47 protein-coding genes, 6 tRNA genes and 2 pseudogenes (2 of these 55 running past the window's edge) are annotated in these 57,671 nt (G+C 56.3%); 12 read left to right on the forward strand and 43 right to left on the reverse strand.

Features of this window, described 5'->3' with window-relative positions; genetic code table 11:
* From DXB44_RS01260 to DXB44_RS01320, 13 genes are all read right to left on the reverse strand, one after another.
* Positions 1–1,006, reverse strand: partial view of an SPFH domain-containing protein gene (locus tag DXB44_RS01260; protein ID WP_055185814.1) — the 5' portion only. 32 nt of this gene lie to the left of the window's left edge; only the first 1,006 of its 1,038 coding nucleotides appear in the window; the start codon lies at positions 1,004–1,006; its stop codon lies beyond the left edge, outside the window.
* A 163-nt stretch (positions 1,007–1,169) separates the two neighbouring features.
* Positions 1,170–2,420, reverse strand: a complete 1,251-nt coding sequence (locus DXB44_RS01265; RefSeq protein WP_118657447.1) for a DUF4147 domain-containing protein — start codon at positions 2,418–2,420, stop codon at positions 1,170–1,172.
* A gap of 158 nt (positions 2,421–2,578) precedes the next feature.
* Positions 2,579–2,656: transfer RNA gene (locus DXB44_RS01270), tRNA-Pro, on the reverse strand.
* Between the two features lie 150 nt (positions 2,657–2,806).
* On the reverse strand, positions 2,807–3,601 hold the full coding sequence (locus DXB44_RS01275; RefSeq protein WP_118657448.1) for a phosphoribosyltransferase family protein: 795 nt from the start codon (positions 3,599–3,601) through the stop codon (positions 2,807–2,809).
* The gene (locus tag DXB44_RS01280) at positions 3,601–5,793 is read right to left on the reverse strand and encodes an S-layer homology domain-containing protein (RefSeq protein ID WP_118657449.1); all 2,193 of its coding nucleotides are present in this window, start codon (positions 5,791–5,793) and stop codon (positions 3,601–3,603) included. The genes DXB44_RS01275 and DXB44_RS01280 overlap by 1 nt, the downstream gene beginning before the upstream one ends.
* A 40-nt stretch (positions 5,794–5,833) precedes the next feature.
* Positions 5,834–7,045, reverse strand: coding sequence for an ABC transporter permease (locus DXB44_RS01285; RefSeq protein WP_118657450.1), 1,212 nt, complete (start codon positions 7,043–7,045; stop codon positions 5,834–5,836).
* Complete coding sequence (locus DXB44_RS01290; protein ID WP_055185809.1) at positions 7,042–7,791, reverse strand: ABC transporter ATP-binding protein; 750 nt, start codon at positions 7,789–7,791, stop codon at positions 7,042–7,044. The genes DXB44_RS01285 and DXB44_RS01290 overlap by 4 nt, the downstream gene beginning before the upstream one ends.
* A gap of 14 nt (positions 7,792–7,805) precedes the next feature.
* Complete coding sequence (locus DXB44_RS01295) at positions 7,806–9,599, reverse strand: HlyD family efflux transporter periplasmic adaptor subunit (RefSeq protein WP_118657451.1); 1,794 nt, start codon at positions 9,597–9,599, stop codon at positions 7,806–7,808.
* 227 nt (positions 9,600–9,826) lie between these two features.
* Entirely contained in the window at positions 9,827–10,228 is a 402-nt protein-coding gene (locus DXB44_RS01300) for a NusG domain II-containing protein (RefSeq protein WP_118657452.1), read from the reverse strand.
* Positions 10,225–12,141: a flavocytochrome c gene (locus DXB44_RS01305; protein WP_118657453.1), complete on the reverse strand. Its 1,917-nt coding sequence runs from the start codon at positions 12,139–12,141 to the stop codon at positions 10,225–10,227. The genes DXB44_RS01300 and DXB44_RS01305 overlap by 4 nt, the downstream gene beginning before the upstream one ends.
* 109 nt (positions 12,142–12,250) lie before the next feature.
* Complete coding sequence (locus DXB44_RS01310) at positions 12,251–13,249, reverse strand: GGGtGRT protein (protein WP_005935035.1); 999 nt, start codon at positions 13,247–13,249, stop codon at positions 12,251–12,253.
* Between the two features lie 18 nt (positions 13,250–13,267).
* A complete protein-coding gene (locus DXB44_RS01315) occupies positions 13,268–13,969 on the reverse strand; it encodes a hypothetical protein (RefSeq protein WP_015537775.1) in 702 nt (233 codons plus the stop codon).
* 329 nt (positions 13,970–14,298) lie between these two features.
* The gene (locus DXB44_RS01320; RefSeq protein ID WP_118657454.1) at positions 14,299–15,492 is read right to left on the reverse strand and encodes an MFS transporter; all 1,194 of its coding nucleotides are present in this window, start codon (positions 15,490–15,492) and stop codon (positions 14,299–14,301) included.
* 162 nt (positions 15,493–15,654) lie between these two features.
* Between DXB44_RS01320 and hisS the strand changes: the two genes are divergently transcribed.
* Positions 15,655–16,896, forward strand: a complete 1,242-nt coding sequence (gene hisS / locus DXB44_RS01325; RefSeq protein ID WP_118657455.1) for a histidine--tRNA ligase — start codon at positions 15,655–15,657, stop codon at positions 16,894–16,896.
* Positions 16,897–17,042: 146 nt separating this feature from the next.
* On the opposite strand, the gene DXB44_RS01330 is transcribed toward hisS, so the two are convergent.
* The 6 genes from DXB44_RS01330 to DXB44_RS01355 form a co-directional block, all read right to left on the reverse strand.
* Positions 17,043–18,464, reverse strand: coding sequence for a glycine--tRNA ligase (locus tag DXB44_RS01330; RefSeq protein ID WP_117948395.1), 1,422 nt, complete (start codon positions 18,462–18,464; stop codon positions 17,043–17,045).
* Between the two features lie 154 nt (positions 18,465–18,618).
* Entirely contained in the window at positions 18,619–20,823 is a 2,205-nt protein-coding gene (locus DXB44_RS01335) for an ATP-binding protein (RefSeq protein ID WP_118657456.1), read from the reverse strand.
* Positions 20,816–21,646, reverse strand: coding sequence for a transporter substrate-binding domain-containing protein (locus DXB44_RS01340; protein WP_118657457.1), 831 nt, complete (start codon positions 21,644–21,646; stop codon positions 20,816–20,818). Before DXB44_RS01340 ends, DXB44_RS01335 begins: the two co-directional genes overlap by 8 nt.
* Before the next feature lie 178 nt (positions 21,647–21,824).
* A complete protein-coding gene (gene rlmH, locus DXB44_RS01345; protein ID WP_055185801.1) occupies positions 21,825–22,310 on the reverse strand; it encodes a 23S rRNA (pseudouridine(1915)-N(3))-methyltransferase RlmH in 486 nt (161 codons plus the stop codon).
* 267 nt (positions 22,311–22,577) lie between these two features.
* A complete protein-coding gene (locus DXB44_RS01350; RefSeq protein WP_055185800.1) occupies positions 22,578–24,827 on the reverse strand; it encodes a DNA gyrase subunit A in 2,250 nt (749 codons plus the stop codon).
* A 159-nt stretch (positions 24,828–24,986) separates the two neighbouring features.
* On the reverse strand, positions 24,987–26,978 hold the full coding sequence (locus tag DXB44_RS01355) for a toprim domain-containing protein (protein WP_118657458.1): 1,992 nt from the start codon (positions 26,976–26,978) through the stop codon (positions 24,987–24,989).
* Positions 26,979–27,314: 336 nt separating this feature from the next.
* On the opposite strand from DXB44_RS01355, the gene DXB44_RS01360 reads away from it, so the two are divergent.
* The 5 genes from DXB44_RS01360 to DXB44_RS01380 all read left to right on the forward strand — a co-directional run bounded on the left by DXB44_RS01360 (position 27,315) and on the right by DXB44_RS01380 (position 27,950).
* Positions 27,315–27,390, forward strand: a tRNA-Phe gene (locus DXB44_RS01360).
* A gap of 32 nt (positions 27,391–27,422) precedes the next feature.
* Positions 27,423–27,498 (forward strand) — tRNA-Gly (locus tag DXB44_RS01365).
* A 29-nt stretch (positions 27,499–27,527) separates the two neighbouring features.
* Positions 27,528–27,601: transfer RNA gene (locus DXB44_RS01370), tRNA-Asp, on the forward strand.
* A 169-nt stretch (positions 27,602–27,770) separates the two neighbouring features.
* Positions 27,771–27,846: transfer RNA gene (locus DXB44_RS01375), tRNA-Gly, on the forward strand.
* A gap of 29 nt (positions 27,847–27,875) precedes the next feature.
* Positions 27,876–27,950 (forward strand) — tRNA-Cys (locus DXB44_RS01380).
* Between the two features lie 405 nt (positions 27,951–28,355).
* Here DXB44_RS01380 and DXB44_RS01390 read toward each other — a convergent pair.
* The gene (locus tag DXB44_RS01390; RefSeq protein ID WP_118657460.1) at positions 28,356–31,304 is read right to left on the reverse strand and encodes a response regulator; all 2,949 of its coding nucleotides are present in this window, start codon (positions 31,302–31,304) and stop codon (positions 28,356–28,358) included.
* Positions 31,305–31,309: 5 nt separating this feature from the next.
* On the reverse strand, positions 31,310–33,175 hold the full coding sequence (locus tag DXB44_RS01395; RefSeq protein WP_118657461.1) for an ABC transporter substrate-binding protein: 1,866 nt from the start codon (positions 33,173–33,175) through the stop codon (positions 31,310–31,312).
* 656 nt (positions 33,176–33,831) lie between these two features.
* Here DXB44_RS01395 and DXB44_RS01405 point away from each other — a divergent pair.
* Together DXB44_RS01405 and DXB44_RS01410 are read left to right on the forward strand one after the other, a co-directional pair.
* Positions 33,832–34,764: an AEC family transporter gene (locus DXB44_RS01405; RefSeq protein WP_118657463.1), complete on the forward strand. Its 933-nt coding sequence runs from the start codon at positions 33,832–33,834 to the stop codon at positions 34,762–34,764.
* 65 nt (positions 34,765–34,829) lie between these two features.
* Positions 34,830–35,965: pseudogene (locus DXB44_RS01410) on the forward strand (SLC13 family permease).
* An 88-nt stretch (positions 35,966–36,053) separates the two neighbouring features.
* On the opposite strand, the gene DXB44_RS01415 reads toward DXB44_RS01410, so the two are convergent.
* From DXB44_RS01415 to DXB44_RS01470, 12 genes are all read right to left on the reverse strand, one after another.
* On the reverse strand, positions 36,054–36,209 hold the full coding sequence (locus DXB44_RS01415) for a hypothetical protein (protein WP_199680543.1): 156 nt from the start codon (positions 36,207–36,209) through the stop codon (positions 36,054–36,056).
* A gap of 12 nt (positions 36,210–36,221) precedes the next feature.
* The gene (locus tag DXB44_RS01420; RefSeq protein WP_118657464.1) at positions 36,222–36,857 is read right to left on the reverse strand and encodes an L-2-amino-thiazoline-4-carboxylic acid hydrolase; all 636 of its coding nucleotides are present in this window, start codon (positions 36,855–36,857) and stop codon (positions 36,222–36,224) included.
* Positions 36,854–37,696, reverse strand: coding sequence for a class I SAM-dependent methyltransferase (locus DXB44_RS01425; protein ID WP_118657465.1), 843 nt, complete (start codon positions 37,694–37,696; stop codon positions 36,854–36,856). The genes DXB44_RS01420 and DXB44_RS01425 overlap by 4 nt, the downstream gene beginning before the upstream one ends.
* Before the next feature lie 19 nt (positions 37,697–37,715).
* A complete protein-coding gene (locus DXB44_RS01430; RefSeq protein WP_118657466.1) occupies positions 37,716–38,399 on the reverse strand; it encodes a class I SAM-dependent methyltransferase in 684 nt (227 codons plus the stop codon).
* A 208-nt stretch (positions 38,400–38,607) separates the two neighbouring features.
* Complete coding sequence (locus DXB44_RS14970; protein WP_279220757.1) at positions 38,608–38,733, reverse strand: hypothetical protein; 126 nt, start codon at positions 38,731–38,733, stop codon at positions 38,608–38,610.
* Positions 38,734–38,808: 75 nt separating this feature from the next.
* Positions 38,809–39,285 (reverse strand): YbaK/EbsC family protein, encoded by a 477-nt coding sequence (locus tag DXB44_RS01435; protein ID WP_118657467.1) that lies wholly within the window; start codon positions 39,283–39,285, stop codon positions 38,809–38,811.
* A gap of 18 nt (positions 39,286–39,303) precedes the next feature.
* Positions 39,304–40,062 (reverse strand): cyclase family protein, encoded by a 759-nt coding sequence (locus DXB44_RS01440; RefSeq protein ID WP_044960096.1) that lies wholly within the window; start codon positions 40,060–40,062, stop codon positions 39,304–39,306.
* Between the two features lie 305 nt (positions 40,063–40,367).
* Positions 40,368–40,817, reverse strand: a complete 450-nt coding sequence (locus tag DXB44_RS01445; protein ID WP_118657468.1) for a low molecular weight protein-tyrosine-phosphatase — start codon at positions 40,815–40,817, stop codon at positions 40,368–40,370.
* Position 40,818: 1 nt separating this feature from the next.
* Positions 40,819–41,208, reverse strand: a complete 390-nt coding sequence (locus DXB44_RS01450; RefSeq protein WP_005939676.1) for a C-GCAxxG-C-C family protein — start codon at positions 41,206–41,208, stop codon at positions 40,819–40,821.
* A gap of 230 nt (positions 41,209–41,438) precedes the next feature.
* A complete protein-coding gene (locus DXB44_RS01460) occupies positions 41,439–42,239 on the reverse strand; it encodes an EFR1 family ferrodoxin (protein WP_118657469.1) in 801 nt (266 codons plus the stop codon).
* Between the two features lie 76 nt (positions 42,240–42,315).
* Positions 42,316–42,699: a hypothetical protein gene (locus tag DXB44_RS01465; RefSeq protein WP_097779536.1), complete on the reverse strand. Its 384-nt coding sequence runs from the start codon at positions 42,697–42,699 to the stop codon at positions 42,316–42,318.
* Positions 42,700–42,791: 92 nt separating this feature from the next.
* The gene (locus tag DXB44_RS01470) at positions 42,792–43,775 is read right to left on the reverse strand and encodes a Gfo/Idh/MocA family oxidoreductase (RefSeq protein WP_118657470.1); all 984 of its coding nucleotides are present in this window, start codon (positions 43,773–43,775) and stop codon (positions 42,792–42,794) included.
* A gap of 201 nt (positions 43,776–43,976) precedes the next feature.
* Here DXB44_RS01470 and DXB44_RS01475 point away from each other — a divergent pair, with 201 nt between their 5' ends.
* Positions 43,977–44,630, forward strand: coding sequence for an NAD(P)H-hydrate epimerase (locus tag DXB44_RS01475; RefSeq protein WP_118657471.1), 654 nt, complete (start codon positions 43,977–43,979; stop codon positions 44,628–44,630).
* A gap of 254 nt (positions 44,631–44,884) precedes the next feature.
* On the opposite strand, the gene DXB44_RS01485 is transcribed toward DXB44_RS01475, so the two are convergent.
* The 5 genes from DXB44_RS01485 to DXB44_RS01510 form a co-directional block, all read right to left on the reverse strand.
* The gene (locus DXB44_RS01485; protein ID WP_243110996.1) at positions 44,885–45,454 is read right to left on the reverse strand and encodes a macro domain-containing protein; all 570 of its coding nucleotides are present in this window, start codon (positions 45,452–45,454) and stop codon (positions 44,885–44,887) included.
* 187 nt (positions 45,455–45,641) lie between these two features.
* Positions 45,642–46,034 carry a desulfoferrodoxin family protein gene (locus DXB44_RS01490; RefSeq protein WP_118657472.1) on the reverse strand — a complete coding sequence of 131 codons (393 nt, stop codon included), beginning with the start codon at positions 46,032–46,034 and terminating at the stop codon, positions 45,642–45,644.
* Positions 46,035–46,135: 101 nt separating this feature from the next.
* On the reverse strand, positions 46,136–46,348 hold the full coding sequence (locus DXB44_RS01495; protein ID WP_118657473.1) for an HFLK protein: 213 nt from the start codon (positions 46,346–46,348) through the stop codon (positions 46,136–46,138).
* 218 nt (positions 46,349–46,566) lie between these two features.
* Positions 46,567–48,621: a TIM-barrel domain-containing protein gene (locus DXB44_RS01505; protein ID WP_118657474.1), complete on the reverse strand. Its 2,055-nt coding sequence runs from the start codon at positions 48,619–48,621 to the stop codon at positions 46,567–46,569.
* Between the two features lie 143 nt (positions 48,622–48,764).
* Positions 48,765–51,977, reverse strand: coding sequence for a response regulator (locus DXB44_RS01510; protein WP_118657475.1), 3,213 nt, complete (start codon positions 51,975–51,977; stop codon positions 48,765–48,767).
* 297 nt (positions 51,978–52,274) lie between these two features.
* On the opposite strand from DXB44_RS01510, the gene DXB44_RS01520 reads away from it, so the two are divergent.
* The gene (locus tag DXB44_RS01520; protein ID WP_118657476.1) at positions 52,275–53,075 is read left to right on the forward strand and encodes an SDR family oxidoreductase; all 801 of its coding nucleotides are present in this window, start codon (positions 52,275–52,277) and stop codon (positions 53,073–53,075) included.
* Between the two features lie 158 nt (positions 53,076–53,233).
* On the opposite strand, the gene DXB44_RS01525 is transcribed toward DXB44_RS01520, so the two are convergent.
* A complete protein-coding gene (locus DXB44_RS01525) occupies positions 53,234–53,758 on the reverse strand; it encodes a flavodoxin family protein (protein ID WP_118657477.1) in 525 nt (174 codons plus the stop codon).
* A gap of 148 nt (positions 53,759–53,906) precedes the next feature.
* Between DXB44_RS01525 and DXB44_RS01530 the strand changes: the two genes are divergently transcribed.
* On the forward strand, positions 53,907–54,302 hold the full coding sequence (locus tag DXB44_RS01530) for a sigma-70 family RNA polymerase sigma factor (RefSeq protein ID WP_243110997.1): 396 nt from the start codon (positions 53,907–53,909) through the stop codon (positions 54,300–54,302).
* A gap of 110 nt (positions 54,303–54,412) precedes the next feature.
* Entirely contained in the window at positions 54,413–54,892 is a 480-nt protein-coding gene (locus DXB44_RS01535) for a helix-turn-helix transcriptional regulator (protein WP_243110998.1), read from the forward strand.
* Between the two features lie 112 nt (positions 54,893–55,004).
* Here the strand turns inward: DXB44_RS01535 and DXB44_RS01540 are convergent, their stop codons facing one another.
* The 4 genes and pseudogenes from DXB44_RS01540 to DXB44_RS15025 all read right to left on the reverse strand — a co-directional run.
* Positions 55,005–56,090, reverse strand: coding sequence for a hypothetical protein (locus DXB44_RS01540; RefSeq protein ID WP_118657479.1), 1,086 nt, complete (start codon positions 56,088–56,090; stop codon positions 55,005–55,007).
* Positions 56,091–56,410: 320 nt separating this feature from the next.
* Positions 56,411–56,647, reverse strand: coding sequence for a hypothetical protein (locus DXB44_RS01545; protein WP_118657480.1), 237 nt, complete (start codon positions 56,645–56,647; stop codon positions 56,411–56,413).
* 60 nt (positions 56,648–56,707) lie between these two features.
* Positions 56,708–57,091, reverse strand: a complete 384-nt coding sequence (locus DXB44_RS01550) for a type II toxin-antitoxin system PemK/MazF family toxin (RefSeq protein ID WP_097785024.1) — start codon at positions 57,089–57,091, stop codon at positions 56,708–56,710.
* Between the two features lie 85 nt (positions 57,092–57,176).
* Positions 57,177–57,671 (reverse strand): annotated as a pseudogene (locus DXB44_RS15025) (DUF6551 family protein); it runs 240 nt beyond the window's last position.

Genomic DNA, 57,671 nt, shown 5'->3' on the forward strand with positions numbered 1-57,671 from the left:
GGGCATCCCGGTTGCCGCACAGCACCACCAGCAGATTGGACACCATTGCCGCCTTACGTTCATCGTCCAGCTCCACTACCTTGTTCTCGTTCAGACGATCCAACGCCATTTCCACCATGCCCACAGCGCCGTCCACGATCATCTTACGGGCATCAATAATGGCGCTGGCCTGCTGGCGCTGCAACATGACCGCTGCGATCTCCGGTGCGTAAGCCAGATAGGTGATGCGGGCTTCCACCACCTCGATGCCGGCCTCGGCCACGTTCTTCTGGATCTCGTCCCGGATGCGGGCAGCCACTACCTCGGAGGAGCCGCGCAGACTGCCCTCGTCGGCTACGCCGTCGCCGGTGGTGTCTACGTTGGGAGAAACATCATAGGGGTACACCCGCACTACGTTGCGCAGGGCGCTGTCGCACTGCAGGGAGAGGTATTCCTTATAGTTATCCACGTTGAACACGGCCTTGGCGGTATCGGTCACGCGCCAGATGACCGCAATGCCGATCTCCACCGGGTTACCCAGACAATCGTTGATCTTCTGGCGGGAGTTGTTCAGGGTCATCATCTTGAGGGAGATCTTCTTGCTCATGGACTCGGCGGTCACCTGAGCATTCTGGCCGTTATTGCCAAACAGCGCAGCCACGCTGTTCTCCTTGCTGTTCACATCTCCGCTCTGGCTCAGGCGGGTGCCGGCGGCGGGGTTGACGGCGGTACAGAAGGGGTTTACCCAGTAAAAGCCCTGTCCCTTCAGCGTGCCGATGTAATCACCAAACAGGGTGAGCACCAGCGCCTCCTGCGGCTTTAACACCTTAAGACCGCAGAACAGGAAAATGCCCGCGATCCAATACGCAATGGACAAAATCAGCAGCGGCACGCCCAGAAGCATCCGGTCTGCATTCAGCAGAGTGATGCTGTAAATGAACAGGGCGATGGCCACCACATAGCCCAGCAACGTGAGCAACAGCATAGCCATGCCATTTTTGCGGGTATTCAAAATTTTTTCTTCCATAACAGATCCCTCCTTATCAGGGTCGGAAGCATTCCTTTGTGATATCAAAATAATATCACTTTGCAAATGGTCTGTCAAGTACTTCCACAAAAAATCCCCGCCTGCCCGTACACTGCGGACAAAGCGGGGTCAAATGTTATAGGTGCGCCGGGCAGGCAGAGTTTCAAGCGTCTACCTGCGCTTCTCCCCCAATCAGCACTACGGCAACATCATTGACATTGGTACCGGTAGCGCCTGTGATGATCAGCCCTTCCACCGCCTGCAAGGCGTGGTAGGCATCGTTGTTTTGCAGGGTGTCGAACAGGTTCCAGCCCGCTGCCGCCAGTGCCGCAGCGGTGTCGCCGTCCGCATAGCCGCCGGCGGCATCGGTAGGTCCGTCGGTGCCGTCACTGCCCACCGAGAACACCGCCGTGTTTTGTCCGGCCAGTGCCGGGGCTGCGGCCAGCGCCAGCTCCTGATTGCGCCCGCCCAGACCTTTGCCGGTCAGGTGCACCACCGTTTCCCCGCCTGCGATAAAGGCCAGCTTTTTCCCCTGCTCCGCATGGGTGCGGGCGATAGACCCCAGAAAGCTGCCCGCCTCCCGCGCCTCGCAGCAGAGCCGGTCGGTGAGGAGCAGCGGTGCATAGCCCAGTTTCCGGCAGGCTTCGGCAGCGGCAGCGCACAGCTCCCGCACACTGCCGGTGATCTGGGTCGTCACGTTGTCAAGGGCTTTCGGCGTTTCCTGTGCCAACAGCGCCTTTGCCTGCGCCGATAAGCGCAGCTTGTATTTTTCCGCAATGGCAAGTGCCTGCGCACAGGTGGAGGAGTCCGGCACCGCCGGGCCGCTGGCGATCATATCCAGCGGGTCGCCCAGAATATCGCTGAGCACAATGCTGAACACCTTTGCGGGCGCGCAGTGCTGCGCAAACCGCCCGCCCTTGACAGCGGACAGCCGCTTGCGGATGGTGTTCATCTCCACAATGTCCGCTCCGCTGGCAAGGAGCTGATTGGTGATGTCCTGCAATTCCCCGCCGGGGACAAGCGGCTGTTCAAACAGGGCGCTGCCGCCGCCGGAAAGCAGAAACAGCACGGTATCCTCTTCGGTCAGCCCCTGTACCAGCGCCAAAGCTTTTTCGGTGGCTGCAAAGCTGTTGGCATCCGGCACGGGATGGCCCGCCTCATAACAGCTTATGCCGGGGATTTTGCCCTTCACATGGCCGTATTTGGTCACCACCACGCCGCCGTCCACGTGCCCCAGTGCCTGCACGGCGGCGTGCGCCATCTGCCATGCAGCCTTGCCTGCCGCCACCAGCAGCACCCTGCCGCCTCTGGGCTGAAAGTTTTCCAGCGCGCGGCACACAGCCCTATCCGGCAGCACCGCCTGAATGCTGGCACGGATGATTTCATCCGCATCTCGCCGCAATGTGGTATTCATAATATGACCCTCCTTACAGGATCTGCCCGAACTCTGCAGCACATTCCATCAACAGCCGCAAGGTTCGGTTATTTTTGATAAATGCAAGTCTGTTTTCCGAAGAAAACAAATAATCCGAACCCGTCTCCCATCGGAAACAAGTTCGGATTATTTTTGTTTGGTCCGAGTGGCGAGAATCGAACTCACGGCCTCTTGAACCCCATTCAAGCGCGCTACCAAAACTGCGCTACACCCGGATATCTGTTTGCATTTGTCGCTCACAGCTTGATTAGTATACCCGACTTTGCCCGTTTTGTCAAGCGCTTTTTCCAAATTTCTGATGCGGTTTTTACATTTTGCTTTCCCGACTTTTGCCCGCGGGAAGGATGCGCGAAAGAGCGTTATTTTCAAAAATCGCTGTACGCTTCTTCCTCGTCATCCTCGCAGATGGGGGTGGTGTCGTCCGGCGGTGCGCCAAATTCCACCGTGGCAAAGGCCAGCGCGAACACGCTGTCCGCCCCGGCATGGAGCAGCGCCTGTGCGCAGGCGGCAGCCGTTGTGCCGGTGGTGATGACGTCATCCACCAACAGGATGCGCTTGCCCTCCAGCTGCTGCGGCTGTGCCGCCCGGAAAGCGCCTGCTACGTTGGCCATGCGCTGTTCCAGCGGCAGACCGGCCTGATGCCGTTTGGTGCGGGTGCGCACCAGCGCTTGCGGTGCCAGCGGCACCTCCATGGCCTTGGCCAGCGGCAGCGCCATCAGCTCCGGCACGTTGTAGCCGCGCTTTTTGCCGGAGGCCGGCACCGGCACGATCAAATCGTACCCGATGGCCGCCCACGGCACCGGCTGCGGGAGCAGCTCGCCGTACTGCACGGTCAGCTCCCCGCCAAAGGCCAGCTGCACCAGACGGTTGCCCATCTCTACTGCCCGCCACGGCTTGCCCTGATACTTTGCGTTCAGGATGCCGCGCCGCACACAGCCATTGTAGCGGTAGGGTGCAGCCGCACCGGTCAGATTGCCGATATAGTGCTGCGCCGGGTCCAGCCGGATGCCGGGCTTGCGGCGCAGCACTTCCAGCTGCTCTGCGCAGTCCGGGCAATCCCGTACGTCTCCCAGCACCCGGCCGCAGAAAGGGCACTCGCGCGGGTAGAGCAGCTGCCGTACCGCCCGCAGCGCCCTGCGCCGGGGATCATAGTAATCCATCAGTCCTTTTTGACTGCCACGATCACCCGCACGCGCTTGCCTGCTGCGCAGCCAAAGTTATCGTACCAGCCGGTCAGGTAGTAGCCCTCGGAGTTCACCTCAGAGAGCTTGGTGGCGTAATACTGCCCCTTGTACCACAGGTACACCTGCATATCGTCGGCCGTCTCGTAGCGGGTGCCGTTGCTCATCACCGAGGCTGCACCCACCTGATCGATCTTCATGGGCATCAGCTGGATCATGGCCTTTACCGTGCCGTTCACATTCTGCCGCACTGCCAGACCGCCCGCCAGCACCGGGTACTTGATGGAGGTGGAAAAGCTGGCCTGGCTGCCATTGACGTAGCAGATGTAAGTAGCGCCGCCGCCCACAAAGTTGAGGATGGTGCTCATGGGCTGGCCCGTGATTTTGGCCAGCTGCTTGAGGCCGATGCTCAGCAGCGAACCGGAACTGCTGGTGATGCGGTTCCAGACCGTGCTCAGCAGCGAGCCGTCAATGACGCCCCACAAGATCTCGCTGGTGGTGGGCACCAGCACACTGCGCAGATCATCCACCACCGTGGTGGTGTTGGTGGTACTGCCGCTGGTAGAGCCGGAACCGGAAGAACTGCCTCCGGTGGAGCCGCTACCGGAGCCAGAAGAGCTGCCCCCGGAGGAACCGCTGCCGGAGGAACCGTCCCCGCTCCCGCCGGAACCGCCCTTCAGACTGCCCAGAATGGAGCCTGCATTGATGGCAAGGTTCTTCACATCGTCCAGCACGCCGTATTTCCACAGATCGCCGGTGACATCATTTAAAATCAGGCGGTCGATCTGCCCCTGCTCATTCAGCGTATAGTAACGCACAGCCAGCGTGTTCAGATTTGTCCCCGCTATTCGGCTGGGACGAACCGTCCCAGCTAACCCCTCCGATGTCGTATCCAAGATTTGTACGTCATCGGCCAGAGCATAGTCCCCCAGCGCGGTGGCGGTGTCGTTGATGGTGCCGCTGACCGATTTGGACTCGATGGCGGTTACCTGTTCTCCCTCGGGGGTCACGCTGATCTCCACCAGCCAGCCGGTGGGATAGTTCAGGCTTTTGTCGATGTTCACGGTGCGGGTGATGCCGTCGGTGCACATCACCGAGATCTTTTGCAGCACGTCTGCACCGTTATCCTCTACAAGGCTGCGGTTGGCGGTCTGCACCACGCCGTAGAACACGCTGTCGGCTTCTGCGCCGGTGATCACATCCGCCACTTCATTGTCCATGCCCAGCAGCAGGGTGACCACTTCGCCCACGCCGCCGCCGTTCAGGGAGGAGATCTTGGATGCCACGGCAGAGCTGCCCAGCGTGTAATTGCTGCCCGCCACAGTCAGCGCGGTGGGTGCGCTGGCGCTGGGCGATACCGCGGTAATGCGGCCCGCTGCGCGGCGGGTGTAGACCCACACCGTCTGCAGGCTTTCGCTGTAATAGTACACATCGTACTTGTTCAGCTCTGCCGAGGCAGAGACCTTATCGTTGCGGTAGACGCTCACCGGCGTAAAGGGCAGCTGGGTGCCCTCCTCTGCCACAAAGGGGCCCTTTCGGCTCTTGAGCAGCACCGAGGAGGTATCCACCTGACCGTTGGACACCGTAAAGCCCAGCGAGCTGCCGTAGGCGCTGCCGCTGGCGGTGTTTGCGCGCAGGGCGTTGTACAGCAGCAGGGTGCACTGCTCGTAGGTCATAGCCTGTCCCTGCGTGCAGGTCAGCTGGTCCCGCAGACCGATCTGCTGGGCCTTGTTCAGCTGTGCCTGCGGGAAGGAGCCGGTCAGGTCGGTGGTCTTATAACTCAGCATCTTCAGCACCGCTGCACAAGCTTCCTCCAGCGTAACGGTGTTGTCCGGGCGGAAGGAGCCATCGGTGTAGCCGTTCATCCAGCCCTGCTGCACCGCAATGCGGATATAGGGAGCCCACTGGGAGCTGCCGGGCACATCCCGGTACAGGGTGCCCACCGTGCCCTGCGCGCTTACACTTTCCCGGTAGGTGGAAAAGGACACCAGCATTTTGGCAAAAGCGCCGCGGGTAATGTTGGCGCCAAGCTCCTGACCGGTGGGCACAGCGCCCAGAGTAATGGCCGTCTGCAGTGCCGTGTTGTTGATGCTGGCCGCCGAGACCGGCAGCACCAGCACCGACACCGCAATGCTGACCGCCAGCAGAAATGCGAGAATCCGTTTTTTCATTGGTCGTACCTCTTGTTCTTTGTTTATCACGCCGCCGCGATCAATCGTAGCGCAATGCTTCAATGGGGTTCAGCCGGGCTGCGCGCCGTGCCGGCAGGTAGCCGAACAGCACGCCGATGCCCACCGAGATGCCAAAGGCCACCACAATGGAGTTGAAGGAGGGGCTTACCGTAACGGTGGTATCGGTCATGAACATGGGCAGCACCTTGTTTGCCGCCATGGACACCGCATAGCCCAGCGCAATGCCTAAAACGCCGCCCAGCGCGGAGGTGGTGGCCGCTTCCACCACGAACTGTGCCAGAATGGTGCGTTCCTTTGCGCCAAGCGCCTTGCGGATACCGATCTCGCGGGTGCGCTCGGTCACCGACACCAGCATGATATTCATAATGCCGATGCCGCCCACCAGCAGCGAAATGCTGGCAATACCGGTAAGTATCACGATGACCATGTTGATCATCTTGTTCATTTCCTCCAGCCACTCGCTGGCGCTGTACACATAGTAGCCGTTTTCGGTCTTGAGGATCGACATCAGTTCCTCTTCCATGGTGGTCTTGGCCTCGTTGGCAAAGTTTTCGTCGGTCATCACCGCCGTATAGTTGTTGACCGAGCTCTGGCTGGAGAGCCGCATCACGGTGGTATAGGGCAGGTAAACGCAGTCATCGTCGCTGCCCTGCTGCATGGTAGGGTCGCTGACCTTGGCTGCCAGCACGCCCACGATGCGGAACTTGTTAGCACCGATCTTGAGCGTCTGCCCCACACCGTTGCCGCCAAAGGCCACCCGGTTCAGGTAATCGCCAATGATGCAGACCTGCTTGTTGTCCTGCATATCCATGTATTGCAGGCCGCGTCCCTGCGCGAGCTGGTAGTTTTTCATCTCGGTGTAGCTTTCGTCCACGCCGCTTATATGGGACCAGCGGTAGCTGGTGGTGCCGATCTTCAGCGTGCCGCTGGCGTTGCCGCTGAACTCGATCTGGGGCGACACCGCCTTGATCAGGTCGGAATGCCGCTGGCAGATATCGTACATCTCCTCCACCGGCACGGTACGGGAGCCGTAGCCCCACACCTGAATGCTCAGGGTGTTAGTGCCCAGTGCGGAAAAGCTGTCCCGCATACTTTTGGTCATGCCGTTGCCCAGACCTACGATGACGATGACCGCCATCACGCCGATGATGATGCCCAGCATGGTCAGAAAGGTGCGCAGCTTGTTGCTCCACACGTTCTGGATGGCCTGCCGGAAGGTTTCAAAGATCATGCCTGTTCCTCCTTTTCCGGCGTTTCGGGCAGCAAAGTAGGCTGCACCATGGCCTCCGGTGCGTGGGAGTCGCCGTCATACACCACCTGACCGTCCTCCAGCCGGATGATGCGGTCGGCCTGCACGGCAATAGAGTTGTCGTGGGTGATCAGCACCACGGTGTGTCCCTGCTTGTGCAGCTGCTGCAAAAGCCCCAGCACCTCGCGGCCGGTATGGGAGTCCAGCGCGCCGGTGGGCTCGTCCGCCAGAATGACCGGAGGGTTGCGCACCAGTGCCCGCGCGATGGACACACGCTGCTGCTGACCGCCGGAAAGCTGGTTGGGGCGATTTTTCAGCTTATCGCCAAGCCCCACCTGCTCCAGCACCTCCCGGGCGCGGATGTGGCGGTCGGCGCGGGAGATGCCCGCATACACCAGCGGCACCTCCACGTTTTCCATCAGGTTCAGCTTGGGCAGCAGATTGTATTGCTGGAAGATAAAGCCCAGCATCTCGTTGCGGATGGCGGCCAGCTCGTTGCGGTTCATCTTGCCCACATCCCGGCCGTTGAGCCGGTAGGTGCCATGGGTGGGCACATCCAGACAGCCGATGATGTTCATGCAGGTGGATTTGCCCGAGCCGGACTGGCCCACGATGGCCACGAACTCGCCTTTTTCGATTTTCATGGTGATGTGGTCGGCAGCCTTTACCGTGGTATCGCCCATCTGGTAATATTTGCACACCGCATCAAACTCGATCAGAGCGCTCATTCATCCCTCCTGTGTCAATCCACCACAACTGCACCGGCCTCAGCGGGGTCGATGCCCTCTGCCGGCTCTTCAGCGTCCGCTGCGGGGGCTTCACCGTTTTCCGTTTCCTCCGGCAGCGTCTCCTCGCCGCCCTCAGTGAGGTCTGCGGCATTTTCGGCACCGCCGATTACTTCGCCGTCAGAGTAGTCATAGCCGCCGTCGTCATAGTAGCTGTCGCTGCTCACGGAACTGGGGTCGTAGGCGATGGTATCGCTCTCGGACAGGCCGCTGGTCACCTGCGTATAGTTGTCATCGCTGACACCGGTCTTGACCTTGACGTACACATAGCCCTCCGGTGCGCTCATGGAGTCATCGGCGTTCACGGCGCTGGGCGAGTCCTGCCGCACCAGCACATAATTGCCCCGCACGATGGCGGCATTGGGCACCGTGAGCGCATTTTTCGCCTGCGCCACCACGATCTCGGCGTTGGCATTCATGCCCGGGCGCAGACCGGTAGTCTCGTCGATGCGTACGGTCACCGGGTAGGTGGTGGTGCCGCCGCTGGTATCGCCCTTCATGGACACACGGGTGACCACGCCCTCGTAGGTCTTATCCTTCACAGCATCTGCAGTCACCTGCACGGTCTGCCCCACCTTCAGGCTGCTGACCTGCAGCTCATCCACGTTGATGGTCATTTCCAGATAGCTCAGGTCGTAAATGGTGCACAGATCGGTGCTGGTGCTCAGGGCATCGCCCACCTTGGCGTTCTTTTCGATGATGGTGCCGCTGATGGGCGAGGTGATGGTGTAGTTATCCATGGTGTCCTGCATATTCTGCATGGACAGTTCCGCGCCGCGCAGGGTCTCGGAGGCAGACTGGATGGACTCGGTCAGTTCCTCACCGCTGAGGGTCAGGATGATATCATCCTTGTTCACGCTGCCGCCCTCCCGCACATTGATAGCGGTCACGGTGCCGGAAGCCAGCGCAGTCAAGGTGCGCTCGGCCTGATACTGGAAGTTTGCCGCTGCAATGGAGCTTACCCCGTTGATGGCAGCCGTAGCGGCCTGTGCCGTAGTCAGACCGCCTGCGTTGGACACCGAGATGGTCACAGTGCGGGTGAGTAGATTGCCCGTGCTCAGGGCATCGGTGCCGGTCACAGCGGTAATAGTGCCGGGCAGCACCTCAAAGGTACCGTCCAGCGTCACCTCGGCGGTCTGCCCTACCGAGAAGTTGGCAGCATCCGCAGCCGGGAACTCCAGCACCAGATTCATCTTGGAGCTGTCCCGTACCACGGCCACTTCCTGACCGCTCTTTACCTCATCGCCCTTGTTCACCTTCAGGCTGCTGACGACGCCCGCCACCTCGGCGCGAACATACTGGCGGTCGGCGGTCTTATCGTAGCTGCGCTGCGCCTGCTGCAGGGTGATAGCTGCCTGCTCCACCTTGGTGGTAGCGTCGGAGGAATCCACCGTGTACAGCACAGTACCCTCTTCCACGATATCGCCCTCTTCAAAGCTGCCGGTCAGCACCTTGCCGGTCACCAGCGACTTGACGCTGTAAGTATTGGCGGGCTTCAACGTGCCGGTGCCGCTGAGCGTGTTGGAGACATCCCGGGTCTCGGGCGCTGCTTCCGTATAAGAAGTATCCACGTTTGCGGGCTTTGCGCTCTTGGGCTTCAGCAGCCACCAACCGCCGGCCAGCACCACGATGGCTACCGGCACCAGCCACTTCCAGTTCTTTTTGGCAAATGCCGCCGCGCCGCCTTTTTTCGGTGCAGCCGCTGCGTCCTGCTGCGAGTCGGCGGACTGTTTAGACTTTTTCCAGATCATTCTTGCCGTTCCTCCTAGGTTCTTTTATGACAAGATGCTTTTTTGTAAAAAGCATCCATCAGAAACTCTTATTTGTAGTGTATCGCATTTTGCCCCGATAAACAAGCGTCCAATTTTCGTTTCACGGCATTTCCACAAAGTTTCAGACTTTTTTTACAAAGAATGGCTTTTATTCAAGCAAAAAACAGCACCCGGAGGTTTCCCTCCGGGTGCTGTTTCCTTTGTTTTTACCCTGCGTCTGCGGTGGGCTCTACCACCACATACACCCCTGCGGGCACACAGGCGGCCCATGCGCCGTCCTTGTCCAGCCAACCGAATTGCTCACAGACATGATCCGGGCACTGACTATCCAAAAACGCGATGGCGCCATCCTTCACCTGCAGGTGCACGATGTAGTCCCCTACCTCGTACAGGTAATCGTGATCCTGCGCAAGGGTCAAAGTCTCGGTAACGCCGTCACCGAAATCCACAACGGCCTGTAAGCCGCTGCCCTTGACGGGGTGCTGCGCCCGCACCGCAAGAAAAATACCTGCGGCCAGCGCCAGTACCACCAGTGCAAAGATCACATTTTTCTTCCACGCGCTGCCCTTGGGGGCGGCGGTGTCAGAGTTTTTTTGCTTTATGCTCATGCAGCGTACTTGCTGGCAGCTGCACCGGCAATGCGGCCAAAGACGGTAAAGTCGGCCACAGCGTTGCCGCCCAGACGGTTTGCACCGTGCACGCCGCCGGTCACCTCACCTGCTGCGAACAGGCCGGGGATCACAGAGCCGTCAGCCTTCAGCACCTCGGTGTTGGTGTTGATCTTCAGGCCGCCCATAGTGTGGTGCACACCTGCGGTGACCTTGATAGCGTAGTAGGGAGCAGTATCCAGAGCCTTTGCAAAGCTGGTGCGGCCAAAGTCGGGGTCGTTCTTGGCCTCAACGTAGCCGTTCCAGGTCTTCATGGTCTCGGCAAAAGCAGCCTCGTCCACGCCCATAGCCTTTGCCAGTTCCTCATAGGTCTGGCCGGTCACGGTGTAGCCCTTCTTGATGTAGCCCTGAATGACGCTGGAAGCATCGACCATAGCCTGATCCACCACCAGCCAGCTGTAGCTACCGGTCTGAGCGATCTCGGCAGCGGAAACCACGTCACGGGTGCCAACTTCGTCGATGAAGCGCTTACCCTCGGCGTTGATCAGCACAGCGCCGTCACCGCGCAGACCCTCGGTGATCAGAGCAGCGGTGTTAGCCTCCACGGTGGGGTGGATCTGGATCTGATCCATGTCCACAGTGTCAGCGCCCACAGCGGTAGCCATCTCAATGCCCTGACCCTGTGCGCCTGCGGCGTTGGTGGTCATAAAGCCCTTCAGCTCGGGCTTGTACTCGGTGACCATGTCCAGATTTGCGCCGAAGCCGCCGGTGGTCAGCACCACAGCCTTGGCATTCACGGTGATGGTCTCGCCGGTGGAACCGGTAGCCTTCACACCCACAACGGCACCGTTTGCATCGGTCAGCAGCTCGGTAGCGGTGGTGTTCAGCAGGGTCTGCACGCCGGCCTTGTCGCAGTTCTCCTGCAGCAGGGGGATCATGTAGGAGCCCACAGAAAGGGTCTTGCCCTCGGCATCCACGGGACGATGGATACGCTTGACGGATGCGCCGCCGAAGCTGGAAACGCTGTGCAGGGTGATGCCGTGCTCGTCCAGCCAGTCGATGGCGTCAGCGCTGTTAGAGCACAGAGTCTCCACCAGAGCGGGGTCGTTGATGCCCTTGCCGCCGATCATGGTGTCCAGCTCCATCAGCTCCACAGAGTCGAAGTAGCCCTTGGGGTCTGCCTGATAAGCAGCCCACTGCTCAGAGACAGTCTTGGCCAGAGCGGTGATGGTAGCGTTGTCGGCGTACTTTTCAGCAGCGGTCTTCAGGGTCTTTTCCACGCCTGCGGACTCGCCGAACTCGTTCTCGTCCTGATACACGGTGTCACCGGCGTTCATGCCGCCGGTAGCGCGCACGGAGTTGCCGCCCACCATGGGCTGGCTCTCCAGAATGACCACGCTCTTGCCCTCGGCAGCAGCAGTGATGGCAGCAGTCATACCTGCACCGCCTGCACCCACGATGGCAATGTCTGCATCAATGGTGGAGTCCTCGGCCTTGGTCGTGTCGGCCTTGACCTCGGTCTTGTAGTCATCAGCGTTCAGGCCGGCTGCGACCAGAGCAGCAGCAGCAGCCTCCTTGATGGCGTCGGAGGTGATGGTTGCAGTGGCCACGCCGTCCACGGCAATGCTGCCGCTCTCGGCAATCGCGCCGGGCAGCTGCTCCAGAGCCATGGTGCCGATGCCGGGGGTCTCGTCCTTGCCCTCAGCGGTGCAGCCGGTGATCTTGCCGTCGGTCAAAGTCAGAGTGACGGTAACATCGCCGCCCATACCCTTGGCTGTACCGGTGAACTCGCCGGACACGCCTGCGGTGGAGGAGGCAGACTTGCTGCCGCAGCCGTAGCCCAACAGGCTGACGCTTACAACAGCCGCCATGGCCAGCGCAGCCACGCTCTTGCGGATCTGATTCTTTTTCATTGTTTCATCCTTCTTATTTTGGGTTGCTTGTGTTCGGATATCTATCAGCAAAAAAGGGGGAGCTGCTCATTCGGAGAGCAGCTCCCCCTCGCTGAAACTTAGGAAAGACTTAGGCGTTAGCCTGAGCTGCAGCAACAGCGCAGGCAACGGTAGCGCCGACCATGGGGTTGTTGCCCATGCCGATCAGACCCATCATCTCAACGTGTGCGGGCACAGAAGAGGAGCCTGCGAACTGAGCATCACCATGCACGCGGCCCAGAGAGTCGGTCAGGCCGTAGCTTGCGGGGCCTGCAGCCACGTTATCGGGGTGCAGGGTACGACCGGTGCCGCCGCCGGAAGCAACGGAGAAGTACTTCTTGCCGTTCTCGATAGCCCACTTCTTGTAGGTACCGGCAACCAAATGCTGGAAGCGGACGGGGTTGGTGGAGTTACCGGTGATGGAGCACTGCACGTCCTCCTTCTTCATGATGGCAACGCCTTCCATAACGTCGTTAGCGCCGTAGCACTTAACGGCTGCACGCTCACCCTCGGAGAAGGGGATCTCCTTGACCACAGTCAGGGTCTGGGTGGGGATATCGTACTCGGTCTGCACATAGGTGAAGCCGTTGATACGGGAAATGATGTAAGCTGCGTCCTTGCCCAGACCGTTCAGGATGACGCGCAGGGGGGTCTTGCGGACCTTGTTTGCGGTGCGGGCGATGCCGATAGCACCCTCAGCAGCAGCAAAGGACTCGTGGCCTGCCAGGAAAGCGAAGCAGGTGGTGTCCTCGCTCAGCAGACGAGCGCCCAGATTGCCGTGACCCAGACCGACCTGACGCTGCTCAGCAACAGAGCCGGGGATGGTGAAAGCTTCCAGACCCTCACCGATTGCAGCTGCGCACTCGGCAGCGTCGGTCAGGCCGCGCTTCACAGCAATAGCGGTGCCCAGAGTGTAAGCCCAGACAGCGTTATCAAAGCAGATGGGCTGCACGCCGCGGACGATCTTGTCGCAGTCGATGCCCTTAGCGAGGAGCATCTCGTTGCAAGCGTCCAGAGACTCCAGACCGTTAGCCTTCAGGCATGCCTCGATTTTAGGCATACGGCGATCCATAGATTCAAAAGTTGCCATTGAGTTGTTCCTCCTCTCTTATTCCTCACGCGGGTCGATGTACTTCACAGCGCCCTGCTCCTTGCTGAAGCGACCGTAAGTACCCACGTTCTTCTCGTAAGCCTCGTTGGGGGTCTTGCCGTGACGGATATCCTCCATCATCTTGCCCAGCTTAACGAACTGATAGCCGATGACCTCATCGTTAGCGTCCACTGCCAGCTTGTTGATGTAGCCCTCGGTCAGCTCCAGGTAACGCACACCCTTCTCCTTGGTGGAGAAGATGGTGCCGGTCATGGAGCGCAGACCCTTGCCCAGGTCGTCCAGACCTGCGCCGATGGGCAGACCGTCCTCAGAGAAAGCGGTCTGGCTGCGGCCGTAGACGATCTGCAGGAACAGCTCGCGCATAGCCACGTTGATGGCGTCGCACACCAGGTCGGTGTTCAGAGCTTCCAGAATGGTCTTGCCGGGCAGGATCTCGCCTGCCATAGCAGCAGAGTGGGTCATGCCGGAGCAGCCGATGGTCTCCACCAGAGCCTCTTCGATGACGCCGTTCTTGATGTTCAGGGACAGCTTGCAGGTGCCCTGCTGGGGTGCACACCAGCCCACACCATGGGTGTAGCCGCTGATGTCCTTGATCTCATAGGCCTTGACCCATGCACCCTCTTCGGGGATGGGAGCCGGACCATGCTTAGGACCTTTGGTGATCGGGCACATATTCTGTACTTGCTGCGAATAGGTCATAATCATACTCTCCTTTTGACAAATGTCGCTTTGGCAGCATAAAACCGCCGCCGCGCCCTGCCGGCACAGCTGCTGCTCCATACTGCTTGCATCCGAACCGGGTGCGCTGCTCTCTTTCAGCGCCTGCACCGGTACTACCACGCATGATTTTATTATAGAGAAAACGGACGAATTTTGCAAGTCATTTCCTGCAAAAAGTACAGCCGGGTTTTACGGTCATGCAGAGCTAACTGGCATTTCCACCGCTTTACACAAAACAATCGTCAAGTTTTTGTCAATTCTGCCGTAAGCATCGGCGAACTTTTTATAGCCTTTTCTTTTCGCGCGTTTCAGCGCAGGTCTTTCCGCACCGGATGCAGCGCCCAAATGGCTGCAAAACCCGCTGCCGCACCGGCCATGGCAAGCAGGTGCCGTCCGTTCTCCAGCGCCAGCAGATCAGCCGCAAAGGGGAACGCAAGGCTGCCCACGCTCTGCCCCAGTGCCAGAAAGCCGTAGTTCACCCCGGCATGGGGCAGACCGAACAGGTCGGTGGAAAGGGCGGGCAACACCGCCGCCAGCGCCGAGTAGCAGAAGGTAAGCCCGGCGTAGCACACCACCACCCACCAGCCCTGCGCCGCCCAGAACGCCGCCGACAGCGCAAGCGAAGCCGCAAACAGCCCAAGGTCGGTGGCGCGGCGGCCAATGTGGTCGCTGAGCATGGGCATCAGCATCCGTCCCGCAGCGCTGCCCACGCTGCCCAGTACGATGCTCCACAGCGCAGCGGTCTCGTCCAGTCCGCGCTCCATGCCCAGTTTTAAGATGATAGGGCTGAACAGCAGCACCGCCGGTGTTGAAAAGCACACCGCGCCCGCGCACAGCCAATACTGCTTTGTGCGCAGCATCTGCCCCGGGGAAAGGTCGAGGGTATTTTTGCCGCTTGGCTGCTGCTTTTTCTGCGGTGGGTCGCTGAGTACCGCACTGCCCGCAAGGCACACCGGCAGGGTGAGCGCCCCCAGCGCCCAGAACGCGCCCCGGATGCCCTGCACCGGGCCAAAGCCCCGCAGCGCCGCCCGGACGAACAGGGTAAGGAACGCGCCGGAAAGTCCCACCGCTCCGCCGATGACTCCGGTCGCCAGCCCCTTGCGCCCCGCGTACCACTTTTGGGCGCAGGACTGGATAGAGGGGTACAAAAAGGCCGTGCCCAGCCCTGCCGGGATGCTGAAGGCCAGAAAGAACCCCCACCCTGCCCGGCCCGGCAGAAAGGCCGCTGCAAAAAAGCCGCCACAGAGCAGGGCTGTGCCCCACAACGCCGCGCAGCGCGGACCCTTTTTATCCTGTAAAAAGCCGCCCAGCACACACCCCACCCCAAAGGCGGCGATGAGCAGCGCAAAGGCGTAGCCCGCCCCCTGCTCCGAGAGGCCGTATTCCTCCATGACCGGCTTTTGAAATACGCCCCACGCCGCCGGTAAGCCGGTAAGCACCTGAATGGCTGCCCCCGCAGCCAGAATGGTCCACGGGTGTTTTGCTGCAAACTGCTGCTTCATACTTTCACCTCAAAGATTTGTGCAATTTGCGATAGTGTGCCCATTTGGATTGACAATCCGGCATTATCCTTTATAATGGTAAAGTACTGAGTTAAAAACGCTCCCGCCCCTTTTCAGGCATCGAGGGCGGGTACAATTTACAGATAGAGAGGAATTACTGTTATGAAAACACAGGCTTTGAAGGGTATGCGGGACCTGCTGCCCGCCGAACAGACCCTGCGCGACTACATTCAGGGCAAGATTCTGGAGACCTACCGCTCTGCCGGTTTTGAGCGCATCTCTACCCCCATGCTGGAGGATATGGAAAATCTTGATAAATCCGAGGGCGGCGACAACCTGAACCTGATCTTCAAGGTGCTCAAGCGCGGCGATAAGCTGACCGCTGCCCTGAACACCGGCGACCCCAAGCAGCTGTCCGATATGGGGCTGCGCTACGACCTTACCCTGCCGCTGAGCCGCTACTACGCAGCCAACAAGGATAAGCTGCCCAACCCTTTCAAGGTCATCCAGACCGACCGGGTGTTCCGCGCCGAGCGCCCGCAGAAGGGCCGTCTGCGCGAGTTTGTACAGTGTGATATCGACATTCTGGGCGATGCCTCCCCCAACGCCGAGGTGGAGCTGATCGACGTGACCACCCGCGCACTGCTGAACATCGGCTTTACCGGCTTTACCGTCAACATCAACGACCGCCGCATCCTGCGCGGGATGCTGGAGAGCATGGGCTTTGCCGCCGACACGCTGGACTCCGTCTGCATCACCTTTGACAAGATGGACAAGATCGGTGCCGAGGGCGTGAAGGCTGAGCTGACCGAGAAGCAGCTGCCGGAGAGCGCCATCCACGCACTGGCAGACTTTATTGCCGCCGGGGACGTGACGTTGGACGCCGTAGCCGCCCGCTGCGCCGACCCCGCCATCGCCGACGACCTGAAGTATGTGCTGGCCACCGCCAACACGCTGGCTGCCGACCGCTATCAGGTGGCCTACTGCCCCAGTCTGGTGCGCGGTCAGGGCTACTACACCGGCATGGTGTTCGAGGTGACCTGCCCGCAGTTCAGCGGTGCTGTGGCCGGCGGCGGACGTTACGACAACATGGTGGGCAAGTTCCTTGGCGTGCAGGTGCCCGCCGTGGGCTTCTCCATCGGCTTCGAGCGGGTGTGCGGCATCCTGCTGGAGCAGGGATACCAGATCCCCGGCGCAAAGCAGAAGATTGCCCTGCTGTACGGCAAGGACACCGACTTCCCTGCTGTGCTGAGCAAGGCCGCCGCGCTGCGCGAGCAGTATAATGTCACCGTGCTGCCGCAGGGCAAAAAGCTGGGCAAGCAGCTGGGTCAACTGGAAGCAGCAGGCTTTGCGGGCGCTGCCTTTATGGACAAGGACGAGGTCAAGATCTTCGCCCAGCAGTAAATCGCCCGCCTGACGATTTTAGATTTTGTGGCTCAGAAACGTCTGCGGACGTTTCTGAGCCACTTTTTTCAGCCGTCACGACACTTAAAAAAGCAGCCCCGCCGGAGTGCTCCGGCGGGGCTGCTTTTTTGCATGATAGTGTATTTTTAGAACTCGATCTTGCTCTCGATGTAGCTCTTCAGCTCGCTGATGGGCATACGCACCTGCTCCATGGTGTCGCGGTCACGGACGGTGACGCAGTTGTCGGCAGCAATGCCCTTGGCCTCATCGCCCACGGTGTCAAAGTCCACGGTGATGCAGAACGGGGTGCCGATCTCGTCCTCGCGGCGGTAGCGCTTGCCGATGGAACCGGTATCGTCGTAGTCAACCATGAAGTACTTGCTCAGCTCGTTGCGGATCTCCATAGCCTTCTCACCCAGCTTCTTGCTCAGGGGCAGCACAGCGCACTTGTAGGGAGCCAGAGCCGGATGCAGACGCAGCACGGTGCGGATATCCTCCTTGCCCTTGCTGTCGGTCAGGTGCTCCTCGTCGTAGGCCTCGCACAGGAAAGCCAGCGCCACGCGGTCGCAGCCCAGAGAGGGCTCGATGACGTAGGGGATGTAGTGCTCGTTGGTCTCGCTGTCGAAGTACTCCAGACTCTTGCCGGAAGCCTCCTGATGGCGGGTCAGGTCGTAGTTGGTACGGTCTGCAATGCCCCACAGCTCGCCCCAGTCGGTGAACGGGAAGGCATACTCGATATCGGTGGTAGCGCGGCTGTAGAAGGCCAGCTCTGCGGGCTCGTGGTCACGCAGGCGCAGGTGCTCCTTCTTGATGCCAAGGCTCAGCAGCCAGTTCTCGCAGTAGTCCTTCCAGTAAGCAAACCAGTCCAGATCCGTGCCGGGCTTACAGAAGAACTCGCACTCCATCTGCTCGAACTCGCGGGTGCGGAAGGTGAAGTTGCCCGGGGTGATCTCGTTGCGGAAGGCCTTGCCCACCTGACATACACCGAAGGGCAGCTTGCGGCGGGTGGTGCGCTGGATGTTGGCAAAGTTGACAAAGATGCCCTGTGCAGTCTCGGGACGCAGATAGCAGGTGGAAGAGCTATCCTCGGTCACGCCGATGGCAGTCTTGAACATCAGGTTGAACTTGCGGATGGGGGTAAAATCGTGCTTGCCGCACACGGGGCAGACGATATCCTCGTGCTCTGCGATGAAAGCGTCCATCTCGTCAAAGCTCATGGCATCCACGTTCACCTCGGGGTGCTCCTCACCGATCAGCTTGTCGGCGCGGTGGCGTGCCTTGCAGGCGCGGCAGTCCAGCAGGGGGTCCGAGAAGCTGGACACATGGCCGGTGGTCACCCATGTCTGCGGGTTCATGATGATGGCAGCATCCAAGCCCACGTTATAGGGGCTTTCCTGCACAAACTTTTTCAGCCATGCCTTTTTGACGTTGTTCTTGAACTCCACGCCAAGGGGGCCGTAGTCCCAGCTGTTGGCCAGACCTCCGTAGATCTCGGAACCGGGGAACACATAACCACGGTTCTTGCAAAGATTGACGATCATGTCAAGGGTCTTTTCGCTCTGTTCCATTGTAGTACATCCTTTCCGTCCGCGGCTGGTTTGCCGTGTCGTATCGTGTTGTGTGCCGGCGGCTTTCCCACCGCCGGGCGTGCTTGTGGCTTGCGCAAGCACAGTATATTTACTGTACCATGTTTTGCCCCGCTTGTAAAGCCCGGCAGACAGTTCAACTGCGCTCTGTCAGGTATTTTACCAGCAGGCGGTACAGGGCATCCGGGTCGATTGGTTTAGGCAGATGCTCGTTCATGCCGGATTCCAGCGCCTTACGGCGGTCCTCTGTAAAGGCGTTTGCCGTCATGGCAAAGATGGGGATGGTCTTTGCGTCCGGGCGGTCCATGGCGCGGATGGCGCGGGTGGCCTCGTGGCCGTCCAGCACCGGCATCATCACATCCATCAGAATGGCGTCAAAACCGCCCACCGGCGAGGCCGCAAAGGCTTCCACTGCCTGCTGTCCGTCAGCGGCTTTGGTCACTTTTACACCCACATCGTTCAGTAAAAACTCCATGATCTCCATGTTCAGGGCGTTGTCCTCGGCCAGCAGCAGCCGCCGCCCCTGCAGCACGGTAAGGTCTGTCTGCTGCCGCTCCGGCTCTTCCGTTGCGGTATTGTCGATGGCAAAAGGCAGGGTGATGGTGTAGGTTGTGCCCACGCCCTGCTTGCTTTCCACCCCGATGGTACCGCCCATCTTATCCACAAGACTTTTGGCAATGGACATGCCAAGGCCGGTGCCGCCGTATACCGAGCGTGCCCCGGCATTCTCCTGTGCAAAGGGTTCGAACATCCGCTTCTGGAACTCCTCGCTCATGCCGATGCCAGTGTCCGCGCAGACAAAACAGATCTGCGCCTTGTCCCCGTTGCTGCTCAATTCAAAGCAGTCCAGCATCACACGCCCCTTTTCCCGGTTATACTTGATGGCATTGCTGAGCACATTCATCAGCAGCCGCTTGACGTGCAGCGGGCTGCCCACCAGCCGTGGATGCGGCAGCCTGCCGTATTCCCGGTGCAGAACGATTCCGCGTTCTGCCGCCTGTTTTTCCAGCACGTCCGTGATCTCGTTCATCAGCTCGGGCAGATCAAAGGGCACGTTTTCCAGCACCACCTCGCCGGACTCCAGCTTGCCCATGTCCAGCACCTCGTTCACCAGCTCCAGCAGCAGGGTGGAGGCCTCCCAGATCTTTTTGCGGCAGTCGGCCTGCCGTGCCATATCCTCCGGGCAGCGGTCACCGATCTCCACCATGCCCCGGATACCGTTGATGGGGGTGCGGATATCGTGGCTCATGCGCTGCAAAAACTCGGTCTTGGCAAGGTTTGCGCTCTCCGCCTTCAGCGCAGCCGCCTTGAGGGTCTTTTGGTACTCCTGCTCCCGGCGCAGCTGCTGCTCCCGGTAGCGCTGGTCGGTCTTGCCGCGCAGCAACTGCAGCAGGAACAGAACGACCATGTAAGCAAAGGCAGCCATGCTCACATCGCGCATGGTAGAGACATATACCTCCTGCTCCGGGCGGTAAACATAGATATAAAAACTGCGTCCCTGCCCTACGATGCCGTAGGCGTACTGCTGCCCGGTGGCGCTGTGCACATGGATCACGCCACCATCGGTGCTGCGCGCCTTTAGGGCAGAAAGGGTGGGGTTTTCGTCCACGGTGGTATCCAGCAGGGCGGTATCGTTGCTGGCCACAATGCGGTCACCACGGGTCACCACGATGGTGCCGTCCACAGCGGGGTTATAGCCCTGCACGCAGTTCTGGTAGGAAAGACTGTAATTGCGCACATATTCTGCCGTGGTGCGGTAGTACACCACAAGCACCCCGTCCCCGTCCTTCCGGGCGCAGGCTGCGGTGTCCACATAGGAGCTGTCCTCCTTTTCCGTCCGCCCGGCGTAGACCTGTTCCGGGTGGTCGGCCACCTTCAGCACGATAGAACCGGCCAGTTCCGCTTCCATCTGTTCCCGGATCTGCGGGTCAGCCACCCGGCCATCCTGTGAGGCACCGCACAATATTTTGCCCTCTGCCGAAAGCACAAGGATGCCGCTGAGGGTATAGTCCTGCAGATATTCTTCCATGGCGGCATCGTCCAGCACCCGCCCGGGGTTCTCCTGCTGGTCCCGAGCGATCTCACTGCACAGATGCTGGGCGTTTTCCATCATCCGCATCAGGCTTTTGGTCTCCGTGGCAAGGTTCAGGTTATCGTAGCCGGTGCACTGCTCCTTAACATAGCTGATGGTATCCTCAAACTGCTTTTCAGCATTTTGCAGATCACTGTGCGCCGAAAAGATCAGCACGCCGCCCAGCAGCAACAGTCCCGCAAGTGCACACGCCATAATGAACTGTTTCCGGTTGAAAACACTCTGGCTCTTTTCCATTCCGTCACGCATGGGTGCTGTCCTCCAGTCCATCCAGATAGTGCTCGGGGTCGTCCAGATAGCGGCTCACGATCTGCCGGACGGTGCCGTCCGCCAGCATCTCCTGAAACACCTCCGTCAGCTGCTGCGGCAGGTCATCGCTGCGATTTTTGGAAAAAGCCACGCCCAGCCGCGCCGTCATCAGCGGCTCGTCCAGAATGCGGTACTCCACGCTGTAATCCTTCATGAACTGCCGGATGGCGCTTTCGTGGGTGGCCAGGGCATCTGCATAGCCCTTGATCAGGGTGGTGTAAATCAGGTCCCGGTTCTGCAACGAATATAGTCTGCGCAGCCGGGGCAGTCCGTTCTGCTCTGCGTTCAAAAACAGCTCCTCCGGCTTTGTGGTTGACTGCACCGCCACTACCTTGCCGGCCAGATCCTGCAGGGTATAGATGTCGCTGTCGGAGCGCACTGCCACCACCTGACGGCTGTACAGATAAGGCCCTGCCCATTGGTATTCTTCCTCGCGACCGTCCATGGTAAAACTGCCCCAGATGCAGTCGATGGTGTCGTTTTCCACCAGTTCCTTTTTCTTTTCCCAGTCGATGGTCACAAATTTTGCCCGACAGCCCAGCCGCCTGAACGCCTCGGTGGCCAGTTCTACGTCAATGCCGGTGGGCGTGCCGTCCGTACTCATATAGTTGAAGGGCGGGTAGTTATCGCTGCCCACCACGATGACCGGCATTGCAGCCGTATAGCTGTCGGCTTTTCCGGTGCAGCCGCAAAGCAGCGCCGCGCACATTGCCAGCGCCAGCAGACAGGCTGCCAGCCGCAGTCCTCTTCTGTGTTTTTTCATGGTTCTTCCGTCCTGTGTTTTTTGCTGCTTTTTGTAATAGAATGCTCCACGCTATCAGTATAATAAAAACTGTTCCAAAAGAAAAGCAAAAAATTGTTTTTCCGGCAGATTTTACATGTTTCTGTAAAAAGAACTCCCGGAGCGCCTGCGAACGCTCCGGGAGCCAAAATAACACTTTTTACTTGTGGTACTTCATGCCCGCATTGATAGTGCAGGCGCGGTAAATCTGCTCGGTGAGCACCAGCCGTGCCAGCTGATGGGGCATGGTGATGCGCCCCATGCTGAACTTGAGGGCAGCGGCTTTTTTCACCTCGTCGGACAGGCCATGGGACGAGCCGATGACAAAGGCCACATCCCCTGCCCCGCTGCCGGCGCGCTGTGCCAGAAACTGCGCCAGCTCGTCGGAGGAGATCTGCTTGCCCTCGATGCACATGGCTACAATAGCAGCACCCTTGCGCACATTGGAAAGGATGGCTTTTCCCTCTTTATCCAGTGCCTTTTTCACCACGGCGTACGAGGCGTTTTTCTCCTCGATCTTTTCCTCCGGCAGTTCAATGATGCGGAAGGCAGCAAAGGCCGCCAGACGCTTCTGGTACTCTGCCACGCCCTCGGCAAAATATTTGGCATTCAGCTTGCCCACACAGATCAGGTCGATATTTTGCATAACAGCTTCCTCTTTTCAGGCTCAACGATTTAAAATCGTCTCCGCTTCGCTCTGACATTAACAGTGGAAAGAATATTTTTGTTTTCGGGGAAACGGCACGCCTGCGGGCGCTCCGTTTCCCTATTTTCACAAGAGGGGACTTTTCGGAAAGGCAGCGGGGAGTTTCCTGAGCAAATTCCGGCGAAGTGGGGCCCCGGTGCGCAGCACTGGGGCGGAACAAGGGGTTCCGGGCTCATTTGCGAAGGAAAGCTCCCCGCTGCCCGCCAATCAAAGCAGGCTCATCTGTTCGCCCTCGTCCTCGGCGCGGATCAGCGCACCGGTGGCGGGCAGGCTGCGCACGCGATAGCGGTGGGGGTTGGCCAGCTCTAAGGTGTCGGCCGGTACCACCGAGGCGATGGTCTGGTTCTTTTTCAGGGTGACCACTGCCACGCCCTGACTATCGCGGGTGGTCTTGGCGGCGATCTGCGCCGTGCCCACCAGCAGCATCCGGCTGGCGCTGGTGCGGATGGCAAGCTCGGTCTCCTCCGGCAGGTAAAGCATCATGGCAAGCGGTTCTTTATCGCTGTACGCTTTCAGCAGCTTGCGGCGGTTCTGCTTGGTGGCGTAGGAGCTGAGGGGGATCTTTGCGCACTTACCGCTGGCAAAGAAGAACAGCATAAAGCCGCTGTAATCGCCGGTAATGACCATGCTCAGTACGTTTTCGCCCTCGTCCATGCCCAGCCGCCCCGGGATGAAGATGCCCATCTGGGCTACCTTGCCGTCCTCCAGCTCTGCCAGACGCACCTTGTACACCTGCTGCTTGTCGGTAAAGAACAGCGCCTCCACATTGTTGCGGGTCTCCAGCTGCTGGATGATCTCGTCGCCCTCCTTCAGCTTGTGCGCACCGGCGGTGCGCAGGCTCTGGGGCGGGATTTTTTTAAAGTAGCCCTCCCGGGTAAAGAACACAGTCACCGGGTAGTCCGGCACAGCTTCTTCCTCGGCGGCGGCATCCTCCTCGGGCAGGTCGTACAAGATCTCGCTGCAACGGGGCTTGCCGTATTTTTTTGCCACATCGTTCAGTTCGTTGATGATGATGCGGCGGATGCGGGCAGGCTTTGCCAGCACATCGTTCAGGTCGGCAATGTCCTTTTCCAGCTGCTCGATCTCGCCGGTGCGCTTGAGGATGTATTCCCGGTTCAGATGGCGCAGCTTGATCTCTGCCACATAGTCCGCCTGCACCTCGTCGATGCCAAAGCCGATCATCAGGTTGGGCACCACCTCGGTCTCCTCCTCAGTAGTGCGGATGATGCGGATAGCTTTGTCGATATCCAGCAGGATGGCAGCAAGACCCTGCAACAGGTGCAGCCGCTTTTCCTTGCCGTGCAGGTCGTAGTAGGTGCGGCGGCGCACGCACTCAACGCGGAAGGCCGTCCACTCCTTTAAAATCTCCCGCACACCCATGACCCGGGGCTGGCCGGACACCAGAATGTTGAAGTTGCAGCTGAAGCTGTCCTCCAGCGGGGTGGCCTTGAACAGCTTTGCCATCAGCTTGTCGGCATCCACGCCGCGCTTGAGGTCCAGCGTCAGCTTCAGACCATTCAAGTCAGTCTCGTCGCGCATATCGCTGATCTCCTTGACTTTGCCGGTCTTGACCAGCTCCGCGATCTTATCCATGATGGCCTCCACCGTGGTGGTGGGCGGGATCTGGGTGACCTCGATCATATTTTCGCCGGGCACCGCGTTGTAGCGGGCGCGCACCTTTACGCTGCCGCGGCCGTTCTCGTAAATTTCACGCATCTGCGCTTCATCATACAGGATCTGACCGCCGCCCACAAAGTCCGGGGCGGGCATGGTGGTGCCGATATCATGATGCTCGTCCTTCATCAGCGCCACGGTGGTGGCGCACAGCTCTGCCAGATTGAAGGAGCAGATATTGCAGGCCATGCCCACCGCGATGCCCAGCGTGTTGTTGGCCAGAATAGTGGGGAAGGTAACCGGCAGCAGAGTGGGCTCGGTGGTGGTGCTGTCGTAGTTGGGCACAAAGTCCACGGTTTCTTTGTCGATATCCCGGAACAGCTCCTCGCACACGCCTTCCAGCTTTGCCTCGGTGTAACGGGCAGCTGCGCAGGACATATCGCGGCTGTACGCCTTGCCAAAGTTGCCCTTGCTGTCCACAAAAGGCACCAGCAAGCTCTCGTTGCCGCGGCCCATGCGCACCATAGTGTCGTAGATGGCGGCGTCACCATGGGGGTTCAGGTGCATGGTGCTGCCCACGATGTTGGCAGATTTGGTGCGTGCGCCCTTGAGCAGCCCCATCTCATACATGGTGTACAGCAGCTTGCGGTGCGCCGGCTTGAAGCCGTCGATCTCCGGCAAAGCACGGCTGACGATGACGCTCATGGCGTAGGGCATATAGTTCGTTTCCAGCGTGCGGGTAATGGGGTCCTCCAGCACGCTGCCTGCGTTTAAGATTTCAACGCCGTCGCCCAGCTGCGGGCGCACCGGCTTTAAGGTTTTCTTGGTCGATTTTTTTGCCATTACAGTTCCTCTCCATAGGGAAAAACCCTCTCAGGCTGCTGCGCAGCCAGCTCCCACGAGGGGGGAGCTTTTGGGGTCGTCCCGCAAAGTTTCCCTCTTGTGCCAAACCTCTCCCCTTCGGGAGAGGTGGCATCGCGTCAGCGATGACGGAGAGGGTTCTCAGCTCACGTCCAGATCATCCAGATACTCTGCGCCGTGCTGGGCGATATGCTCCTTGCGGCCTGCCAGATTGTCGCCCAGCAGGATATCGAACACCTGCGCAGTCTGCACCACATCGGTGGGCATTACTTTAATAAGGCGGCGGCTCTCCGGGTTCATGGTGGTCAGCCACATCATTTCGGGGTCGTTCTCGCCCAAGCCTTTGGAGCGCTGGATGGTGTATTTTTTGTCCCCGATCTTTTCCAGAAAAGCGGCCTTTTCCGGCTCGGTATAGGCAAAATAGGTGCGATCCTTCGTGGAGATCTCGTACAAAGGCGACTCTGCGATATACACATAGCCCTTGTTGATCAGGGTGGGGGTAAGGCGGTAGAGCATAGTCAGCACAAGGGTGCGGATCTGGTAGCCGTCCACGTCGGCATCGGTACAGATGACGATCTTATTGAACCGCAGATTGTCGAGGTTAAAAGTAGCCAGTTCCTTGTTGTGCTTGCCGCCCAGTTCCACGCCGCAGCCCATCACCTTGATAAGATCCACAATGACGTCCGACTTGAAGATGCGGGCATAATCCGCCTTCAGGCAGTTCAAAATCTTGCCGCGGATGGGCATGATGGCCTGATATTCACTGTCCCGGCTGGACTTGACCGCGCCCATAGCCGAGTCGCCCTCCACGATATACAGCTCACGGCGGGCGGAATCCCGGGTGCGGCAGTCCACAAACTTCTGCACACGGTTGGCTAAGTCAATTTGCGTGGAGAGCGTCTTTTTGATGCTCTGGCGCGTTTTTTCCGCGTGTTCGCGGCTCTGCTTGTTCACCAGCACCTGCTGACAGATCTTCTGGGCTTCCTCCGGCTTTTCCAGAAAATACACTTCCAGATAATGCTTGAGGAAGTCGGTCATAGCCTGCGAGACAAATTTATTGGTGATGGCCTTTTTGGTCTGGTTCTCGTAGCTGGTGCGGGTGGAAAAGCTGGAGGACACATACACCAGACAGTCCTGCACATCCTGAAAGCTAATGGCACTCTCGCCCTTTTTGTACAGGTTCTTTTCCTTCAGGTATTTGTTGATCTGGTAGACAAAGGCGGTGCGTACCGCGTGCTCCGGGCTGCCGCCGTGCTCCAACCAGGAAGAGTTATGGTAGTATTCCAGCAGCTGCACCTTATTGGAGAAACAAAAAGCCGCACTCATGCGCACCTTATAGTCCGGCTGATCCTCGCGGTCCCGACCCACGGCCTCGCTCTCACAGCTGAACACGGGGGTCAGGGTGTCCTCCCCTGCCACCTCGGCCACATAGTCCGCGATGCCGTTCTGGTAGCACCAGCTTTCATGCCATGGTTTGCCGGTGGCGGGGTCTTTTTCCTTTTCATCGGTAAAGTTGAGGGTAAGCCCCGCGTTGACCACAGCCTGACGGCGCAGCACATCCTTATAGTAGCTGCCGGGCACATCGATATCGGTAAACACCTCATCGTCCGGCTTCCAGTGGATGATACTGCCGGTGCGGCGTCCCTTGTAGGGCTCCTTTTGCAGGCCGCCCACATTCTCGCCCTTTTTAAAGTCCAGATGGTAGTGATAGCCGTCACGGTAGATATCGGCGGTCATCCACGCCGAGGCGTACTGAGTGGCGCACAGACCCAGACCGTTCAGGCCAAGGCTGAACTCGTAGTTATCCTCGCCCTCGCCGTACTTGCCGCCCGCGTACATCTCGCAGAACAGCAGCTCCCAGTTGAAGCGCCCCTCGCCGTTGTTCCAGTCCACGGGCATACCACGGCCAAAGTCCTCTACGATGACGCTGCCGTCCTTGCAGCGGGTCACGTTGATGGTATCGCCGTGGCCGTCGCGGGCTTCGTCGATGGAGTTGGACACGATCTCAAAGATCGAGTGGGCACAGCCCTCCACACCGTCTGAGCCAAAGATGACTGCCGGGCGCTTACGCACACGGTCGGCGCCCTTTAACGAGGTAATGCTCTCGTTGCCATATTCCTGTTTTTTTGCCATGCTGCTCCTCCCGTCCCGCCGCAGCTGTGCTGTGCAGGACGTCCTGTAATCAAAGCAAGCGCCTGCCCTTTCTATTATATAAGATATATAACAGCATCTCTGCGGGCCTCGGCGCCTGTGTTCTTTTCTTTTATTAAACCATAGGTTGTAAAACTTGTCAAATGTTCTTTCTCGCTTTTCCAGTGCAGCCCTCCGGCACGAAAACCGCGAAAAAAGTCGTTCTTATTTTGCGCGCAGGGACGTTGGAAAACAAAAACTTTTCAATTTTTTCAAAAAAATTTGCATTTACCCCTTTACAAAATCGAAATTTCAGGTATAATAGTCATCGTCCGGTGCGCCTCTGTAGCTCAGTCGGTAGAGCAGGGGACTGAAAATCCCCGTGTCATTGGTTCGATTCCGATCGGAGGCACCACGTCAAGGAAACCCGTCAGGGTTTCCCAATATGCGGCCGTAGCTCATCTGGCAGAGCGCCACCTTGCCAAGGTGGAGGTAGCGAGTTCGAGCCTCGTCGGCCGCTCCATTAAGGAGGAGCAATAGTTGCTCCAGTATGGCCCGGTAACTCAGTTGGTTAGAGCACCAGCCTGTCACGCTGGGGGTCGTCGGTTCGAGCCCGATCCGGGTCGCTTCGTCGGAATGTCAGTCGTTTGTCTGGCAGTCTTACAAGTAAGACCGCCGTAACAAACTCTGAAATTCCTCCTCTTCCCCACAAAATCTTGCTTCGCAAGCTTTCGCGGGGGCCCCGAAATTCGCAAGAATCGCTCGGGAGGGTGCAGGGACAAATGCACCGAATATGCGGCCGTAGCTCATCTGGTAGAGCGCCACCTTGCCAAGGTGGAGGTAGCGAGTTCGAGCCTCGTCGGCCGCTCCATTGGAGTGGTATTCATCACTCCCTTATATGGTGACGTGGCCAAGTGGTAAGGCAAGGGTCTGCAAAACCCTCATCCACCAGTTCAAATCTGGTCGTCACCTCCAAAAGATTCCCGGAAGCTTCGGCTTCCGGGATTTTTTGTTTTTATCGAGCCTTGTTCTTGAGAAGCACTCTTCAGCGCGCTTTTGCGGTATTGCAGGGAGCTTTGCCCCGGGGCGGTGCAGTAGCTCTGCGGAGTGCGGCAATTCAACAGCAACGCCTGGCCGGTGCTGAGCACCACGGCGGTGGACTATGTGCTGCTGAAAAACGCCCCCCTCTCCCCTGTCTACGCCTACCGGGACAGCCGGACGCAGCTCGAAAAGGCCATTGTTGCGTATATCGACTACTTACAACCGCCGAATCAAATTAAAACTAAACGGTCTGAGCCCTGTACAATACAGGATTCAGACCGTTCAGATTGCCAAATTCTTATTTTATCCAGCTTTCAGGGTTCGCTTCAGGCATCCGGTTCATAAAATTTTGTGCAGCTCCTGCACAAGGTCGCCGATCACGATGGGCTTGGACAAAAAGCCGTTCATGCCGCTTTCCAGCGCGTTGCGGCGGTCCTCGTCAAAGGCGTTGGCGGTCATGGCAAGGATCGGCAGCTTTGCCCGCGCAGGGTCGTCCAGTGCGCGGATCTGACGGGTGGCGGTATAGCCATCCATGATCGGCATCTGCACGTCCATCAGCACCAGATCGTAGCTGCCCGGCGCGGCGGTGCTTACCTTTTCCACCGCTACTGCGCCGTTTTCCGCCGAATCAACAAGGAAGCCGTACTCCCGCAGAATCTCCTGCGCGATCTCACGGTTCAGCTCATTATCCTCCACCAGCAGAATGTGCTTGCCCTTGAAGTCGGCGTTCTTATCCGGCAGAAGCCCCTGCGCCGCATCCGTCTGTTTCTGGCCGAGTGCGCTCATCAGGGTCTCGCGCAGGTCGGACATGAACATAGGCTTGGCGCAGAAGGCGGTCACGCCGGCTGCCTTTGCCTCCACCTCGATATCCGACCAGTCGTAGGCGGTCAGGATGATAATGGGCGTATCGTCGTTCAGGCTGCGGATGCGGCGGGTGACCTCGATGCCGTTCATATCCGGCAGGCGCCAGTCGATGATATAGGCGTGGTAGGCATCGCTCATCTCGATAGACTGCCGTGCACGCAGCACCGCTTCCTTGCCGGAAAGGGTCCACTCGGCGCGCATGCCCACCTTGACCAGCATCTTCGTCACGCTGTCGCAGGTGTTGAAGTCGTCATCCACCACCAGTGCTTTCAGGCCCTCCAGCTCGGTGATCTTTTCCACAGGGCGCTGCTCGGTCTGTGCGCGCATGGGCACACAGACGGTAAACTCGGTGCCCTTGCCCTGCGCTGTCTGCACCTCGATGGTGCCGCCCATCATATCCACGATGTTTTTGGTAATGGCCATGCCAAGACCGGTGCCCTGAATTCTGCTTACCGTGGAGGTGCGCTCCCGCTCGAAGGGCTCAAAGATCTTTTTGGCAAACTCCGGGCTCATGCCGATGCCATTATCCTTGATGCGGAACTCGTACTGTCCGCAGCCGCGCACCTTACCGGCAAGCTGCCGCACCCGCACCGAGACTGTGCCGCCCGCCGGGGTGAACTTGATGGCGTTGGACAGCAGGTTCAGCAAGATCTGGTTCAGCCGGGTCTTGTCGCAGTAGACGTCCTCGTCGGTCACGTCCATGACGTCCATGTAAAGCTCCAGCTGCTTTGCAAAAATTTGCCCGCTGACGATGGTTTTCAAATCGTGCAGCACATCCGAAAGGTTGACCTCCACCTCTTCCAGATGGATCTTTCCGCTTTCAATGCGGCTCATATCCAGCACATCGTTGATGAGGGAGAGCAGATGGTTGCTGGATGCAAGGGTCTTGCCAAGATAATCCTTCACCCGCTCTGTATCGTCGATATTACTGAGCGCCAGCGTAGTAAAGCCGATGATTGCATTCATGGGGGTGCGGATATCGTGGGACATATTGGAAAGGAAGGTGCTCTTGGCGCGGTTGGCGGTCTCGGCGGCGGCAACGGCGTCGGAAAGCGCCTGATTTACCTGCTTGTCGTCGGTGCGGTCGGACAAGACAAGGATATACTTGGTTCTGCCCTCTACCTCGCTGCCCATAGCGATGTTATGGAACCAGCGGCGCTCTTTGGTCTCCCGATGTTCATACTCCGTATCCCACTCGCGCTGCTGCCCGCTGAGCAGCCCTTCCAGATAGTTCTTGTCGCGGTCCGGGTCATCCTTTGGGTGCAGCGCTGCCAGAACACGGGCATCCTGCCGGACTTCTCTCCACGGGATGCCCAGCAGCCGCTCAACGTTCGGGCTGACATAATCCACCTTGGAGGTCTCGGCGTCCAGCATCAGGAAAACATCGTCCACGTTACGCGAAAGCTTCTGGAACAGCTCGTCCCGGTACAAGATCTCGGTATTCTTCCGGCGCAGGGTTGTATGGCTTCTGCGCACGATGAGCAGAATGACCAGCAGCGCAAGACCTGCAACGATGCCCGCCACGATCTGCACCGTATGGAACCACAGCTCGTCCAGACTGGCATTGACAATACTGACCGGCACAAGCCCCACCATCGTCCAGTTCTGGACAGCAGTGCCTTCGTAGACCAGATAATAGCTGGTGTCGCCCAGTTTGACCCTCAGGTTTCCGCTGCTGCCCTGCGCAAAGGCATTGGACAGCTCCGTGATCTGTTCCTCGGAAAGATCGGAATAGCTGCGCAGCATCGCAATAAAGTTGTAAATGGTCTCCTTGCGGTTTACGGAGTTGTCGATGACCACCCGCCCATCCGGGTAGATGATATAGTTGCTGGCATTGCCCTCAAAGGCAGAGTTGTCCAGCAATCTCAGCACCGCATCATTATAATAAGAGATAGCAATGGCATCGTAGGCAAAGCCCCGGTAGCTGCCATGGGTTTTGGGGCAGATGAACGCAAGCATCTGGGGTCTGCCGGGCAGTGATGTGTTCATGACAATATCCTTGCCCTCGGAGAGCTGCTCGTCCAGATTTGCCTGCAAGCCAAGATAGCCGGTCTCCCCGGTCACGGTCATGTAGTTGCCGTCATAGGTAAGAAAGTAAAAGCCGGCAAATCCGGTATCCTGCTGCGCTTGCTTGATATACGCCTGAATTTCAGTTTCATCCGAGGTATTTTCCAGAAAGCCGTTGTACAAATGCAGATAGGTCACATTTTTGCGCACCATCTCTTTTAGCATATTGTTGGATTTATGCAGCACCTCTTCCAGATGCGAGGTGCTTTCCTGATAGATGGTCTGCGACACAAACGAGATGTACCGGACGCTGAGCCCGACTGCCAGCAAGACCAGCAGAAGGATAGCGGCAGCAGCAGGGAGCCACTTTTGCCGGGGATGGCAGCTCCGTTTTGGTTTACGCTTTTCGTCTGCCATTCCGCTCACCTCAGTGTCATGTAGTTTTCAGGCTCTGCAAGCGCTGCGCCGCCGCCGGAAACATGATCGCGCCATGTGTTTTTCACCCATGTATCTTCGCCCGCAGATACGCCGCTTCCGCTGGCAAGCATGGCTTCCATCTGCTTTTCCGCTGCCAGACAGGTCACGGTAACGGTGTCGTCGTCCCGCAGCGGCTGTCCGTTGCGGGTGATACCGGTCAGGGTATAGCTGCCGCTTGCCTCCTTTACCTCCACGGCAATACCGCTGACGATCGGCAGAGAACCACGATTGAAGGGCACAAAGCCGCCCTCGCAGCCTTCCACATAAGCGCGGACAGTTTCCTTCAGCTCAGCACCGGTCATGGTGCGTTGGCGGGACATCAGGCCGTTGGGCATGATCATGGAATCCGCCATCTTTTGGGTATAGTCTGCCTTCAGCACACTGCCGGTAAAGCTGTTTGCGGTGGCAAGCAACACATCCGTGCCGTAAACGCCGCGCAGCGTGTTTGCCATAACGGAGAAGGCAGCGTTGCCGCCGTTTGCGTGGAACACGTTGGAATAGCTCTTTCCGCTGGTTAACACGGGCTCGTCCGCAGCAGGCTCCTCTTCGGCGAGAAGCTGTGCATTGAACGCCCGGTAAGCCTGTTTTGCCGTGTACTCGCCTGCAATCATTTTGGAGACAACATCCTTGGAAACGGCAAAGAAATCGTTGGAGGCAATGCGGATATACATGTGGTTTTCTTCCACCACATCGCGCACATCCTTCATGTACTCGGTCAGGCGCAGGGGGACGTTCTGGCTGTAGCTCAGCACGTCCTGTCCGTCGGCAACGATGCGGTTCTGCGCCTCCTCCGAGAGCATAACGTTCAGCACCTTCATGGCTATTTCGCGGCGCGCGGTGTCCTGCTCGAGATCTCGGTTCAGGGCGACTTGGAAATACGGGGTGGTCATGATCCACTTTTCGCCATTCTGGCTGAAGAAAGGCATAAAAATGGTGTCGATGCCCTCATCTTGAAACATCTTCACGCCGGCAGAGCTGCCAAAGTACATGGCAACTTCCCCGTTGCGGAACATCCCGGTCACATCGTCGTAATTCAACGCAAGGTCGTCTGCCGTAAGGCTTGTATCCTGAATGAACTGCGCCATCCGCTCAAACGCACCCGGCCACACGGCATCGTCCAGGCCCACCCGCACGGTGCTGGCGGGGTCGCTGTATGCGGTGCGCCACTTGCGCCCTTCCGTCGTGGTAAGCTCGGCAGCGGAAAGCCCCTGCAGGGTCTCCATGCAGGTGTAATCATAGGTATAGTCGGCGGTAAAACCGCGGATGCCCAGCGCTTCAAATGCCTGACAGGCAGAAACAAAGCTTGCGTAATCGGTGGGCAGCGGGATATCGTACTGCTCAAAAAGGCTGCGGTTGACCACAAAGCCGTGGGCATCCGCACAGACCGGCAGCCAGTTCACGCTGCCGTCCTCATTTTTAAAGCTGTTGAGGTAGGTGTTGTACACAGCGCCCGCCTCGTTGGTCATGGCAAGGTTCATCAGGCTGTCCTTCAGGGGCGCAGCGTCGTGCAGCGAGAACCGGCAGCAGGTGATGATATCCGGCAGACCGCCGTTCTGCTGCAAAAACTTGTAAAAATCCAGATCGTTGTTGCCCACGATGAACTCAATGTTCACATCCGGCAGCTGGGACTGCACATAGGGTGCATAGATCCCGTACAGGCTGGTGCTCCACAGATACACCTGAATGGTCTGAGCGTCCTCCTGCTTTTCCACCTGTTCCGGGCTTTTTGCGCCGCAGCCGGTCAACAGGGACAGCCCCACCACCAGCGCAAAAAGCGCAGAAACAAGGCGGTGCCGTGTTCTTTTATTCATCAAATAATTCTCCTCACAACTCTTGGGCAGCTGCCGCTTTGCGGCAAAGCTGCTATGGCCTACTGCTTATACATCACCGCCCGCAAGAGTGTGCGCTGTAAAACCCGCCCACGGAAATGATGCCGCAATTTTTGCGTGCTTTCTGTTTTGCACTGCCCCTTTCCCGCGAAAAGGCACAGCACAAGAAAGATATAAAAATATTTTACCATTATCAGGAAGAATTTTCAATTAATTTTCACATATTTGTTCACCAAAAAAATATGCGCGTCCGATTTCTTTCAGCGGATGCGTCTTTTTGCAAAAGGCAGGCAAAAAAGCAATAATTAGTGCTTGTCAAAAAAGTCGCCGGGGAAGCCTTCCAAAACAGGAAGATTCCTCGGCAGTATTCGTTTAAAGGGACCACCATCCTGCTCCAACTGCACGTCTCCATTCAGCAAAGCGGAGAGCGGCTTTTATACCGTTCTCCGCTATTTGCTCTTATTTTATCTGCGGTGCATCCTTTTGCTGCCGGGTGGATCTCAGATTTTAGCGGCTGGCTCTGCGGAGCCATCCGTTTTTTCTTGCTCCAATCGTATTTTTTCTGTTTTCTCTTGACGATGCCCCGCCAATGGAGTAGGATGGTGCTGCAAAAACGAATTGCAAACGAGGAGATATAAATGCAAATCAGCCTTTTATTGATGCAGCAGATCGCGCAGCTATTTCTGATTCTGCTGATGGGATATGCCGTTGTGAAAACCGGCTTGTTGAAGGCATCGGACAGTAAGGTGCTGTCTGTGGTCTTTGTCTATCTGGTCATGCCCTGTGTCGTTCTGAACGCCTTTCAGATCAAGGATACACCGGAGATCCGCACCGGACTGCTTTATTCCATGGGCATCGCCGTTGGAATGCACGTCGTATTTCTGCTTCTGAATGCGCTGTTCCGCAAAGCTCTCAAGCTGGACGCCGTGGAGCAGGTCAATATCATTTACAGCAATGCCGCCGCGCTGGTCATTCCCATCGTGCAGGCCCTGCTGGGGGAGGAATATGTTGTCTACTCCTGCGCCTTTGTCATTGTACAGCTGGTACTGCTCTGGACCCATGCCAGTGCCTGCCTGCAGGGGTCTGCCCGGCTGGAATGGCGCAAGCTCCTTACCAATGTCAACCTGATTGCCATTGCAGCCGGTGCTGTACTGTACCTGCTGCACATCTCGCTGCCCGCCCCGATCACCAGCACACTGAGCAGTGTCGGCAATATGATCGGCCCCATGGGAATGCTGCTGGCAGGCATGGCCATTGCGGAAGTGCCCCTGAAAAAGGTTTTCTGCACCCCACGCAACTATCTGCCGGTATTTCTGCGTTTGCTGGGTGTTCCGCTGGTCATCGTCCTGCTGCTTTGGGCAGTTCACGCATCCCTTTGGATCCCGGACGGCAAGTCCATCCTGATGACGGTCTACCTTTCTGCCATTACCCCCGCCTGCGCAACGGTCACCTCCATGGCACAGCTCTATGACCGGGATGCTTCTCATTCCAGCGCGATCTATGTCCTGAGCACACTGCTTTCCATCCTGACCATGCCGCTGATGATCGGGTTGTTTGAGCTGTCGCTCTGAAATACAGAAAAAGGCCGTCCGGCACCGTAGCAGGGCAGCCTTTACAACTACAAGGATGTGTCTCTATGAAACTACTCAAACAATTCATTCAGCAGGAAACGGTCCTCGCCGCAGCCGCTGTGCTGGCCGTCGTCTCCGCCTTCTTTGTTCCGCCGGATGCGCAGTATCTCGGCTATATCGACCTGCGCACGCTGGCGATTTTGTTTTCCCTGATGACGGTCATGGCCGGGCTGCGGCGGCAGGGCTTTTTTGATGGACTGGGACGGGCATTGCTGTCCCGCACCCACAGCACCTTTCAGCTGACGCTGGTACTGGTCGGGCTGTGCTTTTTCGGAAGCATGTTCATCACCAACGATGTTTCCCTGCTGACCTTCGTTCCCTTTACGTTCGTGGTCCTGAGCCGTCTGGGAGCGGATGTCCGCCGTGCTCTTCTGATCCCGGTGGTCTGTATGCAGACCATTGCGGCAAACCTTGGCAGTATGCTGACCCCCATCGGCAACCCGCAGAACCTCTATCTTTACGGAAAAAGCGGCATGAGCATCGGGGGATTTGTGCTTCTTATGCTGCCCTACACCCTGGTCTCTCTGCTCCTGCTGCTGGCTTGGGCAGCGCTGGTCTGCCGGAAAGCCTCTGCCGCCCTCTCCGTGGACGAGCTTGTTTCTTCTTCTGCGTCTCAGGGGGATCAGAAGATCATCCTGCTGTATCTGGTGCTGTTTGCCGTCTGCCTGCTGTCCGTGATCCGGGTGCTGCCCTATGGCATTGCCTTTGCCGCTGTGCTCGTCTGCGTTCTTTTTGCAGACCCGCACACCTTACGGGCGGTAGACTATTCCCTGCTTTTGACCTTTGTGGCTTTTTTCATCTTCATTGGCAATCTGGGGCGCATTCCTGCCTTTTCCGGCTGGCTGCAGGAGTTTCTGACCGGCCGGGAAGTGTTGGTGGCGGTTCTTGCTTCGCAGGTCACCAGTAATGTTCCCGCCGCCCTGCTGCTGTCCGGGTTCACGGCAGAGACACAAGCCCTTATTATCGGCACCAATCTGGGAGGTCTTGGCACTCTGATCGCATCCATGGCCAGTCTTATTTCCTACCGACAGATCGCACGGGAGCTGCCACAGGGGAAGAAGCCGTATTTTGGGCTGTTCACCCTGTCTCCAACCTGATTTTCCTTGCGCTCCTGCTGGGCGTGTGGTTCTTGCTCCGCTGAGCGTGGCAGATGACTTATAGTTTTTCTATAAAGCTAAAAAAGGGGAGTTCCGTCACGGACGAAGGTCCGGGCAGAGCTCCCTTTGGTTTTATCGTGCCCCGCGCACATAAGCGCAAATATAGTTTGCAGTGGCTTCTTTCCCGGAAAAGGCAGCGGACATTCCTATTTCCTCTCCGTAGTCATAATAGCCGAAAGCATGACCGATACTGTAAATTTCTTCCTCTGTCATCGACTTGACAAGCATCGCACACTCCTCCTAATTTATTTTCTTTTTGTACCCGCAGTCGCAGTAGGGCCCGCCGGAGGCAATGGTGTACTGCCGTACAAAGTCGGTCACGCCGCCCGCTTCGCTCATGGTGTAGTCCAGACGGCACAAAGCGGGGGTCAGGTCGTACAGACCCAGCTCCTTCATCAGCACACAGATGCCGCATTTGGTAAAGCGTCCCTCGTAACCGCTGCCATCCGGATATTCGTAAAATTCCATGTTCCACGAGTAGGGGTTGCGGTCGGCGGCTTTCAGAGCAGCGGTGGCCTTCATGGCGGCAATATCCTTTGGGGTAAACTTGCTTTTTCCGCTCTTGCGGCAGAACCACTGCATGGGCTTTGTCATCATGGACTTTGCGTAGTAATCCGTCAGCCTGTCCACCTCCGGACGTTGCGGCATGGAGAGGATGAACGCGCCGAGCATTGCGCAGTTGACGATGTTCATCTTGAAGCGGTCCGCTTTTTCAAACTCCGGCAGCCTGCGGATGATCTGCCGGTATTGCGACTTTGCCTTTTTCGTGATGGCTCTTGCGGTGGCTGCATCATAGCCCAGCACAGCGGTCAGTTGTTTTTGAAAGGAGCCTGAAAACAGCACCCACATTCCCATAGGCATCCCGGCATACTTCATTGTCTGTCTCCAAATCCGATCTTTACGATCTGCATTTTCATCCCGTTGTCCCCGACCTTGGCGAGAAATCGGAAAAAGCCGCTGACGGAAGGATCTTTCAAATCGTTGTACCCCAGCATATAGCCCCGGCTGGACACTTGCAAACGGCTGTCCCATGGGGAAAGCTCGCTTTTCGCATCCGAAACCGCGAAATATGCTCCCACATCCTTGATTTTCGCCGTCCTGAGCCACGTTTTGGCGATCATCTTTACCGCCGTACGGTTGGCGGCATCAAAGACCAGCACCCCACCAGGAAAAGCATCTGCCATCCCCTGCACCAGCGCCTTGACCTGCTGGGTCAGGAAGTAATAGAACACCCCGGAGGCAAAAAACACCGCCCCGCCAGAGGCATCGATCTTGTCAAACCATACGGGGTCTTTCAGGTCGCAGGGGATGTTTTGCTCCCGCTCCACGGCAGGCAGCAGCTGCTGCCGCAAGGCGATCACATCCGGGAAGTCCAGATTGTAAATTTTACAGCTGCCGTTGTCGCAGGCTTTGCCGGTGTTATCCAGCCCGCAGCCCAGATTGACCACTGCCGCACAGGGGTGGTTTTTCAGGTACGCCCGCACCTCAAAGGCAAGGTCATTCTGCCGCATGGCGACCTCCAGCGCACCGAACCGCTGCATCAGGCTGCGGGAGTTTTTCTCTGCCTCTGAAAAGTCGTAGTCGATCTGGTCGATCAGACGCACCGCCGTTTCGTCCCGGTAAAGGTTCGGGTACAGTTCGGTGCACAGCTTCCGGGAATACAGTGGGAGGATCAGCGTCTCCTGCACGGTGTTTTTCTCGATTTTGTATTTCATAGGTTCCTCCCTGTTCTCCTTATTCTGCTTTCCGGCAGGCAAACCATGCCATGCTCTTCACTGTTCCAAATGTTACGGTTGCGTACCGTTTCTCCAGCCGTTTTTTCAAGCTGAAGGCTGTCTCGTAGGGCGGCGTGAAGAACCCCGTCCTTTCATAAACGTGCCGGACAAACCAGTCCGTCCGCTTCTGCTCCCCCTTCACATAGAAGCAGCCGCAGAAGATTCCGCCGGGTTTCAGCACCCGATAGACCTCCCGATAAGCGGCTTCTTTATCCGGGAACGCGTGAAAGCCGTTCAGCGACAAAACAATGTCAAATGCACCGTCCGCAAAGGGCAGCGCACCTACATCGCCCTGCCGGAAGGTCACATTTTTCAGGTGCAGGCGGTCTGCCTTTTCCTGCGCCTGCCCCATCATATCTGCCGAGTAATCCAGACAGGTGATGTCCGCTTTGGGCAGCGTCTTGTAAAGCGGCATGGTCAGAATGCCGGTGCCCACCGGCACCTCCAGCAGCTTGCCGGAAAAATGCTCCGGGATGCCGGACAGTGCCTTTTCCAGATAGGCGTCGTTTTCCGCCTTGTTCATGTCCCACACCAGACGGCACACCGCTTTCCCGCTCAGGGTGGAGCAGGTGATCATACCATCATAAAAATTATTGCCGCCTGTCAGCCGATAGGCACCGCGGATTGCTTCTTTTCGTTCCATGGTCCGTCCTCCTTACGCTCTGCCTTTTCCAGACGTCCTCCGGGATAAGGGCGCAGAATAGTTAGATGAAGCTAACTTTCAACCCTGTAAAAAGCCGCTTCTCAGCGGTCCTTCTGCCAAAATAATACGCCCTGCTGTTGCCTCTGTCAAGAAGTTTAGGCATTTTCGGAGATTCCGAAAAAGATTTCGCCTTCGAGGGCTCCAACCGTCACCCCAGTGCCACATCCAGCACCATCATCACGCTGAAGTCCACCGCAAAAAACACCGTACCAATGTTGGAGTGCTGCCCCTGCGACATTTCCGGAATCAGTTCCTCCACCACCACATACAGCATGGCTCCGGCAAAAAGGGAGTTCTGTCACGGACGAAGGTCCGGGCAGAGCCCCCTTTGCGTTTATCTTATGATACCTTACTCGCCTTCCGGCTCCTTGCAGACATCCACCCAGCCCTCGGCTCCGGCGGCTGCTTCCAGCTCCTGCAAGGTCAGCTTGACGGCGGTGTGACCGTTGCCCGCCGCCGGGTAGACGGTGTCGAACTTGCGCAGGCTCTCGTCCAGATAGACCGCCACGCCCTCGTTCACCCCAAAGGGGCACACGCCGCCGGGTGCATGACCCACATAGGCCTCCACCTCATCGTAGGGGATCATCTTGGCCTTGATGTGGAACAGACTCTTGTATTTGTGGTTGTCCAGCTTTGCCGTGCCCTCGGTGACGATGAGCACCGGCTTTTCGTCCTGCAGAACCGACAGCGTTTTGGCGATGCTGGCAGGCTCCACGCCCAATGCGTGGGCTGCCTCTGCCACGGTTGCCGAGGACTCGTTCAGCACAATGACATGGTCTCCCAGACCTTTTTCTTCCAGGTCTGCTTTTGCTTTTTCAAAGGACATTTTCCCACTTCTCCGCTCTTATTCGGTAATGGCCCAGACCCGTGCAGGCAGACCAGTTGCACCTTCAATGCGGGGATAAGAAACGATGACCACCGCACCAGCAGGCTGAACTTTATCCAGATTTGCAAGCACCTCCACCTGCAGCTTGTCGTTGTCCAGAACATAGCGCTCGCAGGCAAGGTCGCCCTTTTCCTCCGCCACCGCAGAGGAATCGGTATCCAGCGTTTCGTGGCCGTTGGCGGCGGCGTTGCGCACCTTGTAGATATACTCCAATGCTTCCAGCGACCAACCGGGGGCATTTTCTTTGCCCTCTGCGTCGATGCCGGACAGCGCATCCATATCCGGCCACTTCTTATACCAGTCGCTGCGCAGAGCCACCAGCGCACCATCCGGGATAGGGCCATACTTTGCTTCATAGGCCTTGATGTCCTCCACCGTCACAGCGTAGCGAGGGTCTTTCTTGGCCTGCTGGGAAATATCGATGACCACCAGCGGGAAAATCAGGTCGTTCACATCATACTTTTCGGACAGTGCTTTGCCCTTGATGAAGTGCCCCGGGAAGTCGATATGGGTACCGAACTGTCCGGGAAATTTGAAGGTCTGGATCAGGCATTCCAGTTCCGGCTTGCCCCAGTCCCACACGGTCTTTGCCAGCTCCACAGAGCCTTCCGGGATGCCGGACCAGTAGGGGCTTTCGTTGTTCAGCGAGTGAGAAAGTTCCACCCAGCGATATTTTTTAGCATCTTTCAGTGCGTTCCACAGTTTATAATCAGCCATTGTCGGTTCTCCTTTTATTGTGACGATGTATGTTCGGGCACTTCTCCCAGACAACGGCATCTTCCTGTTTTTTTCTCAGTCTGTCTGCCGGGAATTTGTCTGGGAGCAGCGCATTCGCCCGGGCAGTCTGTGCCGGGCATCTGCTGTATGTTTCATCTGTCTGTGCTCCCTTCCTTGTGTTGGGGATAGTATAAACCCATTTTCTTACAATGTCAATAGGTTTATACTATCAAAGACTTCCCCGGCAAACGACGGTCAGCAAATCGTTCGCCCTCGCAATAACGTTTCGTCATCCCTTTTCCCTTTTATCGCAGCTCTTCCAGCAGGGCGGTGCAGCCCTCCAGCACATCCTGCCATGTGGCTTCAAAATCCCCGGTGTACCACGGGTCTGCCACATCGCCGGGGCGACTGGTGTGATCCATCAGCAATGAGACCTTATGCTCCGGGTCACTGCCCACAAACCGCACCATATTCCGCAGGTTGTTGCGGTCCATGGCGATGAGATAATCGTAGGTCTCATAGTCCCGCCGGGTCATCTGCCGGGCGGTCTTGCCTGCACAGCAGATGCCATGCTCAGCCAGCTTGCGCCGGGCAGGCGGATAGACCGGGTTGCCGATCTCCTCGGTGCTTGTGGCCGCCGAGGCGATTTCAAACTGCCCGGAAAGCCCGGCCTTTCCCACTAAGTCCTTCATCACAAATTCCGCCATAGGGCTGCGGCAGATATTGCCATGGCAAACAAACAAGATCTTCTTCATCTTACTCTCCCAGCACCTCGCCCAGTGCCAGAACAGCGTTGCGGACGCACTCCGGGCACGGGCACAGCGGTGCGCCGTTCTCTATCCCCTTCAGATCCTTGCAGATGGTAGCACCGCACTTTTCCTGAAAGTTTTGCAGCAGCTCCTTGGAAATACGGGGTGTGCCCTTGCCGTCGGTGACGATGCCCGCCACCATCACAGCGCCGATCAGTGCGCCGCAGGTGCTCTCCATGCAGCCCATGCCGGCGGCATAGCCTGCGCCCAGCTTCATCAGGGTGTCGGCATCCACCGGCAGCTTGTCCTCAAACGCCTTCATCACCGCCTGTGCACAGTTGCACTGTCCAGTAGCTTTCCATGCGGCAGCCTGTGCCGCCCGTTCTTCGATGTTCATTTTAAAGTCCTCTTTCTTTGATGAATCATAGTTTATTCGACATTATCATAAAATTCCTGATCACACTCTCCTGAGAATGCAGCATACAGTTCCCCATAGGTGACCGCTTTTCCTTCCAGCATCTCTGCCAAACTCAAGCAGACGCTTCTATCCGAGACCGTCGTTTCTTTTATCACTCTATCCCAACTGTCTGGTTTTTGTCCTAATCCATGTAAGTATAAATACTTCATCTACTTTTTACCATCATCGTTTTTCCTTTTTTCTTCATACGTCCTGCTTTTTTCCAGTGCTTCAAAGTGATACCGTGGCTTTCCCCTGCTTTTTTTGCCGTACTCGATGGCTTCTTTAGGGCAATAGCAGATGCACGCCATGCAATGGGTGCAGTTTCTGCCCCAGACCGGCCTGCCGTTTTCCAGATGGATGTTGTTCAGGGGGCACAACTCCACGCACTTACCGCAGCCGATGCAGGCGTCCGTTGCCCGGAAGGCATCGGCTTTCACAAAGAAGCGATAGAACACCGGGTTCACCGGGCCGCTCATAAGGCGGTCGTAGAGGGTCTCACTCGGCGGAGGAAACTCCTGCCCGGCTCTGAGCTGGGTCAGCACCTTTTGAAGTGCAGGCTCTGCCTGCTCCACAATGCTCTTTGCCTGCTCTTTTTGGGGCGCATTGAACATGGCAATGTAGTTTTCCGGCATGATGATCTGGGCTGTGCCCATATACTGCAGCTGCTTTTGCGCTGCAAGCTGCCGGTTATAGCCTGCTGCATTGCCAATTTCGCTGCCGCAGTCCATCACAAACCAGATGCGCTCTGCCCCGGTCAGCTCGGTCTTGCCCAGCCACTCCGACACCACCCGGGGGATACGCCATGCGTAAGTAGGCGTCACCAGCACCACGTCACGCCCAGTCTGCACCGGGGCGGTATCCCCTGCCTTGATACAAGCGTTCAGGTCGTAAAGCGGCATCTCCAACCCTTTGGCAATGCGCCGCGCCAGATACCGGCTGTTGCCGGTTCCCGTAAAATAAAGTACCATGGCTGCTCCTTCGTTTTTTGTGTGGTTTTCAGTTGCCTGTCTGCCCGGCAGACTGGAAGTTGTCCTTATGCCAAGTTTACTTATCAATCACAAAATAAGCAATCACCATTACCAAAGAAATGGTCAATCCTATATAAAACTCGGGGAATGCTAATCGAATGCTATTCTGTAAACTGACTTCACCGGTGACAGTCAATGTATGCCAGGTGAGGAATTTATATATTTCGGAGACCACAATCCCAATCACGCCTAATGCGCCTAAACTTTTACTAACAACTCGTTTCTTGACGGGAAACCATACTCCTAAAACAAACAAAATGACAGATACTATTCCAATAGGATTGAGTAGATTTATCAAGCCGGTAATTTCCTGTACACCTTTTAATCCGCCATATTGGTTAAATAACATTGGTAATAAACTGATCAGAAACGCTATTGATAGAATTATTTTCTTTTTCATCCATTCACACTCCTTCGCCAAATTCCAAGTTGTCGTTCTTAGTGTCCCATGGTTTCCGCACGCAAAAAAGCCCTTTGCGGCAAGGTGTGTGCTTACACCTCGCCCGCAAACTTCATGCCCCAGCTCATGCGGATATCATACATCAGACGGGTCAGGGCAAGGCTGTCCTGCGGGGTGTAGCGGTCGCTGCCGGTACGCCCCTGCTTGACGCAGCGGCTTGCTTCCCGGATCTCATACTCAAAGCCGTTGATGTCCACCGGGCAGCGGATGACCTCCGGCTCTTTGCCCTCCACTTCCAGCGTCATGGTCTCGGCGTGCTGGAAATCCGGCAGAAAGATGCTGCCCTTGGTGCCAACAATGCGGGCATTACGCTCCAGCTCCTGCCCGATGGTCTGGACAGACTCTGCCTTGCAGCCGCCGGGGTAGGTCAGCACAAGGCGACTGTAATCGTCGGTGCCGTACTCGTTGATGTGCACCTCTTTGGTCTCCACCTTCTCCGGATCCTGTCCGGTGAGAATGCGCAGAAAGCCCAGATTGTAGATGCCGATATCCAGCAGCGCACCACCGCCCAGACCGGAATCAAACTTGCGGTCCTTCCGGGCACCGGAGGCCACAAAGCCGTACTGACAGGTGATCTGCTTTAGCTCCCCGATGGTGTCCGCCGCAAGGATCTGGCGCAGACGGTCGTACAGCGGCAGCAGCCAGATCCAGAATGCCTCCATGAGAAAAAGGTGCTTTTCCTCTGCCAGACGGTACAACTCCTGCGCCTGCTCCGGGCTGATGGTAAAGGGCTTTTCGCACAAAACGTGCTTGCCCTGCTCCAAGCAGAGCTTGCAGTTTTCGTAGTGCAGGGTGTTGGGGGTGGCGATATAGATGGCCTCCACCTCCGGGTCGGCGGCAAGGGCTTCGTAGGAGTCATAGCAGCGGGGGATGCCGTACTGCTGTGCAAACGCCTGTGCGCTTTCCATGTGCCGTGAGCCCACAGCAACAAGCTGTTCCCCCTCTGCGCCCATCTGTTCCACCGTAGATGCAAACTTTTTGGCAATGGTGCCGGTCGCTAAAATTCCCCACTTCATAACGATACCTCCCGGTTTATTACTTTGGATTCGTTGCGTTCAGTATACCATGATTTTCCCTTGCGGAAAAGATTCCCAAAACAAAAATATCCCCGGAGGGCTTATTGCCACTCTCCGGGGACAGATTCTATGCACCAGCATCTTTCATCTTGTTCCAAACATTCTCATCCATTATAATAGAGATAGAAAGAAGGTGCCAACATGAAACACCGCATTGTGACGGCTGCGCAGATGAAGGAAATCGAACGGGCCGGGGATGCCCACGGTCTACCCTACCTGCAAATGATGGAAAATGCCGGGCTGGCGGCTTACGCCGAACTGCAAAAGCAGTTCCCGCATCCCGGCAGGCTGCTGGTGGTCTGCGGAAAAGGCAACAACGGCGGCGATGGGTTCGTGATCACCCGTGCCGCAGCAAAAGACGGCTGGAACGTGACCGTTCTTCTGGCCGAGGGCGAGCCGAAAACCGCTGACGCCATCCGCAACTTTGAGCGTCTGCATTCCCTGCCGGTGCACATCTGCGCTGACGGTTCTGTACTGGAAACGCAGCGCTTTGATACTGTTGTGGATGCCCTCTACGGCACCGGGTTCCATGGTGAACTGCGGCCTTCCGGCCTTGCTGCCTGCGGGCTGATGCGCCGTCTGCACAAGAGCGGTGCCTTTGTGCTGGCCGTAGACCTGCCCAGCGGCATCAATACGGATACCGGGGAGGTTGCCGAGGGTGCTGCCCATGCAGATTTGACCGTAACCTTCGACAGCTATAAACCGCTGCATATCGCAGAAGCTTCTGCGCCGCTGTGCGGAAAAATCGTCTGTGCCGACATTGGCATCCGGGATGAATGGCACCCGGAATTTTGACGAGGGCTTGCCGCTGCGGAAAAGCACCTGCGCACAAAAGAGCCGCCGCACAGATCACTGTGCAGCGGCTCTCTAGCTCTCAACACCGGCGGTGTCACATCCTGCGCTCAAGGTTCTGCCGGAACAGCTCATACGCTGCCCGCATCTTCTCCGGCAGACGCTTCAAGGTTTCCTGCTGCAACTCAGGCGGCATCCCGTAAAAGGCTTCGGCAATGCCGCCGATAATGCAGGCAAAGGTGTCGCTGTTTCCTCCTTTACCCCTGATGCCGCTTCTGGAAATCGGCTTCGATTTCCTCTTTCCACTCTACGCCGATGGATGCCGGGCAGGCTGCCTGCCGCATCCGGCAGACCGTTTCGCTGACCACATGGTAATTGACTGCCACGCCCTGCGCATCGTGCTCCATGACGTACTGCGTGATGGTATCCACTGCAATGCGGAAGGCCTGCTCCTTGGGGTAGCCGTAGTTTCCGCTGGACAGCAGCGGAAAAGCCACGCTCTCGCAGTGGTATTCTGCGGCTAGTTCCAGCGCAGAATGGTACGCACCGGCCAATTGTTTTGCTTCGCCAAAAAATCCGCCGTGCCATGCCGGACAGACCGCATGGAAGATATACTTTGCGGGCAGTCCGAACGCCGGGGTGCACACCGCCCTGCCCGGCTCGCAGTACCCGATGGCTTCACAGGCGGCGGTCAGCTCCTGCTCCCCTGCCGCCTGATAGATGGCGCGGCTGGTGCCGCTGCCCTGCAAAAGGTTCCGGTTGGCGGGGTTGACGATGGCATCCGCTGTTACCTTGGTGATGTCGTTGCGGATCATCAAAAAAGGCATGGTGGTTCCTCCCTTACACGGTTTTCTTCATCCTATCACATCCGGCAGGGCGGTGCAAGGGCTGCTCTTATTTTGCTGTCCATGCAACCATTATAACGGTGTCATGCTTCCTTTCCACAGAAAAGCGTCTGCACGCAAAAAACAGGCTCCTGCAAGCGTCAACCACTGGCAGGAGCCTGTTTATTTCTTAAAGTTTCGTCATCCACAGACCATGCAGGTTGCAGTAGGCGTAGACCGCCACCGGCTTTTCGCCGCCCAGCTCAAACACCACCTTGGGTGCCTGGCCGGGGGCGAGAGTGCGGAATTGCCCACCGTTTTCGGTCTCCACAAAGAGCCACTGGATGTGATGCACATCCACCATGGGGTGCTCCACTGCACCCACCGTGACGGTGAGGGTGCTGCCGGAACGCTCTGCCACCGGCAGATGCTTTTCGCCGCTGGCTTCCACGGTGTTGGGGAGCAGTTCCTTCATCTTTTCGCCGCAGCAGACCAGCGGAACGCCTGCGTTTTGGATGGTGGTGACCAGGTTGCCACAGTGCTCACAGATATAAAATTTTGCCATCCTATTCAAATCCTCCATCGGAATGTTGTTGGTGTTTCCTGTGGCTATATGATAACATTTCCTAGTTAGAGTTTCTGTGATCGGGTCACGCAATGCCGCCTTGTGCTAGAGGGATACTCTCAGCTCCCCATGCCGAGGAGCACCAGCACGACCACCACCGCAATGGCAATAAGGCAGCCGCAGCCGCTTCCGTCTCCGCCACCGCCGCCGCCATTGTTGTGACCGCCGCCACCGCCGCCGGACGAGCCGCCGAAGTTGCGGTTGAAGGCCGTCATGTACTGGGCATAGCCTGTGTCCCCTTTGCCGAAATAGCCGTAATCACCGTTTGCCATTGTATTTTCCTCCGTCTGAAGTGCGTTTTGCTTCTTCTGAGATCATTTTACTGAAAGAGCTGTCCTATAAACATCTCTTTCAGCATTTTTTGTCATCTCATTCTTCCCGGATTCCCAGATAGAGTGGCTATTTCATCTGTGATTCAGACAACAAAAAGAGTGGCAGCATTTCAAGCTGAAACGCTGTCACTCTGTAGGAACTGCGTAATGACTGACGATTATCCTTCTACTTTGACCGTAGCACGATCGCTCTTTGCGTTTCCATCCGCATCCAGCGTGATGTGCACAAAATGTTCCGGCTTATCATAATCCTTTGTCTCGCCGTCATCGGTATAGTATTCATAGGATGCACCATCGGGAGCATAGGCAAGCAGGCGCAGATCTGCAAAATCCACATCGGCAACGCTCTGGATCTTTTTGCCGTCCTTGGCAAGGGGCAGAAGGTGTCCCTTGCGCATAAAGAACACCACTTCATCCAGCTCCACCGGAATGTAATGATGGCCTGCCGGCAGTACGCTGGTTTCGATGCGGTTGCTTTCGCTGCACTTTACCCGCACCTGCAGCATCTCCTCCGGCAGATAAACGTACCGACCTCGGGCGTTTTGCTCATATACCGGGGCAATCAACAGGCTTTCACCGATCATCACCTCATCCTCCACCCGGCGGGCAAAGTCATCCTCCGGGAAGGCGAACGCCAACGGCATACAGTACATGCTGTCGTGCAGAGCAGCCTTCATGTACTCGCTGTAAATGTAGGGCAGCAGCAGGTAGCGCAGTTGTAAAATACCGGCAAAAGCGGCCTTGTTCTTAAAGCGGTAGGGTTCCTGCCGGCGGGTGTCCTTGGCAGAGTGGTTCCGCAGCAGCGGAGAGAAGATGCCCATGCCGTACCAGCGCAGCACCAGATCCTCCGTGGTATTGCTGCCAAAGCCGCCAATGTCGGGGCCTTCGTACAGGAAGCCGCACATATTCAGAGAGGGCATCATGTGCAGCGCAAGCAGAATGTGGCTCCACCAAGAATGGTTATCGCCGGTCCAGATGCCGCCATACCGGTGCATCCCGATGCAGGCAGAACGAGAGTATATCAAAATGCGCTTGTCCGGCTCCAGCCGCTCAAAAGCCTCGCCTGCCGCACGGGTCATGTTATAACCAAAAATATTATGTACCTTATCGTGCCGCACGCGCCCCTGTCTGGTGTTGTGGTAGAACAGCTTATAATCGTTTTCGTTGTTGGAAAGATTTCTCACCATGCCGGTAAAGGCAAAAAAGCTGGAAATATCCAGGCTCTGCTTGCTGTATTCCTCAATTTGGGCAAAGGTCTTTTTCAGCGTTTCCTCCGAGTAAAAGATCGCAGGCTCGTTCATATCATTCCAGAAGCCCTCGATTCCCTGATCCAGCAGAACTTTATATTGACTGCCAAACCAAGCACGGGCTTCCGGGTTGAGCATATCGGGGAAGTGTACCAGCCCCGGCCACACACCGGCTACAAAGGGGGTGCCATCCTGATTCGTACAGAAGTAGCCGTTTTTCACGCCTTCCTCGTACACATCATATCCCTCTTCGACCTTGACTCCTGCATCGATGATGGGGACAAGACGGATGCCCTGCGCTTTCATCTCGGCGGCAAAGTCTGCAAAACGCGGGAAGCGCTGCGCATCCACCGTAAAGTCCTTGTAACGCTCCATGTAATCAATATCCAGAACCACAGCGTCCAGCGGCATATTATTGGCACGGTAATTTGCCACCACCTCGCGGACCTCGTCCTCGTTCATGTAGCTCCAGCGGCTCTGGGCGTTGCCAAAAGCCCATTTGGGCGGAATATAGCTGCGCCCCACCAGCTGGCGGAACTGGTGCACAATATCGGTCAGGCTCTCGCCCTCAATGATGTAGAAATCGTAATTTTCCTCGGCCACCGTGATGCGTAAGGTATCCAGGTCGGTGTAGCCGCAGTCAAAGGTGACCTTGCCCGGGTAGTCGATAAAAAAGCCAAATGTATCCTTGCCGGACACGATCATAAAATTATAAGCACCGTACAGCGAGGATTTGCCCTCGGTATGGTTGCTGTCATCGGAGCATTTGCTTTCGTACACCCACCCGCGCTTGTTGATACCACGGACGTTTTCGCCAAGACCATACAGAATATCCTGCGGCTCCATGGCATAGGAGAAACCATCCGGCTCCTTGGTCAGATAGGGTATCGTTTCCATCATGGGCAAAAAAGAACCCACTACACTTTCGGTATCAAACGGTTGACCGTATTGCTTTTTGTAGATCATAGCCAAACACCTCTCCTTTGTTTTTTGAATCGTCACAATGTAAAACGTACCAACGTATTTTTGATGGACAATTAAGAAACTCTGACATTGGCTGGAGCAATTGGGGCTTCAGCCTTATCACGCGCCTTACTGCAATACACAGATCACAGCCACTGTTTCAGCACATCATTCAGCTTATTCAAATCAAGCGGTTTGGCGATATGCTCGTTCATGCCGGTGTTCTTTGCCAGCTGTACGTCCTCGGCAAAGGCATTTGCCGTCATGGCAATGATGGGCACTTTGCCCCGGCTGCCGGCAAGCGCACGGATCGCAGCAGTGGCTTCGTAACCATTCATGATGGGCATCTGGATGTCCATAAAAATGAGATCGTACCACTTTTCTGGCGCTTCCATCACCTTTTCGACTGCAATTTTTCCGTTTTCGGCAATGTCAATGGTCACGCCCGTCATGCCTATGATCTCGGTTGCGATCTCACGGTTCAGCTCGTTATCTTCCACAAGAAGGATCCGCTTACCCGCATAGTTCTCCTTCGCAAAGTCTTCCAGATAGTTCCGGGCGTTTTTCTCCTTCTTCCCGGATGTAAACTGCCGCAGAGTTGCCGTCAAACGAGAACGGAACAGCGGTTTTGCCATAAACGCATTTACGCCCACTGCTCTGGCTTCTTCTTCGATCTCGCTGAAATCAAAGGAAGTCAGGATGATGATCGTGACGTCCTCCCCGACGCATTCCCGAATCCTTCTGGCCGTTGCAATACCGTCCATTTCCGGCATCTTCCAGTCCAGAATCACCGCAAAATAGTCGCGGCCGGTCTTGTGCCGCGCCGCGCAGCGTTCCACGGCTTCCTTGCCGGTCAGGACCCATTCGCCCGCTATGCCGATCTCCTGAAGGGTTGCAACGGTGCTTTCGCAGCAGGTCTTGTCATCGTCCACGACCAGTACCGGCAGATCGAGCAGTTCTTTTTCCTGCTCCTTCTCGTTTTCCTGAAGCTTCAGATAGACCGTGACCGTGATCTTCGTTCCCTTGTTGGGAGCGCTTTCGACCTGAATGTCACCATTCATCAGGTTGACGATGTTTCTTGCAATGGCCATGCCAAGACCGGTGCCCTGCACCTTGGTCGTCCGGTGATCGTCTGCCCGGCTGAACGGCTCGAACATGATCTTCTGGAATTCCGGCGTCATACCGATGCCGTTGTCCTCGATGGAAAACTCGTAGCAGCCAAGCTCCGAGAAGCCGTTCGGTTTTTCCTTGATCGTAAGGGTGATGTTTCCTCCATCCGGGGTATACTTGACGGCGTTGCTCATCAGGTTCACAAAGATCTGCTGGATGCGCAGGCTGTCGCCGCAGACAGCTTCGTGCTCGATGTGCTCAACATGGACTTCGAGCTGATGGTGGTGCTCGTCGATTGCCGGTTTTGTGAGGGTGAGCAGGTTATCGACCAGCTCCGGCAGGCTGAAATCCTCCTCGGCAAGGCTCATTCGCCCGCTCTCGATTCTGGCCATATCCAGCACTTCATTGATCAGTCCCAACAGATGACGGCTCGATTTTGTGATCTTGCCAAGACACTCGACCACCCTGTCCTGACTCTCGATATTCGCACCCGCAATGGCAGTCAAGCCAATGATTGCATTCATCGGTGTACGGATATCATGGGACATATTGGAGAGGAATTCCGTCTTGGCGCGGCTTGCGTTTTCCGCCGCCCGGTACGCATCCTTCAGTGCCTTATGGGATTCGATCTCGGCCTTTTTCTCCTGTGACACATCCATAGATGCCAACAGTGCTTTGACCAGCTTTGTGCCATTCCACTCCAGCGGAATGAAGGAAGCGATCTTATAGGTGTTCTCATCTATGGAGCAGTATTCAAATTTGTAGATGTCGTTCTCATCCTGCAAATTCTTGCGGATATTTTCCGGTGAAATCAAAGCAGCCAATGCGTCCAGCGGTTCCAGTGTCTTATACTTTGCAGCCACCTGCTCCACAAAATCATGGTAGGTTCCCGTCGGCGCGTATATCATTTCACCTTGCAGATTATAGAACCGATACCGGTCATTTTCCAGATCGCAGACGACAAAGCGGTCCAGCAGACGCACCATGCTCTTGATCAAAAGATCCATCGATGCGTTATCTGAGGCCATCTGCATCCGCCGTGCCGTCTCTGCTTTGGACTCTGTGATGTCCCGCAGAAAAATCATCGCATATTCGGAATCTTCGATCTCACCGCGCATGACCACGTTGCTGACCCATCGTTCCTCTCCATCCAGAACGATGCGGCACTCCTGACGCAGCTCCGTCTCCAGCCCCTTTAGTTTTTCCGTGATGTAGGCGCGATTGTAGAAATTCGTTACAGACTTTTTGTCCTCTTCAACCACATAGTTGTCCACAAGGAATCGGACCAGTCCATCCCATGTGTGGCTCTGCTCAAAGGCCGTCATCAAAGAGGGCTCCACTTTGAAAGTATCAAAGGTGTTCTTTTCCAGATTTACATAGTATTCGCAGAGGTTTGCGCTGGTAAATGCACGGTGAAATGCCGCTGCCCGCTGCGCCTGCATCCGGCTTCTTTTTTCCGCGTCAATGTTGCTGATGATTCCGGCAATTCGATTGGCCGAGCCATCCAGACGGCGTATCACCTCCGCCGATGCCCGGAACCAGTGGTATTGGCCATCCTGCATTTTCAGTCGGTACTCAACATTATATTTTGTAGTATTGGTTTTGTCCGCAATCGTTTCCAAAAGCAGCTGCATTACCCGGTCATAGTCCTCCGGGTGCAGAAGGTTCGACCACGAATCCAGTTTGTTCGGAAAATCCAGAATGTCATGATATCCAAGGATCTGCCGGAATGCATGGCTCCAGTTCACATGAACGATCTCACCGTTTTCATTGCACTCAAAATACCATAGTGCAGAATGGATGGATTCATTAACCAGCGCAAGGTTCTCATACGCCCAGTTCATCTGTACTGACATGATCCAGATCGGTGTTCCATCCGTATCGACTGCATCTTTTTTGTAGAGACGCACATAGACGGGAGAGCCATCTGCCGTGAGGATCCGGCCTTCCCCTTCGCCCTGAATCTGACGAAAGCGCGCATTGTCGAGGAATGCGGCATCTCTCTTATAGAAAAGATTCTTCAGCGAACCCTTTGTCTGCTCCATCAGGGATGCATAGCTGTGGTTCAGATTATGCAGCAACAGATTACTGACCGACAGGATCGACAATTCGGCATCATAGTACCCGGTAATGGTTCCGACACCGCCATTATGATAGAGCGTCTCCTGCATGGCCTGAAATGCATTTTTTCCCAGCCTTACCGTATCGGAAGTGTAGATTTCATCTGTAAGTCTTCTATCGAATTTCATTTTCATCCTCGTAGGGTTTTGATCCCGCCGCACGCTTCAATTCTGGTATGTCTTTTATGGTCAACTGGCATACTGATTTGTGATCAAGCTTGTACAGTATAACTAGTATAGTATACTTGCGCAGCATTTCGTTTTCAAGTGCTAATTGGCATTGGCTGTGTAAAAAAGAGAGGCCAATCTGCGTGAAAATTTACGCAAGTTGATCCCTGTACTTTTCCACGATCCGGCTATCCGTATAGACAGCCGCTCTGCGATGCGGTATACTCGAACCAGATCAACATTTTCAGGAGGAAAATCATGGTGGGAGAAAGCAACAAGGTGGTCATTGTTACCGGAGGAAGCTCCGGCATCGGACGGTGCACGGCATCCGCTCTGAAAGAGAACGGCTGCATCGTCTATGAGTTCAGCCGCAGAAGTATTCCTATGGAGGGTGTTACCCATCTGTCCGTCGATGTGACCGATGAAGATGCGGTCAACGCCGCTGTGCAGCAGGTCATCCAAAAAGAAACCAAAATTGATGCAGTGATCAACTGTGCAGGCTTTGGCATTTCCGGTGCGGTGGAGTTTACGTCCATGGAGCAGGCCAAAGCACAGTTCGATGTGAACTTTTTCGGGACGGTCACTGTAAATAAAGCGGTTCTCCCCTTCCTACGCCATCAAGGAAAGGGGCATATTGTGAACATCAGCTCCGTTGCTGCCGTAGCACACATTCCGTTCCAGACCTTCTACTCTGCAAGCAAAGCCGCCGTTTCTTCTTACTCTTACGCTCTGGCAAATGAAGTCAAGCCCTACGGCATCCATGTTACCGTCGTAGAATTGGGTGACATCTGTACCGGTTTTACAAAAGCACGTCAGAAAAGCATTCTCGGCGATGATGAATACGGTGGACGTATCTCCCGGAGCGTCAGTCAGATGGAGCACGACGAGCAAAACGGCATGGACCCGGCACGCATTGGACGGTACATCGCCGGTATTGTGGAGAAAAAGAACCCGGCGGTCGTTTATGTTGCCGGTGCACAGTATAAATTCCTGAGCCTTTTGTGCAAGCTTCTGCCCGCCGCAGCACGCGGAAAGATCGTGGGGAAAATATACGGGTAACAAAAGTAACGGGCAAGGATGAGATATTTTTCAGTTTTGCTTGGCATTTTGTCTTTTTTCAGATTTCAGCGTATAAAAAAGCGGACAACCGTTTTGGGGTTGTCCGCAGAAGGATGTATTGTTTTCGTCACTCGATAAATGGGAATTTGGTGTGTGCTTTATAAATTTTTTCCGATCCGCTCAAGTTCGTTCATGGAATCCTTATTTTTTTCAAGTTCATCTCTGGCTGTTGCGTAATATGATTTTTTGAAAAGCATATCCCATGAAAGATATTTTGCCATACAGTCAAACTGCTTATCAATCAACTCATACTGGATACTGTCTACGGGAGAACCACCTACAACAATTGTGCCAACTTTTTTGTTTTTTAACTGCAATCCACGGCAGTAGCACTTATCAATGATAAGTTTCAATTGTGCTGACATTCCCCACCAATAAACTGGTGTAGCAAAAAGAATCATATCTGCGGCAGCAATTTTATCAATTGTAGAATTTGTATCATCCTTATCGACGCATCCCTTAGAGCATTGACAGACACCACATCCCTTGCATGGTGCAATGTTGAGTTTGTCGGGTTCAATGATTTCAATTTTATTCTTTTCTGACGCTCCTTTTATAAATGCATTGATTGCTGCCAGCGTATTTCCTTTTCTGGCACTTCCATTAATGATTACAATTTTCATGCGTGTATCCTCCAACTTTCGATTGTTCCCCCTCAGTATACCACGCTTTTTCCCTGCGGAAAAGATACCGCGCACAAAAGGCTTTTCCGGCAACTATCCGCGCCCCGGCTCATACAATCTAACAACTATGTACCGGGAGGGATATCGTGTGCTGCTGACCTTACTGCAATTTTTCGCCACAAAATTTCTGTTTCTGGCGCTCCATCTGGAAAGCGGCTGCTTTCCGCGTCCGCTCACAGCCCGGGAAGAAGCCGCCGCTTTCAGCGCCCTGCGCGTCGGTGATGCCACTGCCCGGGAAAAGCTGATCCGGCACAATCTGCGGCTGGTGGCGCACATCGTAAAAAAATATTACGCCCTGCCAGGCGATCAGGAGGGTCTTGTTTCCATCGGCACCATCGGGCTGATGAAAGCGGTAGATACCTTTGATGCCACACGCAAGGCGCGGTTTTCCACCTATGCCAGCCGCTGCATTGAAAATGCTATCCTCTCCCCAGCGCACTTTGGGATGGAAAAGAGAATCCACTCATTTTGCAAAGCAGCGTAAATGCGTCAAAATGGCTTTTCTGGGCTCAGGAAAGCGGTCACCTTTTTCTACTTCAAAAAGTATCATGTGAGGTATCCTGTCTAACCCCTCTCTACATCCTGCAGGTAACTTTGGCAGGCCCCCGCACCACCGTAGAGGCGCAGGCGTTCTACCGTATGTACCACTCTTACGCCGACATCCCGAACCCATGGGACCGTCTGCGTTGGTGCCGCTATGGTCTTGACCTGCTGCAAAAAGAGGTTGCCGCCATGGTTGGCATGGAGGAATGGCTCTATCGGGATCTGGAAAGCGGCATATTTCACCGCAGCTTCACGCCGGAGCTGGCGGACAAGCTCGCCGCCCTTTACGGTATCCCGGTGGAGGATATTCTGGACGACTACACCCTGTTTCTCCACCGGGGCGGAGGAGCCTTCCTCCGCAGATACCGGGAGGCAAAAGGCTGGAACCGTCAGCAACTTGCCGACCACGCAAAGGTCAGCCGGACAAGCATCCGCTGCTGGGAGAGTGGACAAAAGACCATCAGTCAGAAGTGCTTTTGCCATCTGGTGGAAAACCTTGGTTCCGATTTTCCATCTATGCTTCGCATGTGAGGTATGGCAATTTTTCTCCGGTCAAACGAAAAAGCTCGTCTGCAAGCCACGATATGTGGCAGCGCAGACGGGCTTTCGTTATGGAATCATTCATTCTGATATTCGCTCTGACTTACATGGCGTTCCGTAAAACACGCAGTCGTTCTTCAAACGTTGCTTTCCATGCCGGATGCTCGGAGAATACGGTGTGCTCCACCTGACGGACTTGGTTCAGTCCGATGTTCCGCACCGCTTCCACTGCAGCATCTTTTTGGCTCAGATGGCGTTTTCCCACGGTCAGACAGTTTGCGCCTTCTGGCGTGTCGTACTGCTGAAACGCCCGGTTGAAGTCCATCAGGTCATGCAGACGGATGGGCTGATTGGTTTCGTTGTCTACCAGCAGACCCCAGTTTTCCCAATGACGGTCGGTATTGCCCACCAGATAATCCAGAATGTTCATCATATAGTAGCCGGGAGCATCCAACTCTAAGATCTTATCCAGCGTGTTCCAATCACGGTTTGTGCAGTAGACGTCATAGGCTGCATAGGTCACAAGACTGTATCGCTGGGATGTCATGATTTTGCTGATAGAAACCGGCTCATTTTCAAACATCCCCTGCTCATACAGTACCTGATGGCAGTCAAAGCACCGGCAGATTTTGCTTGCCAGCACTTCACGTTCCACCGCTTCCCTGCCACCATCCTTGTAAAGATAGAAGCCATCCTCTTTTCGCACCCACGCCTTGGGGTACAAGCCGCCCGTAGACAGGTCATTTGCCAGAAGATGGGCGTTTGTCACCGTCATTTGGTGCCCCCGCAGCGCAATATCTACAAGCGCATTGCTTAAGGAGTGTGCAAAAAGGTTGATATCCTCGAATCGAATTTTCTCGTTTTCTTCTTTCACCCAGAACACATCCAGCAAAGACAGACAATGGTAGGATAATGCAATCTGTGCTCGTTCCCTGTCCGTAACACTCTGAGATGCACCGATACTGTTCAGGATTTCCTTGGCGTAGGTGCGATCCAACGTCAACATCCGGGAGGCGCACCAATAGTAAAAGTTCGTTACATTATTGATGCGCTCGTCAAAATCATCCGATTCCACCAGAACCAGATCATAGGGCATGAAATCCTCGAGGCAGACCCTGCATTCCCCTGTCGTACTGAGTTGTGCCACACAGCTTTCCCGGTGCATGATCTCGTAAAACATGGTTTTCATCCCTCCCTGCGTTCTGTGTCTTGCTCTGTATTTATATTACCTTCTTTTTTCACGGGACGCAAGAGCTTTTACTTTTCAAAAAGCTTTTTCTGCTGCTCCATCAGGACGGTTTCGATACGCTCTTTCAGAAAAAAGTGGAACTGTTTTGCGTGTTATGCAATGCCATAGGATACCATATTGGCCGCCAACAATCAATGATTTTTTTGTCAGCAAAATTCCAAAAACTTATGTAACACAAAAAGCCCCACGCTCAACGCTGCCTCTGAATCTGACCGTCTCTGGTCAGAGCAGAAAAGCATATGTTGAGCGTGGGGCTTTGTTTATCGGCTCGGCTGCCAGCCGGGCTTTTGGTATTCCTTGGGTTTGTAAGTTCCTTTGGTAGTATCGATCACCGCCTGCAGCAATTCGAGCTTCTGCCATGTGGGGCAGTTCAGACGGTCGATTTTTTCGATCACATAGTTGGCGTGGGCGGTTGCGACCCGTTTTCCGAGTTCGTCCCATCCCTCTTTCGTTTTGGGGTAATGTACCACCACTTCAATGGGGGCACTCTTTCGCATGGCTCACTCACCTCCGGTTACATCGCTATCACCTCATTTTTACGGGTTACTGGTTGTCCGCTATTCGCTGCGGTTTCCGCTCAGAACGTTCAGAGCCAGACTGACCAGCAAAGCCATATCAATGCGGAGCATTTCAGCCTTGCTGGCATAGCCCATAAAGCGTTCGATGCGGGATTTATCGATCGTGAAGATCTGCTCCAGAAGAATCATGGACGGTTCTTCAAAGGCCGGGTTGGAATCCACCAGCACATGGGTGGGCTGGTTTTTCTTCTTTTCCGTCCGGGTGGTAACAGTTGCAACGATCAATGTAGGCGAATGACGGTTTCCAATGTTGTTCTGCAGAACTACCACAGGGCGTTTCCCGCCCTGTTCCGAGCCGATATGCGGCTCCATGTCTGCATAGTAGATGTCCCCTCTAAGATATCTCCAATTGTTCGGTAACATAAAAATCAACCTCCTTTTTATGTAAGAAACAGCCGCCGCAGACGGATACCACGACGGCTGTTGTTCAGGAGGTAAAACGAAACTGTCAGTTTTTCAGCGGCAGACTCATCTCACGGCTGGCACCGTTATAGATGCGGAGAATCTGCCGCATGTGGCGGTTTGCAGAACTTCCGGTGTCATTCTGAGCCAGCTGCGTGATGGTTTTCGGATGTGTCCTTGCCAGCTGCTGCACCAGGCGCTCCCGGCTGTACTCGCCCTCGTATACGGAGATGAAGCGGGCCACACCACGGATTACACCGGCAAGGTAGGAATCCACATTTCCCTTCCACGCCTCGTTGATGATGCGAAGCATCTCGACGTAGCGCTCACAGCCATACTGCTTGTACAGTTCGTATGCCGTTCCGATGCAGTAGATTTTCTAGGGTGCCCGGATGCCGTCATAGGCAAATTCCACACCGGCATTCGACGTGATTTCCACAAAATAAAGTGCATCCGGGTTTTCGGCCACCAGATTTGCACGAAGACGTTCGCCCGCCGTCAGGCAGGTAGCATTGCCCGTCTGAATCGCAAACAGCGTTGC

Source organism: Faecalibacterium sp. OM04-11BH, assembly GCF_003482185.1.
GTDB lineage: Bacteria > Bacillota > Clostridia > Oscillospirales > Ruminococcaceae > Faecalibacterium > Faecalibacterium tardum.

Bases quoted from the DNA above. Each gene is read 5' to 3' on its own strand.
- DXB44_RS01265 (WP_118657447.1), bottom strand. From the start codon at position 2,420: ATGAATACCACATTGCGGCGAGATGCGGATGAAATCATCCGTGCCAGC.
- DXB44_RS01275 (WP_118657448.1), bottom strand. From the start codon at position 3,601: ATGGATTACTATGATCCCCGGCGCAGGGCGCTGCGGGCGGTACGGCAG.
- DXB44_RS01280 (WP_118657449.1), bottom strand. From the start codon at position 5,793: ATGAAAAAACGGATTCTCGCATTTCTGCTGGCGGTCAGCATTGCGGTG.
- DXB44_RS01285 (WP_118657450.1), bottom strand. From the start codon at position 7,045: ATGATCTTTGAAACCTTCCGGCAGGCCATCCAGAACGTGTGGAGCAAC.
- DXB44_RS01290 (WP_055185809.1), bottom strand. From the start codon at position 7,791: ATGAGCGCTCTGATCGAGTTTGATGCGGTGTGCAAATATTACCAGATG.
- DXB44_RS01295 (WP_118657451.1), bottom strand. From the start codon at position 9,599: ATGATCTGGAAAAAGTCTAAACAGTCCGCCGACTCGCAGCAGGACGCA.
- DXB44_RS01300 (WP_118657452.1), bottom strand. From the start codon at position 10,228: ATGAGCATAAAGCAAAAAAACTCTGACACCGCCGCCCCCAAGGGCAGC.
- DXB44_RS01305 (WP_118657453.1), bottom strand. From the start codon at position 12,141: ATGAAAAAGAATCAGATCCGCAAGAGCGTGGCTGCGCTGGCCATGGCG.
- DXB44_RS01310 (WP_005935035.1), bottom strand. From the start codon at position 13,249: ATGGCAACTTTTGAATCTATGGATCGCCGTATGCCTAAAATCGAGGCA.
- DXB44_RS01315 (WP_015537775.1), bottom strand. From the start codon at position 13,969: ATGACCTATTCGCAGCAAGTACAGAATATGTGCCCGATCACCAAAGGT.
- DXB44_RS01320 (WP_118657454.1), bottom strand. From the start codon at position 15,492: ATGAAGCAGCAGTTTGCAGCAAAACACCCGTGGACCATTCTGGCTGCG.
- hisS (WP_118657455.1), top strand. From the start codon at position 15,655: ATGAAAACACAGGCTTTGAAGGGTATGCGGGACCTGCTGCCCGCCGAA.
- DXB44_RS01330 (WP_117948395.1), bottom strand. From the start codon at position 18,464: ATGGAACAGAGCGAAAAGACCCTTGACATGATCGTCAATCTTTGCAAG.
- DXB44_RS01335 (WP_118657456.1), bottom strand. From the start codon at position 20,823: ATGCGTGACGGAATGGAAAAGAGCCAGAGTGTTTTCAACCGGAAACAG.
- DXB44_RS01340 (WP_118657457.1), bottom strand. From the start codon at position 21,646: ATGAAAAAACACAGAAGAGGACTGCGGCTGGCAGCCTGTCTGCTGGCG.
- rlmH (WP_055185801.1), bottom strand. From the start codon at position 22,310: ATGCAAAATATCGACCTGATCTGTGTGGGCAAGCTGAATGCCAAATAT.
- DXB44_RS01350 (WP_055185800.1), bottom strand. From the start codon at position 24,827: ATGGCAAAAAAATCGACCAAGAAAACCTTAAAGCCGGTGCGCCCGCAG.
- DXB44_RS01355 (WP_118657458.1), bottom strand. From the start codon at position 26,978: ATGGCAAAAAAACAGGAATATGGCAACGAGAGCATTACCTCGTTAAAG.
- DXB44_RS01390 (WP_118657460.1), bottom strand. From the start codon at position 31,304: ATGGCAGACGAAAAGCGTAAACCAAAACGGAGCTGCCATCCCCGGCAA.
- DXB44_RS01395 (WP_118657461.1), bottom strand. From the start codon at position 33,175: ATGAATAAAAGAACACGGCACCGCCTTGTTTCTGCGCTTTTTGCGCTG.
- DXB44_RS01405 (WP_118657463.1), top strand. From the start codon at position 33,832: ATGCAAATCAGCCTTTTATTGATGCAGCAGATCGCGCAGCTATTTCTG.
- DXB44_RS01415 (WP_199680543.1), bottom strand. From the start codon at position 36,209: ATGCTTGTCAAGTCGATGACAGAGGAAGAAATTTACAGTATCGGTCAT.
- DXB44_RS01420 (WP_118657464.1), bottom strand. From the start codon at position 36,857: ATGAAGTATGCCGGGATGCCTATGGGAATGTGGGTGCTGTTTTCAGGC.
- DXB44_RS01425 (WP_118657465.1), bottom strand. From the start codon at position 37,696: ATGAAATACAAAATCGAGAAAAACACCGTGCAGGAGACGCTGATCCTC.
- DXB44_RS01430 (WP_118657466.1), bottom strand. From the start codon at position 38,399: ATGGAACGAAAAGAAGCAATCCGCGGTGCCTATCGGCTGACAGGCGGC.
- DXB44_RS14970 (WP_279220757.1), bottom strand. From the start codon at position 38,733: ATGCTGTATGTGGTGGTGGAGGAACTGATTCCGGAAATGTCGCAGGGG.
- DXB44_RS01435 (WP_118657467.1), bottom strand. From the start codon at position 39,285: ATGTCCTTTGAAAAAGCAAAAGCAGACCTGGAAGAAAAAGGTCTGGGA.
- DXB44_RS01440 (WP_044960096.1), bottom strand. From the start codon at position 40,062: ATGGCTGATTATAAACTGTGGAACGCACTGAAAGATGCTAAAAAATAT.
- DXB44_RS01445 (WP_118657468.1), bottom strand. From the start codon at position 40,817: ATGAAGAAGATCTTGTTTGTTTGCCATGGCAATATCTGCCGCAGCCCT.
- DXB44_RS01450 (WP_005939676.1), bottom strand. From the start codon at position 41,208: ATGAACATCGAAGAACGGGCGGCACAGGCTGCCGCATGGAAAGCTACT.
- DXB44_RS01460 (WP_118657469.1), bottom strand. From the start codon at position 42,239: ATGGTACTTTATTTTACGGGAACCGGCAACAGCCGGTATCTGGCGCGG.
- DXB44_RS01465 (WP_097779536.1), bottom strand. From the start codon at position 42,699: ATGAAAAAGAAAATAATTCTATCAATAGCGTTTCTGATCAGTTTATTA.
- DXB44_RS01470 (WP_118657470.1), bottom strand. From the start codon at position 43,775: ATGAAGTGGGGAATTTTAGCGACCGGCACCATTGCCAAAAAGTTTGCA.
- DXB44_RS01475 (WP_118657471.1), top strand. From the start codon at position 43,977: ATGAAACACCGCATTGTGACGGCTGCGCAGATGAAGGAAATCGAACGG.
- DXB44_RS01485 (WP_243110996.1), bottom strand. From the start codon at position 45,454: ATGCCTTTTTTGATGATCCGCAACGACATCACCAAGGTAACAGCGGAT.
- DXB44_RS01490 (WP_118657472.1), bottom strand. From the start codon at position 46,034: ATGGAGGATTTGAATAGGATGGCAAAATTTTATATCTGTGAGCACTGT.
- DXB44_RS01495 (WP_118657473.1), bottom strand. From the start codon at position 46,348: ATGGCAAACGGTGATTACGGCTATTTCGGCAAAGGGGACACAGGCTAT.
- DXB44_RS01505 (WP_118657474.1), bottom strand. From the start codon at position 48,621: ATGATCTACAAAAAGCAATACGGTCAACCGTTTGATACCGAAAGTGTA.
- DXB44_RS01510 (WP_118657475.1), bottom strand. From the start codon at position 51,977: ATGAAATTCGATAGAAGACTTACAGATGAAATCTACACTTCCGATACG.
- DXB44_RS01520 (WP_118657476.1), top strand. From the start codon at position 52,275: ATGGTGGGAGAAAGCAACAAGGTGGTCATTGTTACCGGAGGAAGCTCC.
- DXB44_RS01525 (WP_118657477.1), bottom strand. From the start codon at position 53,758: ATGAAAATTGTAATCATTAATGGAAGTGCCAGAAAAGGAAATACGCTG.
- DXB44_RS01540 (WP_118657479.1), bottom strand. From the start codon at position 56,090: ATGAAAACCATGTTTTACGAGATCATGCACCGGGAAAGCTGTGTGGCA.
- DXB44_RS01545 (WP_118657480.1), bottom strand. From the start codon at position 56,647: ATGCGAAAGAGTGCCCCCATTGAAGTGGTGGTACATTACCCCAAAACG.
- DXB44_RS01550 (WP_097785024.1), bottom strand. From the start codon at position 57,091: ATGTTACCGAACAATTGGAGATATCTTAGAGGGGACATCTACTATGCA.